The sequence below is a fragment of the Acinetobacter sp. 24-47-62 genome (assembly GCF_056779765.1).
Genome location: NZ_JBWYIN010000009.1, coordinates 1 through 57671, shown reverse-complemented (window position 1 = coordinate 57671; position 57671 = coordinate 1). Strand labels below are relative to the sequence as shown.

General features: G+C 37.9%; 49 protein-coding genes and 2 pseudogenes (1 of these 51 running past the window's edge). 31 read left to right on the top strand and 20 right to left on the bottom strand.

Annotated elements, in window-relative coordinates; all coding sequences use genetic code 11:
- A protein-coding gene (locus AC1M87_RS08425; protein WP_035265512.1) for a pyridoxal phosphate-dependent aminotransferase crosses the window boundary here: on the bottom strand, window positions 1-448 show its 5' portion. It extends 779 nt beyond the left edge of the window; the window shows 448 of its 1227 coding nt (coding positions 1-448); it begins with the start codon at window positions 446-448; the stop codon falls past the left edge of the window.
- Window positions 449-663: 215 nt separating this feature from the next.
- Here AC1M87_RS08425 and AC1M87_RS08420 point away from each other — a divergent pair, with 215 nt between their 5' ends.
- Window positions 664-846 (top strand): hypothetical protein, encoded by a 183-nt coding sequence (locus AC1M87_RS08420; RefSeq protein WP_179997905.1) that lies wholly within the window; start codon window positions 664-666, stop codon window positions 844-846.
- Between the two features lie 42 nt (window positions 847-888).
- On the opposite strand, the gene AC1M87_RS08415 is transcribed toward AC1M87_RS08420, so the two are convergent.
- The 4 genes from AC1M87_RS08415 to AC1M87_RS08400 all read right to left on the bottom strand — a co-directional run bounded on the left by AC1M87_RS08415 (window position 889) and on the right by AC1M87_RS08400 (window position 7910).
- Window positions 889-3783 carry a calcium-binding protein gene (locus AC1M87_RS08415; RefSeq protein ID WP_481593442.1) on the bottom strand — a complete coding sequence of 965 codons (2895 nt, stop codon included), beginning with the start codon at window positions 3781-3783 and terminating at the stop codon, window positions 889-891.
- Between the two features lie 261 nt (window positions 3784-4044).
- Window positions 4045-5487 carry a sensor domain-containing diguanylate cyclase gene (locus AC1M87_RS08410; protein ID WP_481593441.1) on the bottom strand — a complete coding sequence of 481 codons (1443 nt, stop codon included), beginning with the start codon at window positions 5485-5487 and terminating at the stop codon, window positions 4045-4047.
- A gap of 145 nt (window positions 5488-5632) precedes the next feature.
- Entirely contained in the window at window positions 5633-7048 is a 1416-nt protein-coding gene (locus AC1M87_RS08405; protein WP_481593440.1) for a diguanylate cyclase, read from the bottom strand.
- 76 nt (window positions 7049-7124) lie between these two features.
- Window positions 7125-7910: an A1S_2505 family phage non-structural protein gene (locus tag AC1M87_RS08400; protein WP_481590310.1), complete on the bottom strand. Its 786-nt coding sequence runs from the start codon at window positions 7908-7910 to the stop codon at window positions 7125-7127.
- Between the two features lie 190 nt (window positions 7911-8100).
- Between AC1M87_RS08400 and uvrB the strand changes: the two genes are divergently transcribed.
- From uvrB to AC1M87_RS08365, 7 genes are all read left to right on the top strand, one after another.
- Window positions 8101-10122, top strand: a complete 2022-nt coding sequence (gene uvrB / locus AC1M87_RS08395; RefSeq protein WP_481593439.1) for an excinuclease ABC subunit UvrB — start codon at window positions 8101-8103, stop codon at window positions 10120-10122.
- A gap of 122 nt (window positions 10123-10244) precedes the next feature.
- Window positions 10245-10847 (top strand): lipocalin family protein, encoded by a 603-nt coding sequence (locus AC1M87_RS08390; protein ID WP_035265500.1) that lies wholly within the window; start codon window positions 10245-10247, stop codon window positions 10845-10847.
- A 106-nt stretch (window positions 10848-10953) separates the two neighbouring features.
- Window positions 10954-11898 carry an EamA family transporter RarD gene (rarD, locus tag AC1M87_RS08385; protein ID WP_481593438.1) on the top strand — a complete coding sequence of 315 codons (945 nt, stop codon included), beginning with the start codon at window positions 10954-10956 and terminating at the stop codon, window positions 11896-11898.
- A 157-nt stretch (window positions 11899-12055) separates the two neighbouring features.
- Entirely contained in the window at window positions 12056-13768 is a 1713-nt protein-coding gene (locus AC1M87_RS08380; RefSeq protein WP_481593437.1) for a hypothetical protein, read from the top strand.
- Between the two features lie 245 nt (window positions 13769-14013).
- Complete coding sequence (locus AC1M87_RS08375) at window positions 14014-15471, top strand: glyceraldehyde-3-phosphate dehydrogenase (RefSeq protein WP_180028420.1); 1458 nt, start codon at window positions 14014-14016, stop codon at window positions 15469-15471.
- A 190-nt stretch (window positions 15472-15661) separates the two neighbouring features.
- Complete coding sequence (locus tag AC1M87_RS08370) at window positions 15662-16420, top strand: MFS transporter (RefSeq protein ID WP_481593436.1); 759 nt, start codon at window positions 15662-15664, stop codon at window positions 16418-16420.
- A gap of 11 nt (window positions 16421-16431) precedes the next feature.
- Entirely contained in the window at window positions 16432-17112 is a 681-nt protein-coding gene (locus tag AC1M87_RS08365) for a hypothetical protein (protein ID WP_481593435.1), read from the top strand.
- A 28-nt stretch (window positions 17113-17140) separates the two neighbouring features.
- Here AC1M87_RS08365 and AC1M87_RS08360 read toward each other — a convergent pair whose 3' ends face one another.
- The gene (locus AC1M87_RS08360; RefSeq protein ID WP_481593434.1) at window positions 17141-18004 is read right to left on the bottom strand and encodes an SDR family oxidoreductase; all 864 of its coding nucleotides are present in this window, start codon (window positions 18002-18004) and stop codon (window positions 17141-17143) included.
- 117 nt (window positions 18005-18121) lie between these two features.
- Between AC1M87_RS08360 and AC1M87_RS08355 the strand changes: the two genes are divergently transcribed.
- On the top strand, window positions 18122-18496 hold the full coding sequence (locus AC1M87_RS08355; RefSeq protein ID WP_481593495.1) for a winged helix-turn-helix transcriptional regulator: 375 nt from the start codon (window positions 18122-18124) through the stop codon (window positions 18494-18496).
- Between the two features lie 55 nt (window positions 18497-18551).
- On the opposite strand, the gene AC1M87_RS08350 is transcribed toward AC1M87_RS08355, so the two are convergent.
- Window positions 18552-19733: an MFS transporter gene (locus AC1M87_RS08350; RefSeq protein ID WP_481593433.1), complete on the bottom strand. Its 1182-nt coding sequence runs from the start codon at window positions 19731-19733 to the stop codon at window positions 18552-18554.
- Between the two features lie 257 nt (window positions 19734-19990).
- On the opposite strand from AC1M87_RS08350, the gene cgtA reads away from it, so the two are divergent.
- Together cgtA and proB are read left to right on the top strand one after the other, a co-directional pair.
- Window positions 19991-21202 (top strand): Obg family GTPase CgtA, encoded by a 1212-nt coding sequence (gene cgtA, locus AC1M87_RS08345; RefSeq protein ID WP_092767039.1) that lies wholly within the window; start codon window positions 19991-19993, stop codon window positions 21200-21202.
- Window positions 21203-21230: 28 nt separating this feature from the next.
- Entirely contained in the window at window positions 21231-22364 is a 1134-nt protein-coding gene (gene proB, locus AC1M87_RS08340; RefSeq protein WP_035265485.1) for a glutamate 5-kinase, read from the top strand.
- A gap of 23 nt (window positions 22365-22387) precedes the next feature.
- On the opposite strand, the gene AC1M87_RS08335 is transcribed toward proB, so the two are convergent.
- Both AC1M87_RS08335 and AC1M87_RS08330 read right to left on the bottom strand, forming a co-directional pair.
- Complete coding sequence (locus tag AC1M87_RS08335) at window positions 22388-23035, bottom strand: HAD-IB family hydrolase (RefSeq protein ID WP_481593432.1); 648 nt, start codon at window positions 23033-23035, stop codon at window positions 22388-22390.
- Window positions 23002-24207, bottom strand: a complete 1206-nt coding sequence (locus AC1M87_RS08330; RefSeq protein ID WP_481593431.1) for a DUF1615 domain-containing protein — start codon at window positions 24205-24207, stop codon at window positions 23002-23004. The genes AC1M87_RS08335 and AC1M87_RS08330 overlap by 34 nt, the downstream gene beginning before the upstream one ends.
- A gap of 283 nt (window positions 24208-24490) precedes the next feature.
- On the opposite strand from AC1M87_RS08330, the gene dusB reads away from it, so the two are divergent.
- The gene (dusB, locus tag AC1M87_RS08325; RefSeq protein WP_180028412.1) at window positions 24491-25537 is read left to right on the top strand and encodes a tRNA dihydrouridine synthase DusB; all 1047 of its coding nucleotides are present in this window, start codon (window positions 24491-24493) and stop codon (window positions 25535-25537) included.
- Between the two features lie 45 nt (window positions 25538-25582).
- On the opposite strand, the gene AC1M87_RS08320 is transcribed toward dusB, so the two are convergent.
- Both AC1M87_RS08320 and AC1M87_RS08315 read right to left on the bottom strand, forming a co-directional pair.
- Window positions 25583-25783 carry a hypothetical protein gene (locus tag AC1M87_RS08320; protein ID WP_481593430.1) on the bottom strand — a complete coding sequence of 67 codons (201 nt, stop codon included), beginning with the start codon at window positions 25781-25783 and terminating at the stop codon, window positions 25583-25585.
- 73 nt (window positions 25784-25856) lie between these two features.
- Window positions 25857-26906: an NAD(P)H-dependent flavin oxidoreductase gene (locus tag AC1M87_RS08315; RefSeq protein ID WP_481593429.1), complete on the bottom strand. Its 1050-nt coding sequence runs from the start codon at window positions 26904-26906 to the stop codon at window positions 25857-25859.
- Window positions 26907-27084: 178 nt separating this feature from the next.
- Between AC1M87_RS08315 and AC1M87_RS08310 the strand changes: the two genes are divergently transcribed.
- The 3 genes from AC1M87_RS08310 (at window position 27085) to AC1M87_RS08300 (ending at window position 30957) form a co-directional block, all read left to right on the top strand.
- The gene (locus tag AC1M87_RS08310) at window positions 27085-28344 is read left to right on the top strand and encodes a putative DNA modification/repair radical SAM protein (RefSeq protein ID WP_481593428.1); all 1260 of its coding nucleotides are present in this window, start codon (window positions 27085-27087) and stop codon (window positions 28342-28344) included.
- A complete protein-coding gene (locus tag AC1M87_RS08305) occupies window positions 28345-29124 on the top strand; it encodes a TIGR03915 family putative DNA repair protein (RefSeq protein WP_481593427.1) in 780 nt (259 codons plus the stop codon).
- Window positions 29125-29658: 534 nt separating this feature from the next.
- A complete protein-coding gene (locus AC1M87_RS08300) occupies window positions 29659-30957 on the top strand; it encodes a dicarboxylate/amino acid:cation symporter (protein WP_481593426.1) in 1299 nt (432 codons plus the stop codon).
- A 257-nt stretch (window positions 30958-31214) separates the two neighbouring features.
- Here AC1M87_RS08300 and AC1M87_RS08295 read toward each other — a convergent pair whose 3' ends face one another.
- From AC1M87_RS08295 to ahpF, 4 genes are all read right to left on the bottom strand, one after another.
- Window positions 31215-32426: a YeeE/YedE family protein gene (locus AC1M87_RS08295; protein ID WP_481593425.1), complete on the bottom strand. Its 1212-nt coding sequence runs from the start codon at window positions 32424-32426 to the stop codon at window positions 31215-31217.
- Between the two features lie 131 nt (window positions 32427-32557).
- Window positions 32558-33259: a VIT1/CCC1 transporter family protein gene (locus AC1M87_RS08290; RefSeq protein WP_035265394.1), complete on the bottom strand. Its 702-nt coding sequence runs from the start codon at window positions 33257-33259 to the stop codon at window positions 32558-32560.
- Window positions 33260-33408: 149 nt separating this feature from the next.
- Window positions 33409-33753, bottom strand: coding sequence for a hypothetical protein (locus AC1M87_RS08285; protein WP_035265393.1), 345 nt, complete (start codon window positions 33751-33753; stop codon window positions 33409-33411).
- A gap of 174 nt (window positions 33754-33927) precedes the next feature.
- Window positions 33928-35493: an alkyl hydroperoxide reductase subunit F gene (ahpF, locus tag AC1M87_RS08280; RefSeq protein WP_481590248.1), complete on the bottom strand. Its 1566-nt coding sequence runs from the start codon at window positions 35491-35493 to the stop codon at window positions 33928-33930.
- Window positions 35494-35729: 236 nt separating this feature from the next.
- Here ahpF and AC1M87_RS08275 point away from each other — a divergent pair, with 236 nt between their 5' ends.
- The gene (locus tag AC1M87_RS08275) at window positions 35730-35951 is read left to right on the top strand and encodes a DUF1653 domain-containing protein (protein ID WP_035270203.1); all 222 of its coding nucleotides are present in this window, start codon (window positions 35730-35732) and stop codon (window positions 35949-35951) included.
- A gap of 65 nt (window positions 35952-36016) precedes the next feature.
- The gene (locus AC1M87_RS08270) at window positions 36017-36601 is read left to right on the top strand and encodes an O-methyltransferase (RefSeq protein WP_481593424.1); all 585 of its coding nucleotides are present in this window, start codon (window positions 36017-36019) and stop codon (window positions 36599-36601) included.
- 76 nt (window positions 36602-36677) lie between these two features.
- On the opposite strand, the gene ahpC is transcribed toward AC1M87_RS08270, so the two are convergent.
- A complete protein-coding gene (gene ahpC / locus AC1M87_RS08265) occupies window positions 36678-37241 on the bottom strand; it encodes an alkyl hydroperoxide reductase subunit C (RefSeq protein ID WP_035270191.1) in 564 nt (187 codons plus the stop codon).
- A gap of 510 nt (window positions 37242-37751) precedes the next feature.
- Between ahpC and hrpA the strand changes: the two genes are divergently transcribed.
- From hrpA to AC1M87_RS08245, 4 genes are all read left to right on the top strand, one after another.
- Complete coding sequence (gene hrpA, locus AC1M87_RS08260) at window positions 37752-41639, top strand: ATP-dependent RNA helicase HrpA (protein WP_481593494.1); 3888 nt, start codon at window positions 37752-37754, stop codon at window positions 41637-41639.
- Window positions 41640-41685: 46 nt separating this feature from the next.
- Complete coding sequence (locus tag AC1M87_RS08255) at window positions 41686-42801, top strand: beta-ketoacyl-ACP synthase III (protein ID WP_481590326.1); 1116 nt, start codon at window positions 41686-41688, stop codon at window positions 42799-42801.
- Window positions 42802-42820: 19 nt separating this feature from the next.
- Entirely contained in the window at window positions 42821-43591 is a 771-nt protein-coding gene (locus AC1M87_RS08250) for a lysophospholipid acyltransferase family protein (RefSeq protein WP_092768833.1), read from the top strand.
- Window positions 43592-44060: 469 nt separating this feature from the next.
- Entirely contained in the window at window positions 44061-44888 is an 828-nt protein-coding gene (locus tag AC1M87_RS08245; protein WP_481589608.1) for an SDR family oxidoreductase, read from the top strand.
- A gap of 45 nt (window positions 44889-44933) precedes the next feature.
- On the opposite strand, the gene AC1M87_RS08240 is transcribed toward AC1M87_RS08245, so the two are convergent.
- Window positions 44934-45746 (bottom strand): M48 family metallopeptidase, encoded by an 813-nt coding sequence (locus AC1M87_RS08240; protein WP_180028996.1) that lies wholly within the window; start codon window positions 45744-45746, stop codon window positions 44934-44936.
- A gap of 1116 nt (window positions 45747-46862) precedes the next feature.
- On the opposite strand from AC1M87_RS08240, the gene dsbD reads away from it, so the two are divergent.
- From dsbD to dsbG, 3 genes and pseudogenes are all read left to right on the top strand, one after another.
- Entirely contained in the window at window positions 46863-48824 is a 1962-nt protein-coding gene (dsbD, locus tag AC1M87_RS08235) for a protein-disulfide reductase DsbD (protein WP_481593423.1), read from the top strand.
- Complete coding sequence (locus tag AC1M87_RS08230; RefSeq protein WP_481593422.1) at window positions 48824-49669, top strand: prolipoprotein diacylglyceryl transferase family protein; 846 nt, start codon at window positions 48824-48826, stop codon at window positions 49667-49669. The genes dsbD and AC1M87_RS08230 overlap by 1 nt, the downstream gene beginning before the upstream one ends.
- A 45-nt stretch (window positions 49670-49714) precedes the next feature.
- Window positions 49715-50416 (top strand): annotated as a pseudogene (gene dsbG / locus AC1M87_RS08225) (thiol:disulfide interchange protein DsbG).
- A 100-nt stretch (window positions 50417-50516) separates the two neighbouring features.
- Here the strand turns inward: dsbG and AC1M87_RS08220 are convergent.
- Complete coding sequence (locus AC1M87_RS08220; RefSeq protein WP_481593421.1) at window positions 50517-50834, bottom strand: metalloregulator ArsR/SmtB family transcription factor; 318 nt, start codon at window positions 50832-50834, stop codon at window positions 50517-50519.
- Window positions 50835-50936: 102 nt separating this feature from the next.
- On the opposite strand from AC1M87_RS08220, the gene AC1M87_RS08215 reads away from it, so the two are divergent.
- The 7 genes from AC1M87_RS08215 (at window position 50937) to AC1M87_RS08185 (ending at window position 56081) form a co-directional block, all read left to right on the top strand.
- Window positions 50937-51353 (top strand): YeeE/YedE family protein, encoded by a 417-nt coding sequence (locus tag AC1M87_RS08215; RefSeq protein ID WP_481593420.1) that lies wholly within the window; start codon window positions 50937-50939, stop codon window positions 51351-51353.
- Window positions 51354-51770: a DUF6691 family protein gene (locus AC1M87_RS08210; protein ID WP_179997938.1), complete on the top strand. Its 417-nt coding sequence runs from the start codon at window positions 51354-51356 to the stop codon at window positions 51768-51770. It begins immediately after the preceding gene.
- A 14-nt stretch (window positions 51771-51784) separates the two neighbouring features.
- Window positions 51785-52672, top strand: a complete 888-nt coding sequence (locus AC1M87_RS08205; RefSeq protein ID WP_481593493.1) for an MBL fold metallo-hydrolase — start codon at window positions 51785-51787, stop codon at window positions 52670-52672.
- 193 nt (window positions 52673-52865) lie between these two features.
- Window positions 52866-53279 carry a DUF2946 domain-containing protein gene (locus tag AC1M87_RS08200; protein ID WP_481592452.1) on the top strand — a complete coding sequence of 138 codons (414 nt, stop codon included), beginning with the start codon at window positions 52866-52868 and terminating at the stop codon, window positions 53277-53279.
- 236 nt (window positions 53280-53515) lie between these two features.
- Entirely contained in the window at window positions 53516-54961 is a 1446-nt protein-coding gene (locus AC1M87_RS08195) for a cytochrome ubiquinol oxidase subunit I (protein WP_481593419.1), read from the top strand.
- The gene (cydB, locus tag AC1M87_RS08190) at window positions 54958-55962 is read left to right on the top strand and encodes a cytochrome d ubiquinol oxidase subunit II (RefSeq protein ID WP_481593418.1); all 1005 of its coding nucleotides are present in this window, start codon (window positions 54958-54960) and stop codon (window positions 55960-55962) included. Before AC1M87_RS08195 ends, cydB begins: the two co-directional genes overlap by 4 nt.
- An 11-nt stretch (window positions 55963-55973) precedes the next feature.
- Window positions 55974-56081, top strand: coding sequence for a DUF2474 family protein (locus AC1M87_RS08185; RefSeq protein WP_155757002.1), 108 nt, complete (start codon window positions 55974-55976; stop codon window positions 56079-56081).
- A 417-nt stretch (window positions 56082-56498) separates the two neighbouring features.
- On the opposite strand, the gene pcaD is transcribed toward AC1M87_RS08185, so the two are convergent.
- Together pcaD and AC1M87_RS08175 are read right to left on the bottom strand one after the other, a co-directional pair.
- Window positions 56499-57278, bottom strand: a complete 780-nt coding sequence (pcaD, locus tag AC1M87_RS08180) for a 3-oxoadipate enol-lactonase (protein ID WP_481593417.1) — start codon at window positions 57276-57278, stop codon at window positions 56499-56501.
- A gap of 48 nt (window positions 57279-57326) precedes the next feature.
- A pseudogene (locus AC1M87_RS08175) lies at window positions 57327-57671 on the bottom strand (acetyl-CoA C-acyltransferase); the annotation flags it as partial.

Genomic DNA, 57671 nt, shown 5'->3' with positions numbered 1-57671 from the left:
GTTGTTCTTCACCACATTTAACAATAACTGGCACACCTTCTGCGATGATCACCATATCTGGATAGCTTACCCAGAATGGAGCAGGGATGATTACTTCATCGCCTTTATTTAACAATGCAAGCGCAAGGTTAAAGAATGATTGCTTACCGCCACAAGAAACGAGAATCTGGTTAGCAGCATAATCAAGGTTATTATCACGTTTTAATTTAGCGATAATTGCTTTTTTAAGACCTGGCGTACCGTCAACTGCGGTGTATTTAGTGAAACCGTTGTTAATCGCTGCAATTGCTGCATCTTTGATGTGTTGTGGTGTATCGAAATCCGGTTCACCTGCACCTAAACCAATAACGTTTTTACCAGCAGCTTTAAGTTCTGCAGCTTTATTGGTCACAGCAAGCGTTGGGGACGGTTTGATGGCATTGACACGATCAGAGAGACGTACGTCCACGGCAGTATTCCTTCTTATAGGGATTAAAAAATAAAAAGCACACTATCTTAGCTTAAATTGAATGTTTTAGTCGTCCAATATCTAGGCAAATTAGCAAAAAATCACGAAATTCACCGAATTTTAATGAAATGATACATATCCACATTAAACAACGTGGGTCGCATAAAAAAACAAATTTCCGTACAATAGCGTTAGATTGAAATGAGTAGTCTCAAATGAGTTCGGAAAATTCTCCCAAAAAGAAGCCTGTAGTGAATCTTCCATTTCCTATCAAGCAAGTGAATGACGCAAAGCAAGCTGATGAAGAAATCGAAGATTTACGTCCAAAGCCTCAGCGCTATGCTGATCGCACATGGATGCCGCCACGTGGTACACGTCGCTCAATGGGTAAAAGATAAAAAAATAGGTGCTTTAAGCACCTATTTTTTTGCGGTTAAGAATTACACGTAACTTAAGTTTTGATCTAGAGTCAGTAAGTTGAATGTAGAACCGTCTTTAAATACGATTGATTCAACTTGATGTGCTTCACCTTTTGCCCAATCTTTAATAGTGATTTGATCAGCAGAATCTTTAAGTTTGATGATACGATCATTCCCAGAGTCTTGAACGAGTAAATCATCAATTGAGATACCAGCACCAAATTGAATGGTATCTTGACCACCTTTTTCATAGATTGTATCTACTCCAAAGCCTTGATCAAAATAGTATGTCTCGTTACCAAGATCGCCATACAATTTGTCGTTACCAATACCACCATTTAAGATGTTAATTAGACCCCCGTTTGCGATTAAGGTGTCATCTCCAGCGAGGCCTTTTAATTCGTTATTTACGAATTTGCTACCTGTGATAATGTTGTCAGATTGGTTACCCGTACCACTTTGTTGAATTTCTGATCCAGCAATCAAAAGTTCTTTGATTGGATTGATCAGCGTAAGGTTTTCAACATTTTCGGTTAATTGATACTGATCTGCAGAACTAATGACAGTGTCTGTACCTTCATAGTTGTGTTCAAGTACGAAGTCATATTTTGATTGAACATAATAGGTATCGTCACCACGACCACCTACGAGGACATTGATGCCTTCACCACCTTTTAGAATGTCATTGCCCCAACCACCAAAGAGCAGATCATCACCTTTACCACCTACAAGCGTATCGTTGCCGACACCGCCTTTAATGATGTCATTACCATCTTTACCGTTTAAGGTACGTCCGAAAACAGAGTAAGTGCTGATAATGTTGGTATTAGGGTTAAATAAGTTTGTCGCTACTGCTACAGAGCCAGCCAAATCACCTGCATATGCATAAGCAAGTTGAGTCAATGTATTCACAAGTTGATCACGTGAAGAGAAGCCATCGTCAAGTACTTCACCTTTGATGAATTGTCCAACGAAGTTTAAGCCCTCAGTCACGATTTGATTCACAACATCAAAGATACTCGCACCAGCTTTTAAGTTCGCTTTAACCACATCACCTAATAGCTCTAAATACCAAGTAAACGGACGGCTATCACCACCATTCAATTGTGAAGTATCAACACCTAAATAGTGATCAAGAATACTTAATGGTGTGATGCCTGTCCAATCACCTAGCTCGCCACCCAAGTTTTCAAGAGCTTGCGATGCATCCATAAGTACCAATCCAAACTTACCATCAGAGCTTGGTAAATATCCTGCTGGAACAATAGTCTCGCCATCAGCATTTTTAACGCCATTCAAGAAATTGTCAGCTAAAGTTTTGATCAATACATTTGATGCTTGCCAGAATTGTTCATCCGTAATATAGATGCCTTTATCTGCAAGTGATTTACCTGTTCCTAAACGAACATATTGATAAAGGAAGTTCTGAGGATCAGCTGTTGCAACAGCTTCAGCAACTTTTAACCAGTTTTTAGTACCTTGATCCACTGCATCGTTTGATGCTAAATCTTCTTTGATCACGGTATAAATAGGGCGCCAGAAGTTTTTACCTTGTAAAGAACCAGTTGACATAAACTTGTTATATAGTTCTTGAACTTGTTTAAATGCAGATTCACTTACGCGGTAACTAAATTGATTGTCAATTTTGTAGAATTTAGGACGACCGTCATCTGATGGATTAGATTGATCTGGTTGTTTTGGTTGACCCCATTCTCGATCAAAATGTGAGTCTGAAGGTGGAAGAGTGGCACCAATATCCTTACCAATATTTACGATAATGTCTGAAATTTGATCGATAATCGCATCGCCGGCTTTATGAATTTCTTCAAAACCAGGAATGAATTTATCACCAACTTTAACCAATGGCGCAACGCTATCTAATAAATCATTCACGATGCCATCTTTGCCGATAATCAAATTTCCAACCAGCTCACTTGGAATTTTTAAAATTGAATCAAGGCTAAGTTCGCCATCTTTCCATTCATTTTTGTGGTGTGTATCTTTTGCTTCCACATTTGAGCCGAGGGCTTCACCAGCACCACTGAGTAAATTCGATGCTGCATCGATAATGCGGTCACCTAACTCATGAACAACTTCAAATGGTTTACCAAGTAGAGCATTACCTGCTAGGCCAATAGGTGAAGCCACATCTAAAACTGTATTGACTAAATTTGCTGTTGTGACTAAACCATTACCTAGTAACTGAGCTGGAATAGAAAGTACTGAGCTAAATTTGAAATCAGGAACATAATCGAAAATAGGTTCAAGTGTATTTTCAACTTGATTTGCAACTGTATTCACAATTGATTTTAGATTTTCAGTAGCTGATGGAAGCTCTTGAGACCATTCATTGTCATAATGCGTATCTTTAGGTTCAATAGTCCCGCCAATCGCTGAGCCAATGTCATGAGCCACATCAGAGACAGCATCAATAATCGTATCACCTGCTTTATGAACAACATCAAAACCAGGGATTAGCGCATTTCCTGCAATAGCAATTGGTGCAGCAGCATCAAGAATATCATTGGCAATATTGGTTGCACCGATAATGGTGTTTCCAATTAAATCCCCAGGAAGGCTTAAAATATTATCTAAGCTGAGTTCTTTGTCTTCCCACTCATTTTTATGATGAGTGTCATTCGGTTCGATGGTTGCACCAAGTGCTTTACCCACTGAATTCACTGCATCTGAAGCTGCATCAATAATTTTATCACCAAGTTCGTGCACTGCTTCGAAAGGTTTGCCAAGTAAAGCATTACCTGCTAAACCAATAGGAGAAACTACATCAAGAACAGTATTCACAGCATTGGTGGCAGCGATTAGACCATTACCAACGAGTTGAGCTGGAATTGAGAGAACTGAACTTAATTTAAAGTTAGGTAAGTAATCGAATGATTTATAATTGAACAAAACCATTGTTATAGTCTCTTATAAAAATAAAGTGTTTTTAATCATTGTTCGTGATTAAAGTGTGATGAGAATCACATTTTATTAGTTTAAAATCAATTGCTTTTGTTAGACAAGATCATGAATTTTTTGTCATAATTTAATGAAAAATATAGTAAAGCTTATATGAGAAGAGAATAAGATTGATTTTTTTCAAAAAAACACCAGTGCAAGTACTGGTGTTTCAAGAGCAAATAAAATGTATGATCTAAAAAATATAAATATTATAAGCTATTGTTTTTTATTGGATAAATATTTGTAGTATTGTCTCTTATGATCATACATGGATTGATCTGCACGCTTTAACATATCTTCAATTGTTTCATTCTCAAGGCTTGTAGCAAATCCCATTGATGCACTGATGATATGGTTAGAATAATATTGATTATCGATATTCAATAATTCTTGAATGGTCAAAATCGTCGACTGAACGGTAGTTTCATTTGCACCTTGCATCAAGATAACAAATTCATAACCTCCAATTCGAGAGGCTGTATAACTGGTATTGTGAATCGTTCTACTTAAGATATTACCCATTCTGCGTAAAATCTCATCACCTGCATCATGACCAAAGTGATCATTAATCGGTTTAAGACCATTCATATCTAGAAAAATTGCAGATACTGGACGAATAAGTGCGCGTTCCAATCGATGGATTTCTTCAGTGTAGAACGAACGATTTTTGAGTTTTGTTAAAACGTCGTGTTTACCTAAATATTCTAAATAGCTCTCAGCTTTTTTTCGCGCTGTAATGTCCGTTAGGGCAAGTTGTACAAGCCCCCAATCTTCTTCATAACCTGGAAACACAGTGAATTGAAGTAAAACATAGCGAATTGAACCATCCAAAGCATAATTGATCGCTTCACGACTATGATGAATTTTCCCATTCCATAGTTCGATCAATTGTTCCTTAAAAGTTTGATGCATTTCTTTCGAGAAAACTTTTTTTAGATTTTGAAATAAATCTGATTTCGTCGATGCCTTGAACAAATCCAATGTTGCTTTGTTGACGTCTAGTAATACAATGTCTTCAATGCATTGTTGTACGAAATCTTGATGCACATCTAAAAAAGTTCTGAAATCATCAATACCAATTGATTTAAGATGATCGAGTCTTAATTTAATGCGACTAAAGTCTTCAACCCATAATGATGTGGGTGAATAACTAAATCTTGCTTCAGCTAATCGACGATTTTTTTCTTCTAAACGCCGAGCTTGCATATAACCACTAATATCTTCTGTAGTAAGCAAAATACGGTCTAAACTTTGTTCTGAACCAGGTAAAACGACAGCTCGCAGTTTTATGTCTAAGGGTTGACCACTCAAGGTGAAATTAGTGGTTGTACTTGTAAACTCTAATTCACCCTTCCAAAGTGCAACTAATTCCGCTACATGTGCATCAAACATTTGATGTTGGAAAATGGTGCTTAAATTTTGGGTGAGATGTTTAAGGCTTTGTGCTTCAAAAAGATCGAGTGTTTTTTGATTTACTTTAACAATCTTAATTTGATGTGCGCATAAAGTCACAAGATCTGGATTTTGCTGAAGATGTAAAGCTAAATCAGTAACCCCATCACTACGCCATTGGTTAAAGATGGTTTGAATGGCACTAAAATCTTCCAACCACATTGGGATAGGAGATAAATCAAAAATTGATGAATCAAGTATCTCCATAACTATCCTTGAACTTTTCTTTTAAAACAATAAATTGTGGATAATATAGCACTAAATTATTTTGATATAAAATTCAAATTTTTTATTATTTACGTGATTTAAGACACTTTTTTGAGCTAAGCTAACGTTGAGCTAAATCCTAAGCTCAATTCGTTAGATTTTTATTTTGATAAAAATGATGCTTGTTAATATACATGCATTTATCTGCACGGCGTAACATATCTTCTAAGGTTTCGCCTTTAAGTCTTGTGGCATGTCCGAGTGAAACGCTGATAGAAAGATGAGGGTGATCTAGATTATGTTGATGTATTTGAGTTTCAAGATCATGAACAAGGATTTTAACTTGCTCAACATCGGCATGAGGCATCAATAATACAAATTCATCGCCACCTATTCTAGAAATTGAAAAATCTTTTTTGTGAGTGACAAATTGAAGAATTTCGGCAAAGTTTTTTAGATACTGATCACCGACATCATGTCCGAACTGATCATTGATGATTTTTAAACCGTTCATGTCAATGTAAATACAAGACACTGGATAGAGATCAAGTTGCTCAATCCGTTCAATTTCTTCATTGAAATAAGTTCGGTTATGTAAATCAGTTAAAATGTCATGTTGACCCAAATAATGTAAGTGATTTTCTAATTTTTTTCGCTCAGTGATATCTGTAAGGGCGACTTGTATCACCGCCCAATCATCTAAATTATGTGGAAAAATATTTAATTGTTCTAAAACGAAGATTTGTTCTCCATTCGCGTTATAGAAACTACTTTCTCGCTGTTGATATTCTTCATGATTCCACAATTGTAGTAACTGGCTTTTAAAATTTTCCAAACGTTTAATATCAAATAAATCATGAGAATGATGTAAAAATTGAGATTTATCTTTCACAGCAAAAAGTTTGAGCGCCGCTTCATTGACATCAATGAAATTTATTTGCTCAAAGCATTCCACAACAAATTCTGGATGTTGATGAATGTGTTGGTCTAAATTCTCAATGTTTTGCAAACGGAGCAGCTCAAATCTTTTTTTAATTTGGCTAAAATCCATGATCCATAGTGCTGTTGGATTATAAGTAAATAAAGATTCGGCAAAATGACGTGCTTTTTGATATTGGGAAATATCTTCGGTGGTCATGAGTAGGCATTTCCAATTATCCTCATAACCTTTTAATTTCATACCGCGTAATTGAACATCTAAACGCTTTCCATTGGTCGTATAATTGATCACTGGAATATGATGTTCAGTATTCTTCCAAAGTGATACAAAAAATTGGATTTGGAAAGTGCTGACTTCAGGATGAAGGAACTTCTGAAAACTTTCTAAAATTTCTTCTAAGTTTTTTGCTTCATACAGTTTAAGCGTACTTTGGTTAACACGTAAGGTATGAATCGTACTCAAGCAAAGGTGGAGACGACTGTGATCCTCCATTAAATATGCTTCAATATCGTCAATACCTTCAGCAGTCCATTGTTCGAAAATTTGTTTAACACCGCTGAAGTCTTGTAGCCACATCGCAATTGGAGATAAATCAAAGATGGTCAGATCTAAATGATCCATAGATGCGAGCCTTGGTGTTTAAAATTCATTCATTTATACAATATAAGTGAATGAATCTTATAAAATCAACATCTTATTAAACTGATTTTTTTGCTCGATGCTCAGGTTTTGGCGCAGAAATTGACTTAAGCCCTTGCCAAACATCAACAAAATCTTGTTCATTCATTTGGTAGAGTTCAAGTAAAGCCAATACCACACCACCCATCATGAATGCACGATCGGACTTCGGTTCATATTGGAAGGTTTGATCTTTTAGATGATAGAGGATATCTTCGATTTCAAATATGCGTTCACGTCCATTACTATCCACGGGGAACATCGGCGTTTCAATCAAAATATTGGCTAGTTTCTTTTCAGATTCATTTAAATTAAGTTGCTCAAATGCCGTTTCTAAAGAATCCGCGAACAGTAGTTCGGAAGAAAAAATGGCATGTAATAAAGGTTGGTTTAATTTAGGAAAGGTTCGTTCAACGAAAGGTTTAAACGAAATCGGGAAAATCACATTTTTTGATATACCTTTGAACATTGGGGCTATTTCAGCAACTTTGTAACCTGCTACACCACAACCAACGGCTGTAATAAAATACTTAATCTTGGGGTGGTTTTTTGTATAGATCTTAAAATCATTGATGTAGTGTTCAATCTGGGATAGAGGCATTTGTTGCAAATGCTCATTCATGGTGGGTATTGCATAGCTCTGTCCAGCCCATCCGCGGCCAGCACCTTTAATCGCACCGAAATGTTGAAGTGCAATTTTTGCAGCACCACCTGCATGAGTGCCTGCTAAATTACTACCAAATACAAATACTGTATCTTCATTTAAACTGTTGATAATCGTTTCATCGTGATATTGGTAAGTCATAGTTTTTTACATCAACATGCAATTTAAGTTTATGGTGCAATTGATTGCTGTAAGGGTCAAGTAAAATTGATTGAATTTATGGTTTTCACCCTCATCATCAGATGAGTAAATCATAAAGATTTGAGCAAGCAAGCCATGCATTACCAGTGTTATTGCATATTTTCATCATCTGTATAGCGAGAATTATCGAGTGAGTGACAGTCGTCCATTTGAATTAGTAACTAATTACGAGCCTGCAGGTGATCAACCTCAAGCGATTGAGAAACTTGTTAAAGGAGTAGAACAAGGTTTTAAGGATCAATTGTTATTAGGGGTAACAGGCTCTGGTAAGACCTATACGATGGCGAATGTGATTATGCAATTACAACGTCCTACTATTGTAATGGCACACAACAAAACCCTTGCGGCTCAACTCTATGGAGAATTTAAAGCTTTTTTTCCACATAATGCTGTTGAGTATTTTGTAAGTTATTACGATTACTATCAGCCAGAAGCATACGTACCGTCATCTGATACTTTTATTGAAAAGGATTCTGCTATTAATGATCACATCGATCAGATGCGGTTGTCTGCAACGCGTGCTTTGCTTGAGCGTAAGGATGCTATTATCGTTGCTTCGGTATCCGCCATTTATGGTTTAGGTGATCCTAATGCATATATGAATATGCTCCTACATATTGTGACAGGTGATCGAGTCAGCCGTGATGAGTTGATTCGTCGATTGGTAGAAATGCAATATACGCGTAATGAACTCGAATTTTTACGAGGTACTTATCGAATTCGTGGAGAAATTCTTGATATTTTCCCCGCAGAGTCAGAACAAAATGCAGTGCGGATTGAGCTATTTGATGATGAAGTGGATTCGATCCGCTGGTTTGATCCCTTGACTGGAAAAATGATTCGTAAAGTCCCACGAATTACGATTTATCCAAAAAGTCACTATGTGACGCCTAAAGATAACTTGCAGCGTGCCATCGAAACGATTCGTGAAGAACTCAAAGAGCGCTTGGCATATTTCAGAGCTGAAGATAAATTGCTTGAAGCTCAACGTATTGAACAGCGTACTCGATATGACCTTGAGATGATGCAACAGCTTGGTTATACCAATGGTATTGAGAATTACTCGAGACATTTATCAGGTCGACCAGCTGGAGAGGCCCCGCCAACGCTTTTCGACTACCTGCCTGAGGATGCATTACTTATTATTGATGAATCGCATGTTACGGTTCCTCAAATTGGTGCGATGTATAAAGGCGATCGTTCACGTAAAGAAAATCTAGTGAATTATGGTTTCCGCTTGCCAAGTGCATTGGATAATCGACCAATGAAGTTTGAAGAGTGGGAACGTATTATTCCTACTACAATTTATGTCAGTGCGACGCCTGCCAATTATGAATTAGAAAAATCAGAACAAATTGCTGAGCAGGTGGTGCGTCCAACAGGGTTGATTGACCCCGTCATTGAAATTCGTCCAGTATTGACTCAGGTGGACGATGTCCTTTCGGAGATTAATCAACGTAAAGACAAAAATGAACGTGTCTTGGTCACAACGTTAACCAAACGCATGGCTGAAGATTTGACGTCATATTTAAAAGAGTACGGGATCAAAGTGGCTTATCTGCACTCTGATATCGATACTGTTGAACGTGTGAAGATCATTCATGAATTACGAACAGGTGTCTATGATGCATTGATTGGAATTAACTTACTCCGTGAAGGTTTAGACATGCCTGAGGTATCTTTAGTTGCAATATTAGATGCCGATAAAGAAGGCTTTTTACGCTCAGAACGTTCACTTATCCAAACCATTGGTCGTGCTGCTCGAAATGTTGAAGGAAAGGCTATTTTATATGCGGATCGGATTACGGATTCAATGCAAAAAGCGATTGATGAAACGGAGCGTCGCCGTACCAAACAAATTAATTTTAACTTAGAACATGGCATCACTCCGCGTTCAGCAGTCCGCCAAGTCATCAAAGAGATTGATACTGGTGAAGTGTATGATGATGAGTCAATTGATGAGAGTGTATCGGGACAAGCACGTGCATTAAGTGCGGATGAGCGCCATATAGTTTCCGATCCAAAACTATTGGCAAAACATTTGGCTAAATTAGAGAAAGAAATGCTCAAAGCTTCGAAAGAGCTTCAGTTTGAGCAAGCAGCGCGTTTCCGTGATGAGATCGTGCGTTTAAAAGCACAGTTAATTCAGTGATTTAATTTACAGAAAACACTGTAAAATCATCACATAACGTAACATTAAGCCGAAAAATAACCATTATTGTAGAAGAGTAAATGAATACTCACAAACAAATTCAATAAATAGGGGTTATTTAGATGATCAAGAGTCTCCCATCTGCTGGTTTCAATGTTAGCAAGATTGTATTGGGTGGTGCCTTATTGGTTGGTTTAGGGGCAGCAACGATGGTTTATGCTCAGGACAAGCCACTCAATACTGTTGAAAAAGTTGAACTCGATAAATACTTAGGTGTTTGGTATGAAGTAGCACGTAAGCCACTTTATTTCCAAAACAAGTGTGATCGTGATGTAACTGCGACATATACATTAAATGAAAATGGTAATGTGACTGTTGATAACCGTTGTTTTACCGCTGACGGTAAAGTTACCCAGTCAGTGGGTGAGGCATTTGTACAAAATCAGCCATTTAATACAAAATTGAAAGTCAGTTTTTTGCCGAGTGCTATTCGATGGTTACCAGTTGGTCGTGGCGACTACTGGGTGCTGAAACTGGATGAGGATTATCAAACTGTACTCGTGGGTGAGCCTAAACGTAAGTATATGTGGGTACTTTCTCGCACGCATAATCCTGATCAAGCAGTCGTGAATGAGTATCTTGATTATGCTAAATCTGTTGGTTATGACTTAAGTGATGTGATACGTACAAAGCAAACGGGTCAACAACCTGGTTCAACAAAATAATGTTGAAAATGATGAGAACCACGCTAAAGCGTGGTTTTTTTATGCATCGACATCTATTGATATGAATTATAGCTATAATATCGTTTGGTAAAAATTAGGTTCAGATATGTTAAAAGGTATAGCATTGTCAGTTATGGCATCAGTGACATTTGGGGTGCTATATTTTTATACGTATTTTCTTAGACCACTAGACAGTGAGCAGACCTTTGCTTGGCGAATGTTAGCAACATTACCTTTTTTAACGCTGTTTATGTGGTGGTCGGGTGATCTAAAATATGTTAGAGAAATTTATAATAAAATTTACAAACAACCATCTATTTTAATTTGGCTCTTGATCAGTTCGTTTTTGTGTACAACTCAACTCTGGTTATTTTTGTGGGGACCAATCAATGGTCGGGGGCTTGAGGTTTCTTTAGGATATTTTTTGTTGCCTCTGGTGATGGTTCTCTTTGGTTGCGTTCTTTACAAAGAAAAGCTCTCAAAGTGGCAAATTGCAGCAGTGTTTTTTGCAATTCTTGGTGTCAGCCATGAAATCTGGCGCATCGGTAGTGTGGCATGGGAAACCATGTATGTTGCTGTGGCTTATCCGATCTACTTTTTTTTAAGAAGAAAATTTGGAACAGATCATTTAGGTGGATTCTGGTGGGATTTATTGCTGGTGATTCCAGTTGCTGTTTTTCTAGCATTTTTTTATTCAAACACATTGCCCCTGATCATTGAGTTTAAATATCTCATTTTAGCCGTACTAGGTCTAGGTTGCTTAAGTGCCTTAGGGCTTGGAAGTTACATCTTGGCGAGCAGATATCTTCCATTTGTGATTTTTGGGTTATTGAGTTATTTAGAGCCGATTTTGTTGGCAGGAGCATCAATGGCAATGGGTGAACGCGTGGAAGCAGGAGAATGGTTGACTTATATTCCAATTTGGTTTGCTGTATTGCTCCTTATTTTGGAAGGTGCAATTTATCTCTATCGTCAAAGAAGAACTGAAAAGTTACTTCAATATCAACATAAGAAACTACAATCGCGTCTAGCCCAAAAAGATGAGCACTAAGTTTCATGTAATTACATAAGAATGAGTTGTACATAAGAGTTTTTGACTGAATGATAAGAATAATTACTTATTCTTTAAAAATATTTGTGACACAATTAACTAAAACATAAAAATGTGATAAATTTGTTAAATCAATAATAATTCTAATTTAACAATCATGATTCAGTACCAAACAAGAGCAGCATTATTACAGATGGAGCCTAGTCTGGATTTAAACTGGCAAAGACTCTTAGAGCGTATATTTCAACATTCTGATAGTGACGTTCGCGAAGAAATTGATCGTCAAATTCTCAAACCTAAAGATATATTTTGGAATCGTGTGAATAACACATTCGAATATAAAGTCACGACGTCGCTGGGAATTTTAAAGCATAGTTTTTCTAGTGAAAGAATGCGCTCCATTGCAGCAAAGTTATGTCAATCTATCCAATGGTTGAAGGAGATGACGGATTGCGTACAAGTGGCTGACTATTTAGAAAATGCGCTGTATCAAATTGACCAGATTGCTGTTGAGGATAATTTAAAATTACAACGCGAAAAAATGTTAATGCGTCGGGTTTTTTTGCAAGATGTTGCTAAGTTAATTCGTGAATTAAATCTTGAAACACCAGTTGGAACTCGCCAGTTAACTTCAGCTCAGATTAAGAGCTTTATGATAGAAGTATTTATTAAGCAACAATTACTGGGGTATTGGTTTAAACCGCTTCTACCTAGAAGCTCATCGATCATGGAGCATCCTTTTTTTGCACAATGGTTGCTGAAAGAACAGTCCATTCGACACTTTGATATTGTTAAAACCTCTGAATTTCTATTCGTCATCGCACCAACTAGTCAGTTTGAACAAAATCCATTTTCGATCCGTCGTTTTTTATTTGAAGATCGAATGGAATACAACCAGCAAATTTATCTCAATGGGTTGGTTTTGGATATGCGCCGTTACAATGAAGAGGGGTATATCAAACAGTTTATGGAACACGTGCAGATGATGGTTACTATTCAGCATCAAGTGCATAAAGATGTCATTCAAATTGTGCAAGAATTTGAAGATGTTGCTGAACAGAAGATATTACCGCTTTTAACACAAAATTTAGGGATGGCTGGAAGTAATAGTGATTTTGTAGCCAAACAGCATTTACGGAAGATTGAGCAAGTATTGACTGTCGAATTGCTACAACCTCTCGTGGAGGCTTTAGAACAGCATTTATCACATATTGAAGAATATGAGCATCTGTTTAAAAGTGTGCATCGCATATTTTCAGATATTCTGGCGAATTATAAAGATTTTAAACAACAGCCTTCATTATTTTTTAATTCATCAGTCCAATTGTTTGAATACAAGTTGTTAGCCTATTTAAAACTACTTGAAAAGCGTAAAGATGAAATATTTGTACCATTGAATATGTATGAGCGTGGAGTCATGCATGAGCGCTCCAAGAAACCGTTAAATGCATTACAAGAAGATTTAAGCCAACATATTCAAGATTACCGAGAAATGCTGTCTCATACGATGCGTTTGAAACGAGATTATGCTGAAGTTCAAGGCTCATTTTTAAAAAGAATGGTGGCTGGAGAAAAGTTAGAAAAAGAACTTCAACAAACTTCATTGGCCATGGTGAAAATCAAGAAGCAGGCTTATCTAGATATTTTAAGTGTGCCTAAAAACTATCGAAAATATAGTGTATTTATTGAATTTGAAAGTTTTTCAGCTACAAGTGATTTTGAACGACATTATGCATTCCCTTCGGGGCAAAATGGTTTAACTAAGCTTCCAGTATTGGTCAAACTCCCAGAAAACTTAGAAGATTTTAATTTAGAAGATTTAAATATGATGTTGAGTCAGGATATTTCAGCTTCCCCAGTATTGAGTTGAACTGACTGCAACTCAGTGACGAAATTGGATTTGTAGGCTTAATGATCAGTATTTGATATCTAAATGAAATCATTTACCCAGAAAATTATATTGTAATTCAATGGCTAAAATATATTTTTTATAAAGAGAATATTGCTTTAGTAAAAAATAAACCGAGTTTTCATTTCAACTCTGAGCTAATTCCTTTACAATTATGGGGTTTTGAAATTTATGCTTAGATTTACAATTAATTAGAGGACGTATCTGTGAGCAAAGACACTATCGTTGCCCTACATGCAGAGCACCAAGGTCGCTGGAAAAACCGTGAAGAACTCGCGGAACGTATGATTGCCCTTGTTGGTCAGTTATACCGTGAAAAAAACATCGTAGCTACAGTATACGGTCGCTCTTTAATTAACCGCTCGGTTATCCAAATTCTTAAAGCTCACCGTCGTACACGTGTTTTAGACGTTGAACTTTCTGCTGTAGATACTTTCCCAATCCTTGAAGCATTGGTTAAAGTACAAAATATCGGCACAGCTGAAATCGATTTAGGCAAACTTGCTGTAGAATTTAAAGCAAAAGGTGGCGATGTAGATGCATTCGTTGCTGACGCTGTTAAATCACTACAAGGAAATGCTGCATCTGTTGAGCATAAAGATGTTGTGCTTTATGGTTTTGGGCGTATTGGTCGTATCCTTGCACGTCTTATGATTGGTCAGTCTGGTCTTGGTCGTGGTCTAAACCTTAAAGCGATTGTTGTTCGTAAATCATCTGATGGTGATTTAGAGAAACGCGCTTCTTTACTTCGTCGTGACTCTATTCATGGTCCATTTGCCGGTACGATTTCTGTAGATGAAGAGAACGAAGCAATTATTGCGAATGGTCAATTCATCAAAGTGATTTATGCATCGAACCCATCAGAAGTGGATTACACTGCATATGGTATCGAAAATGCATTGGTGATTGATAACACTGGTAAATGGCGTGATGCTGAAGGTCTTGCTCAGCACCTTAAATGCCCAGGCGCTGCACGTGTAATCTTAACTGCACCTGGTAAAGGTGACATGAAGAACGTTGTGTTTGGTGTAAACCAAGCTGACATTCTTGATGAAGACACAATCATCTCTGCTGCAAGCTGTACTACTAACGCGATCACACCGACGTTGAAAGTACTTCATGACAAATATACAGTGATTAATGGTCACGTCGAAACAGTTCACTCGTTCACGAACGACCAAAACTTGATCGACAACTATCATAAAGCTGACCGTCGTGGCCGTGCTGCAACGTTGAACATGGTGATCACTGAAACGGGTGCTGCTAAAGCAGTTGCTAAAGCACTTCCAGCGCTTAAAGGCAAATTAACTGGTAACTCTGTACGTGTTCCAACACCTAACGTGTCTTTAGCAATCCTTAACCTGACTCTAGATAAAGAAGTTGATCGTGATGAAGTGAACGAATATATTCGTCAAATTTCTATCAACTCTAATCTTCAAGGTCAAATTGGTTATACAAATTCTACTGAAGTTGTATCATCTGACTTTATCGGTTCACGCACTGCAGGTGTTTTTGATGCGCAAGCAACAATTACGTCTGGTAACCGTTTAACAGCATATGTATGGTACGACAACGAAGTAGGTTATAGCTGCCAAGTTCTGCGTATCGCTGAACAAATGGGTGGCGTAAGCTATCCAAAAGTACCTGCTGAAACAAATGCATAATTTGTAAAGCATAAAAAGAGCCTCTTTCGAGGCTCTTTTTTATTTGCCTAAATTTACGTAATTAAGACTTTAGAGCAATATGGTTTCTTCAAAATAAGTGGTTTAATATTGAAAAAATTGCGTATTTGTTCACATAAAATATGGATTGTGAGCAGGTGATTAAAAAAATAAATGTTAAAGGATTATATTTTTGCGCATCAAATATCTTGTCATTGGCTTCGTGCTGATTGCTTTGGCTGCCGCGAGTGGTATAGCAATTGCCTTATGGGTTTTTCAACATTTTAAAATTTACATTCCACTAGAAGATCAAGCCGTGAATATTGATCTTCAGGAGCCATTGCAAGCGAAAGTTCAAATCCATGATGCTTTGGATGTAAATGTGACAGGTCGTGTGAAAACGACCATTCCTATACATGAAAATCTTTCTATTCCTGTACAACAAACATTGAATCCTATGGTTCATTTCGACAATCAAGTACCAATTAAAACGGTCATTCCAGTCCGTGAAAATTTGATTGTGGATCAAAATTTAGCAGTGGATACTAAAGTTAAGGTTCGCATTTTAGGCAAAGATATTACATTGCCATTGAAAGGGATGATTCCAATTAAACTTGATGTACCTGTTGAAATGGATGTTCCCTTAGATCAAATGGTTCACTTGAAATTTCAAGCACCTGTTCAAGCGGATTTAAAAGAGAATCTACGCATCCCATTAAAAACGGATTTAGATGTGGATATACCAGTAGAAGGTCATTTGAATGCACCAATTAAAACTGCGTTAGAGGCTTCAGTCAACGTACAAAATACTTTGCCAATTAAAATACAAAAAGGTGAGTTGGTTATCCCACTCAATACCTTAACATTACAAAAAAATCAAAAAGTGGAAGCAGCATCACCCATTAAAGTTCAGAAGGATGATCAATCTGCTGAATCGGTGAAAGCCCAGTGAGCTCGAGAAGCATGAGTGCTAAAAAAATCGTGGGATATGGTTCGCTCTTATTTATTGTCGTGGCAAGCATTGTCGCCGTAGGTTTTTGGCTATATCTCAATATTCAAGCATCTGTTCATGTCAGTGCGAAGAATGCAAGTGTACAGTTGTCAGAATCATTGCCGACCAAAATTGATGTTGGGAATTATCTTGAGGTACAAGCGATTGGCGCATTAAATACAGAAATTAAAGTGCAGGAAAATATTGATTTAGATTTGCAGGGTAAATACAAAACCAATCTCAAGTTTAAAGTCGAAGTCCCTGTTTCTGTGAGTGCGGATTATCAAACCAAAGTAATAATTGATCAAACGATTCCAATTAGTGCAACAACAGATTTGGTGTATAAAGCACGATTTTTACCTAAATTTCCGTTAAATTTAGATTTGCCTATTCAGCTTGAAGTTCCATTTCATTTAAAGCGTACTTATCAGGTTCCGATTACGATTGATTTTGATGGTCCTGTGTATTTAGATTTGCATGAGCAGCTTGATGTGGATATTGATCATGTTTTCAAACCTGTATTACATTTAAATGATCCAATTTTGATGAAGGATGTATCTAGTTTTAGAGCAACAATGTACAACTTGGAGCGTGAAACAAAAGCAAATTTAGATATGAACTTGGATTTACCTCTGCGCAATATTAAAAAGTAAAAACTCCCCTTTAAGGGGAGTCTATTCTCTAAGCATTCAGGGCTTGCTGAATGCTTTCACGAATCGATGTGGTTTTTCGACCAATTAAATGTTCAAGATCTTTGCGTACACTGTACATCGCACCATGGGCGGTGTGAAGATCTGCATCTACAATGACGTCAATGAGACCTAGTGGTAAACCAGCTTGAATTAATCCTTGACGATAATCTTCTAGAGATAAGTTTTGATATTTCACAGGCTGTTGTGAAAACTCAGAAAGAAGGGTCGCAAAATCATTTAAGCTAAAGCTTTCGCTACCAGCAAGCTCGTAAATTTTGTTCAAATGTTGAGCTGATTCATCATTTAATATTTGAGCTGCAGCAGTGGCATAATCCAAACGAGAAGCTGAACTAATTAAACCATCTTGAGCAGCTCCGTATACTATGCCTGTTTCGATTTGATGGGTGAGGGCAGATAAATAGTTTTCGCTATACCAATTATTTCTTAAAAAGGTGTAGGTAATGGAACTTTCTCGTATTAGTTTTTCTGTTTCTCGATGTTCATTGGCTAAGCCAAGCGGAGAGTGATCTGCATTCAGTAAGCTGGTATATGTTAGGTGAGGAACTCTAGCTTGAATCGCAGCATCAATAACAGCCTTGTGTTGTGGAGTGCGACGACCAATCTCATTGGCAGAAATGAGCAGGAGTTTATTAACGTCCTGAAGGGAATTTGCGAGATTATCTGGCTGATCATAATCAAATTTGCGTACTTGAATATCTTCAGAAAATAAAATTTTAGCTTTTTCTGGGTTGCGAACCAAAGCAATAATTTCATGCTCGCTATGAAGTTTTTTAAGTTCTTGAACAACTAAACGACCTAATTCACCAGTTGCACCTGTAATCGCAATTTTCATTTTAATTTCCTCTTAATGTGGCTAAAAAATAAACTTGATGCAGGCATATTAATCTGTTAACTTACTTAATGAAAGTACATACCTAAAAGTAAGTTGTTAACTGTTAAGAGAAAAATGATGAATACATATGCGCATAGTGATTTATTAGGTCAAGTTTTATCCAGTGAATGTCCTTCTCGTGAAATTTTGGAGCATCTCACCAGTAAATGGTCAGTTCTCGTCCTACGTTGCTTGAGTGATGGTGTGCATCGTTTTAGTGAGCTAAAACAAAGAATTGAGGGGGTGAGCGAAAAAATGTTGGCTCAGACACTAAAAACCTTAGAAAAAGATGGTTTTATTTTGCGCACTGTTTATCCAGTAGTTCCTCCAAAGGTGGAGTATCAACTCACTGTATTGGGTTCAAATGCAGCGATGAAATTAAATGAGTTGATCCATTGGATTGAGCGAAATTTACCCGAAATTTTGGAAAGTAAGGCACTTATTACGCGATAGTTATACTTTATCATTTTGTTATCGCTCAGTTTAAAGTGTGTACTGAGCGAGATGTTTATATAGATTTCATGATCTTAAAATCATAACGATCAATACATAAAATTAAAATTGAGAAAAACAGTCCCAAAGCAACGCAACCAATCCATGCATAATGTTCCCAAGCATAGACAGCACCTAAAGAACCTAGTGCAGCGCCTGAAAAGTAAATGGTCATATACACAGCATTAATTCGTGAGCGTGCTTGACCATCAATACGATAGACTAGATTTTGATTCAAAACATGAAATGCGGTGAGACCAAAATAGCTCATCAATACGCCAAGTGCATAAATGAAGATGTTCTGTTGCGCGAAATATAATGGAATACAAGAGAACAGCATCAAGGTGATACATAATTGAGCGACAAATTCTTCTTTCCCTTTGCCAACTGTTTTACCAGACCAACTCGAGGAATAAATTCCGATAATACCTAACAGACCAAATAGACCAATTTGAAAATCAGTAAATTGATATGGGGCACTCCCTAAAACAAAAGTCATCGATGTAAACACCATTGAGAGAATGCCAAATCCTAGGGCACCCGCGCAGGCACGGCGTATGAGATGCGGATTATGCTTTGCGATGCTCCAAAGTGATTTGTAAATATCGGTGACTTGTAAATGCGAAGCAGGTTGAGTGTTGGGGAGTTTTTTCCACATTAAACATGCTAAACATAAAGTCAAAATACCACTACTGAAATAAACGCCTTCCCAAGACCAATAAGTTGAAACAAAGCCGGCAAATGTCCTAGATAAAATAATCCCCATGACCAATCCGCTCATGAGTTTACCTACAACTGCCGAGCTTAATTCCGGTGGGCTAATGGAAGAAGCAAATGGAATTAATACTTGTGCTGATATGGCTCCAAATGTTGCACAAAGGGTAAAGATATATAAAGTGCTAATATCTGAGCTGAAAGACAAAAGGATCTGCGAAATTGCCGCAAATATCATTAAACTCACAATGAGTTTTCGTTTATTAAAAAAATCTCCAAGGGGTACCAAAAGCATGAGTCCGAGCATATAACCCACTTGAGCGATAACCACGGTAAATCCAGCTTGGCTGGTCGAAATTTCTAAACTTCTTTCGATTGAATAAATCAGTGGTTGATTGAAATAGGCTGAACCTGCACAGACACCACAGGCCAAAGCCATAATAAGCACGAATTGTGAGGATAAAGGGGTAGCAGAGCGATTCATGTCAAAATCTTAGAGTGCAATTTAATGCACTATAGGCATTATTTTGTGGTTTCAGAAATAAATAAAACCAATGATGTCATTTGATAAAACAATGAGTAATGAATAAATCAAATTTAATGCAGTGATACACCAAAATATTAAAGACTCAATTTATGAAAAAAGTCGCTAACTTATTCTCAACCTGCATAAATATAGTCGAGAAATACTTTAAAATATGGCAGAATAGGCGGTTTTAAAGTTTTTAGAGGATTGGCATTATGCGCTTTGTTGATGAAGCAGTCATTACCGTAGAGGCTGGCGACGGTGGCAATGGCGTAGCCAGTTTTCGCCGTGAAAAATTCGTACCATTTGGTGGTCCAGATGGTGGTGATGGTGGTCGTGGTGGCAGCGTATATATTCAAGCTGATGACAACACCAGTACGCTTGTAGATTATCGTTATACCCGTAGATTTCGTGCTGAACGTGGTAAAAATGGTGCTGGCGCAAACTGTGCAGGTCGCGGTGGTGAATCCGTAACACTATATGTTCCAGTAGGAACAACAATTGTAGATACTGAGTCTGGCGACATCATTGGTGATTTAATTGAAAATGGTCAACGTGTTCTTGTTGCTCAAGGTGGTGACGGTGGTTTAGGTAACACTCACTTTAAGTCATCAACGAACCGTGCTCCACGTAAATGTACACATGGTAACAAAGGTGAGTTCCGCGAAATTCGCCTAGAGCTGAAAGTTTTGGCAGATGTTGGCTTATTAGGTATGCCAAATGCGGGCAAATCAACATTTATTCGTGCTGTCTCTGCAGCAAAACCAAAAGTAGCAGATTACCCATTTACAACTATGGTACCTAATCTTGGTGTTGTAGATGCAGATCGTCACCGTTCATTTGTAATGGCTGATATTCCAGGTTTGATCGAAGGTGCTGCAGAAGGTGCAGGTCTTGGTATTCGCTTCTTAAAACATTTGGCGCGTACTCGTATTCTTCTACATATCGTGGATGTACAGCCAATTGATGGATCAGATCCAGCTTATAATGCTAAGGCAATTTTAAATGAACTTTTAAAGTTCTCTCCAACATTGTCAAAACTCCCAGTGGTGTTGGTTTTAAATAAAGTAGATCAGTTGCCTGAAGACTCAAGAGATGAGTGGTGCAATCACATCCTTGAAGAGTTGAAATGGGAGGGTCCAGTATTTAAGACTTCAGGCTTGATGTCTGAGGGAACCAAAGAAGTCGTTTATTATTTAATGGATCAAATTGAACAACAGCGCGAACGCGAAGTTGAAGATCCAGAGTATGCAGCAGAAATGCAAGCATTCCGTGATCAGCTTGAAGCTGAAACACGTGAACAAACCATTGCCGCTAAAGAGGCTTATCGTGAAATGCGTCGTAAACAACGTCTTGCCAGTCAAGAGGATGACGATTTTGACGATGATGAAGATGATGGCGAAATGGAAGTGTACTACGTACGTTAATCTCTTTATATAAGAGACAGAGGACAAGATGATAGAAGTGGTAGATGGGCAACGTCAGCTCAAGGGTTGCAAAAGAATCGTTGTTAAAATCGGATCATCTTTACTCACAGCAAACGGAAAAGGTTTAGATATAGATGCAATCTCGCATTGGGCGGGGCAAATTGCAGATCTACACAATGCAGGGCATGAGATTATTCTCGTGTCTTCCGGTGCTGTGGCTGAAGGTATGGTTCGAATGAAACTTGAGAATCGACCCACGGATCTACCCAGTCTTCAAGCTTGTGCTGCCATTGGTCAAATGGGGCTGATACAAACTTGGTCAAGTGTATTGTTGAATCACAATATTCAATCTGCTCAAGTTTTATTGACTCATGATGACTTGGCTGACCGTCGCCGTTATTTGAATTCTTGTGATGCTTTACAACATTTAATTGATTGGAAAGTGATTCCAGTGATTAATGAAAATGACACTGTATCTACTGATGAGATTCGATTCGGAGACAATGATACTTTAGCTGCAATGGTTGCAGGCCAAGTTCATGCTGATTTATTGATTATTTTGACAGACCAAGAGGGGATGTTTGATTCAGATCCTCGCTCAAATCCTAATGCGAAGTTGTTTCATACAGTTCGCGCATTAGATGAAAGTTTGTTTGATATGGCAGGTGGTGGTGGTAAGTTTGGTCGAGGTGGAATGCTGACCAAAGTACGTGCTGCTCGTTTAGCTGCGAAATCAGGATGTCCTACACTGATTGCCAGTGGAGACAGTAATCATGTGTTAACTCGATTAATGTCGGGTGAGATGCTAGGTACGTTGTTTATCACTGATAATGATCGAATCACTGCTCACCAACAATGGTTAGCTGCGCATTTGCAAACTGCAGGGCGATTGGTGATTGATGATGGTGCTGTGAAAGCGATCAAAGAAAATCATCGGAGTTTATTGCCTGTAGGTGTTAAAGCAGTTGAAGGGCATTTCGAGCGTGGTGATGTGGTAGAGTGTGTGGATCAGCAACGGCATCGCGTTGCAGTTGGTCGTGTCAACTTTAGTTCACGTAGCGCTGAAATTGTCAAAGGCTTACCCTCAGATAAGGTACACCAAGTTCTAGGTGAAGCACGGTCATTAGAAATGATCCATCGCAATCATATGGCGATCTATTAATTTCTTATTTAATAAAAGCTCGCTTAGGCGAGCTTTTTTTGTGGGTCAAGATCGGGTAATTGATGAGATGATCCGACCATATAAGGATAATCAGCCATATCCAACATCGCTTGATCCTCATAAGAATTTCCATAAGCATAAATTGATTGAAATTGGTTTACATCATATTGCTTGAGTATGCGCTGTCTTTTTTCTTCACCACTACAATCAGGAGAAGAATAATGACCCGTATAAAATTGATTGAGCACTTCAGTTTCAGTACAAATCAAATCTACATTTAAAATCTGCGAAATAGGTTTTAAATAAATATCAATGGATGCAGAGACAATCGCAATGCGGTCACCACGGAGTTGATGCTTTATCAGTTGTTCATAAATGGGTGAGTTTAAATGTTGTTGTAATGAATGGGCGTATTCAAGTGCAATCGAGTCAGCATCAGATTTAGAGAATCCAGTAAACATTGCCTTGAATAGCTTAGGGCGCATTGCGTGCGCGGGGTAAATATTTAAAAAATAGGCTTGAATCCAAGGCAGGGTTTTTAGTCCTTGCTTAACAATATGTCGTTTTGATAAGGCGTAAAAGATAAAGCTAGTAAAACTATCTTTTTCACACAGTGTTCCATCAAAATCAAATAACGCTAGGTTTTGATTCTTTTTGCTTTCTGCATACATGTTTGATATCTACCGTTAACTCGCGTAGCAAACCAGTTGGTGTTGTAGTCGCGACTAAGCTTAGGACCTGAAATAACCACTTCAGGCATAATGGCATAAAATTTTTCTTTTCCGATTTTCTTTTCGTAAAGCTCAGTCACAGCTTTATAGGTTTGCGTATCTTCAAACTTTTTCTCTTTTTCTTTCTTTAAATCAGTTCGAATTTGACGAGGTGTAATAAATACATTATTTGCAGCAAATACATTGATAAGTTCTTGTTCAGATTGACTCTTTTCCGCTTTTGGATTGCCATTTTTATTGTACAGTAATAAGTCGCCATCAAGCGTTAACTCCGCTGCTGTTAATTCATTGAGCATACTTTGGAAAGCGGCGTTACGACTTGAATACATGCCTGAATTGTAGTCTGCAAAGCGATATATGGGTTGATCATAATCTGCTGGATACATCATCAGGCGGTGAATACCATAATAGAGTCCGCCATATTGACTATAAAGGTCTGATCTTAGATCAGCGATACTTCCACCTTGGCGCTTATGATCTTTTGCATAGCTAATATGAACTTGCATAGAGCCTAGAGTAGTAATGGGATTTAGTTTTTCACCAATATCTTGACCAACGAGTTTAGCTGCGCCAGTGAGTGCACTGACATGGTAGTGTTTTGTCATGTGAGCAAAAATCTCACGATACAATTCATCTAATTCTCGTTCGGTAGAGACTTTCCGCATTTGTTTTAGATAATTGTCTTCAGGTGTTGGTTGATTTTTTAAGACCTCTTGGAAATAGCCCGCAACTGTGCCTCCGATACTATCTCCTAATTTATCTTTAAATTTTTCATCTAAACGATCTTCAATTTCTTTAACTGCTTTGGCACCTAGTCCGGGTACATGGGGATCTGCAACAAAATTAGATTCTTGATCGACTACAGCAATAATGGTACACACATTTTCTTTCGTTTGAGGTATACCGAGTTGCTCGGTTATTTTATAAATATCATCGGCCCATGAACCACGATTATTAACGCGGCCAGGAATGAGTTTTGAGATTTGTTCTGCATCAATCGTTTTATCTTGTGTATTCCACCATGATGAGTCACCACAAGCACTCATGAATAAACTTAATGTAGCAACACTACAGGCTTTAAAAATTACATTAGAGCGAAAGCTATTTTTCATAAATGCAAAGTATCAGGGATAAAGATTCTAGCGAAGTATACTATTTCATTCACGATTTGTGAGAACTTATATGTATACAAGATAATGGCAGCATGCTTCAAATAAAAATCTAAGTGTTGAACTTAAGTTCATCCATTAGCATTCAAGCAAAATGATATAAAACATATTTTTAGTTTCAAACGTTATATAATTTAATGCTTTTATCCAATTTCAATCTCTCAATGAGTGCAGATTTAAAAAAGTTAAGCATTCTGAAACTGTTTCATCATCATTGGTATTATTCATGTCTCAACATCCTGTGATCCGTGATTTATTTGATCGCGAAAAAACAACTCCTGTTTTTGTAGCACCCATGGCAGGTGTAACGGATCGACCATTTAGAACCTTGTGTAAATATTTTGGTGCAGGACATGCAGTTAGTGAAATGATGACTTCTGACAAAACGCTGCGTATGAGCAAGAAAAGTCTCTATCGAGCCAACTTTGATGGAGAAATTGCTCCAATTTCAGCACAAATAGCAGGATCAGACCCACGGGATTTAGCTGAAGCTGCACGATATCAAGTGTCAAATGGTGCTCAAATCGTTGACATCAATATGGGCTGTCCAGCAAAAAAGGTGTGCAATAAATTAGCAGGTTCTGCACTACTACAGGATGAAGACTTGGTAGCTAGAATTTTAGATGCGGTGGTCGAGGCAGTAGATGTCCCTGTAACACTTAAAACGCGCTTAGGATTTTTAAACGGTCATGAAAATATTATGCGTGTGTCGAAGCGCGCAGAACAAGCGGGTATCGCAGCTTTAGCATTGCATGGTCGTACACGGGAAGATATGTATTTAAATACTGCACGTTATGATCTAATTAAAGAAGTGAAGCAAAATATCTCTATTCCAGTCATTGCAAATGGAGATATTGATAGTCCAGAGAAAGCCAAGTATGTATTAGATCATACTGGTGCTGATGCCGTGATGATTGGCCGAGCAGCACAAGGTCGTCCATGGATTTTTAGAGAAATTGCTCATTATTTAAAAACGGGACAGCCACTTGCAGCGCCATCGATTGCTGAAGTAAAAGAAGTTCTATTGGGTCATCTGAATGAGCTATATGAATTTTACGGTGAGTATTCAGGCTGTCGCATTGCACGTAAACATATCGCGTGGTACACCAAAGGTCTCCACTCAAGTAATGAATTTCGTCAGAATATGTACAAAGTAGAAAGTACAGCGGAACAAGCCAAGGTCGTAGCCAATTATTTCGATTTACTTTTGTCAGAAGGGCAAATTATGAGTGATGTTCAAGTGGAATCTGTGGATTTATTAAAATCAGGTTGAGTTTCTATATGTCAGCACTCAACTCAGATAAGTTATTCATACATTCTACTGTTGAGATTCAAGAGGTTGTAAATTTATTTCAGAATTCGATTTTTTCTCTTCAGAAGAATGTAATTGATTTTGATTTAAATTCTGAGTATCTAGCTGCTCAATATTATGTTGAGTGGACTGAACATTATCTTGAGCATGTGAATAGGTGTCTATTCCGAATCCAATCGCCATAAGTGCTAACAATACAAAACCCATACTTTTCGCTACATAATTTAACAATTCATTGTAAATTAAAAAACTACAGCTCGATATGGGTTTTATCGATTATTTAAGCATCATATTGATCAATTTCTAATATGATTTGATTGATTAAATCAGGCGCTTCTAAAGCTCTGATTTGATTTACATTACTTCCTGCCCAGAATGCACCGAAGCTTTCATCATTATTGGTTAATGCTGTTGCATTAAGTTGTTTACCTAAATCATATGCATAAGGGTAGGGAGCAACTAACTCACGCTGAGGTAAATCTACGAGAGTTGACCAACTGTTGATTATCCCTCTCGCTGGTCGCCCAGAGATGCTTGAAGTGATTTGAGTTAAAGGCTTGCTTAATAATGCATTACGATAAGCTGCATTAGCAGCTGAACTCTTGCATTGTACAAATGCAGTACCGAGTTGTACGGCCGAAGCTCCGAGATTCATCATATATTTAGCTTGAAATCCATTCATGATTCCACCAGCTGCTACGACAGGTATCTTGCAGGCAGGAACAAGTAATTTTATTAAATCTGCTGTTTTGATTGCACTGTCAAAATGCTCATTAAAAATACCACGGTGTCCTCCCGCTTCAATACCTTGTGCAATGATGATATCAATGCCAGCGTCTTCAATTGCTCTAGCTTCCGCTAAGTTCGTTGCTGATACCATCGTAATAATACCAGCCTCTTTGAGGGCAGATATTTGATGTGCATGAGGTATCCCAAAGTGAAAACTCACCGCCTTAGGTCGAGTTTCTAAGACTAAATCTAAAAAATCATCATTATCTAAAAAACTAGGGTAAATACATTTTAATTCTTTGGGGGGTTCAGTATTAAAGTTATCAAAGTGGGGTTTTAGATAATTTATCCAATTTAGATTCCGTTCAGAATCAAGTTCAGTTGGTTTGTGGCAAAAGAAATTCACCTGAAAGGGTAAATCTGTTAATTTTTGAGTTGCAACTATTTGTTGTCGAGCATTTTGGATACTGGCAGCACCTAAACCAAGAGACCCCAATCCACCTTGATTGGATACTTCAGCTGCCAGTTCTGGTGTGGATACCCCAGCCATTGGCGCTAAAAAAATGGGGTGCTGAATGGATAATTGTTCGAGTAAAGACATAATCAAGCTCCATGATTCAATTTCACTTTGCACAATCATGGTCAGAGAATCAAATTATATTCATTATTTAGTGTGAAAATGCAAAGCGTCAAACTGTGTCGCATGAGTGATCACTGACATTTGGTAGAATAAATAAACAATTATAATATTCGAAATCTCATTGCTTCCCCATACATATATGTCTGATCGTATCCGTGAAAAATTACAGATTTTAGCTGATGCTGCCAAATATGATGTGTCTTGTTCCTCAAGTGGTAGTAACCGCAAGAACAAAGATAAAGGTCTTGGTAATACAGGTTCCGGAATTTGCCATAGTTATACCGAAGATGGTCGCTGTGTTTCATTATTAAAAATTTTATTCTCAAATGTCTGTATTTATGATTGTGCGTATTGTGTCTCTCGCCGTTCAAATGACGTAAAGCGAGCAGCATTTACCGTCCAAGAAGTGGTAGATCTGACCATTAATTTTTATCGTCGAAACTATATAGAAGGGTTATTTTTAAGTTCAGGAATTTTTAAATCCGCGGATTACACCATGGAGAGAATGCTTCAAGTCGTAAAAAAATTAAGACTGGAAGAAAATTTTAATGGGTACATTCATCTCAAAACTATTCCGGGTGCTTCGCAAGAAATTATTCATGAGGCTGGACTGTATGTCGATCGGATGAGCATTAACTTAGAAATGCCGACAGAAGAAGGCTTGGTGAAATTTGCACCTGAAAAGTCGCATGCAGAAGTGCAGAAAGATTTAGGTATTGTGAGAGACCGTTTGATTGAATTGAAAGATGAGAGAAAACTAATCAAGTCGGTTCCTAAATTTGTGCCTGCTGGTCAGACAACACAAATGGTGGTCGGTGCGCATCACGAAACAGATCGTGATGTAATCTTGATGGCTGACAAGCACTATAAAGATTTTAAATTAAAACGGGTGTATTACTCAGGATATATACCTATCAATCCAGAAGAGTCTGCTTTACCTGCTGTAGGTTCTGCACCGCCGTTATTGCGAGAAAATCGCTTATATCAATCAGATTGGTTAATGCGTTTTTATGGATTTGAAGCCAACGAAATTGTGGATGAAGCACATCCCAATTTAGATTTAGAGGTTGATCCTAAATTAGGTTGGGCTTTAAGACATCCAGAGCAGTTTCCGGTGGATATTAATACTGCTGAATATAAAATGATTTTGCGTGTTCCTGGCATTGGTGTGAGGTCTGCTAAGAAAATTGTACAGGCTCGTCGATTTGGAAACATTCATATCGATCAGTTAAAGCGCTTAGGCGTTGCTTATAATCGTGCTCAACATTTTATTCGATGTGCTGACACACCCAAATTTAAAAGAGAACAACACGCTCATCAGATCCGCCAGCAAATTTTACAAAGCGGACAATCAAAATATGTGAAACAACTGTCACCTCAACTAGGATTTGGGTTTTAAATGGCTGTGTATGTTTTTGATGGTACCATGACTGGGTTGCTGTGCTGTGTTTTTAGAGCTTTTCAATTCAAAGAGTTCGACGTAAAAGTTCAAACTGAAGGAAACGCTCACCAGAATTTATTTGATGAGTCAGTCCGAGTTTACAGTGAAGAAAAGCAAGCTGAACGAGTCTGGCAAGGTTTAAAATCTAAAATTTCTGCTTCAAGTTTGCGTAATTGGTATTTTACTTTTTTGTCTGAGCAGGAAGTGGCATACCAACATCTATTTGATTATTCCATTTATATCTTTAAGCACCGATATGCCGTTGAAAAAAATTTCGGTCATCGTGATGTTTTAGCGCTTGCACAATGGGCTAAACAAGTTGGTCGTGAAAAGCACCGAATGGAGGCATTTGTTCGCTTTAAAAAGTGTAAGGATGGTTTATTTTTATCATTAGTAAGACCAGATTTTAATGTTCTGCCTTTAATCTCTAAGCATTTCAAAGCACGTTATCAAGACCAGCGTTGGTTAATTTATGATGAAAAGCGACGCTACGGAATTTACTATGATTTGAAGCAAGTCCATCAAGTTAATTTGAATGCAGTCGAAATCGATCAAAATATCTATATAGGTTCTAGTCAATCATTCATGATTGAACTCGATGATCAAGAAGAGCTATATGATCAACTTTGGAAGGATTATTTTAAGAGTGTAAATATAGTGGCACGTGATAATCCTAAGTTGCATGTTCAATACGTACCTAAAAGGTATTGGAGATATATGAATGAAAAACAGGTTTAGTATGATTTTTTAAAAATAAGTTGTTGAATTTATTTAATAAAATATAATAAAAACGATTATATATGAGTGTTTTAAATTTATACAGCTAAAATTTTTAATATTTTTTTGTTATATTTGTTTAAGGGTTAATTGTATAAGTTATTGAATTATATATTTATATATATAATTATTAGATTGCATAAAAATTTAATTATACTTTATAGATATATATTGGGTCATAAAATAAAATTTTTTGTATGTTTAATATTCAAAATTAACTTATAAATTTTTAATTTCAATTTTTTTTCTAAAAATATCAAAACTTAATTTTATACGAGTTAATTTTGATAACGATTCATATTTAGCCATCTCAGTTCAATTGGACTTTGTAAATTTTTTTTTCTTAGACTAATAGTTAAGCCCAATTTATTCATTCAAAAAGTGAATATCACTAGAATTTCGACCTTTGAAACTATTTAACGCGCAATTCGTTTTTGAGTGTGAAATTTATTGCATTTAACAATGGATTCACTTTTTGAATTAGAAGGGTCTTCCATGGATATTCACGTTGATGAGCAATCTCAACCACCTAAGAAGCAAAAGTTTTATCAAATTTTATATGTTCAAGTCATCTTTGCAATTATTGCGGGTGTCACACTTGGACATTTTATGCCTGAGTTGGGGGCAAGTTTAAAACCTCTTGGCGATGCTTTTATTAAAATCGTCAAAATGATCATTGCACCCGTTATTTTCTTGACTGTGGTCACGGGTATTGCTGGTATGACGAATATGGGCGCAGTGGGGCGAGTGACGGGTAAAGCAATGGCTTACTTTTTAACTTTCTCTACGCTTGCGCTGATTGTGGGCATGATTGTTGCCAATCTTATTCAGCCGGGTAAAGGTCTTAATATCGATCCTGCTGCTTTAGAAGGTGACAAAGTTTCAACTTATGTTGAAAAAGCTCAGGATGCCTCTATTGTTGACTTCTTCATGAATATCATACCAAAGACTTTAATCAGTCCTTTGGCGGGTGGGGATATTCTTCAGGTTTTATTTGTTGCTGTGCTATTTGGTTTAGCGCTTGCAGCGGTGGGTGAAAAAGGGAAACCAATTACAGATTTCTTAACGACACTGACCGCTCCGGTATTTTACCTTGTTGGTATGTTAATGAAACTAGCTCCAATTGGTGCATTTGGTGCAATGGCGTATACGATTGGTGCTTTCGGTATTTCAAGTATTGGAAATTTACTATTATTAATCGTAACATTCTATATTACTTCACTTTTATTTGTTCTGCTTATTCTGGGAGCAGTTGCACGTTACAATGGATTTTCAATCATTGATCTCATCCGCTATATCAAAGATGAATTATGGTTAGTATTAGGCACGAGTTCTTCTGAAGCTGCACTGCCAACGCTAATGAATAAAATGGAAAAAGCGGGTTGTGAAAAGTCGGTCGTTGGTTTGGTCATTCCAACTGGATATTCATTTAATTTAGATGGTACAAATATCTATATGACGATGGCTGCTCTTTTTATTGCTCAAGCCTGTAATATCGATTTGACCATTTGGGAACAGATCACAATTTTGTTGGTAGCGATGATTAGTTCAAAAGGGGCTGCAGGTGTAACGGGTGCGGGCTTTATTACTCTGGCAGCTACATTATCCGTTGTTCCTGCATTACCTGTTGCAGGGATGGCGCTTATTTTAGGTATCGACCGTTTTATGTCTGAATGCCGCGCATTAACTAACCTTGTTGGGAATGCTTGTGCAGCAATTGTTGTAGCACGTTGGGATAATGCATTAGATAAAGAACAATTAGATGCAACTTTGAAAAAGAAAGCAGAGGCTTGACTTCACTTTTAACATCTTAAGCCCATCTTCGGATGGGTTTTTTATATAGATGATGCAGCATTTAACAAACTCAGAGTAAGCGCATTCAGATTTATTATAAGAACAAACTTTGGTGGCGTAGCTGATTTCAATCGGCTAAAAATTTAATACTCCTTTCTTTTTCTTTCTTATCCTCTTGAATGGTTGTAATTGCACTATAGAAAGATAAAAAAACGCCCAATTGAAATTAGGCGTTCTTAAATATCGATATTTGCTGATTAGCAACCTGTAAGTTTTTCAGGCTGAGGCTTTTCATTCGGGAAAAATAGTGGACGAAGTTTCACACCTATACCATTACCAATAAAAGCGAAAATCAGCCATAACCACCCATGTAGACTGCCTGATGCAATGCCGCTGAAATAAGCACCGATGTTACAACCGTATGCTAATCGAGCGCCATAACCCAACATGATCCCCCCAATGACTGCTGCTAGAATTGAGCGTTTAGGGATATTGAGACTCGGTGCAAATTTTCCAGCGAGACCTGCTGCAAGTAAAGCGCCGAGCATGATGCCAAAATTCATCATAGAGGTGATATCAAACCACAACGAATTTGCTACAGCTTTAGCATTTCCAGGTTGTTGCCAATAGTCCCAAGCTGTTACATCAATTCCGACTAATGTTGCACCTTTCGCTGCCCATACTGCGAGTGCAGATGTGACACCCCATGGGCGACCAGCCAATGCAAGCGTGGCGAAATTAAGCAGGGTGAGAATAATACCACCCCAAATCAAAGGCCATGGTCCCTTTAGGAAACGTTTCCAGCCTTGATGAGCTGCAACAGGTTCTTGTTCAAGCTGACCGTGGCGTTTTTTCTCGAAGTAGACTGTTGCCAATGCGATCAAACCAAATAGCACGAAATTGAGTATTAGCGCTGGAATAACACCAAAGCTTTGTACTACTGAAATAGGGGCTAAATGTGGCAGTGCAAACCACCATTCAATATGTGAAGTAGCGATCAGTGAGCCTAAACAGAAAAAGAATAGAGTGATCAGCATACGTGAGCTACCACCACCGACTGTATAGAGTGTCCCAGATGCGCAACCACCACCCAGTTGCATGCCAATTCCGAAAATAAATGCACCAATCATCACGGACATCGATACGGGATTGACGTTGCCTTTAACGGGTTGACCAAATAACTCACCTGCACCTAAAGCTGGGAAGAAGAGCAGTACTGCCAGTGCGAGCATAATCATTTGTGCACGTAAACCACGACCTTTGCGTTCTTTAATAAAAACGCGCCAGCTCGATGTAAAACCAAATGATGCATGGTAGAGCGTCATACCAAGCGCACCACCAATAAGGAATAACAGGGCTTGATTAATTCCCACAATTTGATAAGCACCAAAGGTGCCTACAATCAATAAAACAATAGCGATCCAGACCGATGACTGTGATCGGTCAGATTGAGCTGCAATAATGGACATGAAGATAAGAAAAGCTGATAAAACACATCAGTATTTTAATTGATTGATTGTGGGTTGATAGTCCTACACTGCATTTATGCATTAAATGCTGCTGAGTAATATTGATTTTATATATTTGTAATTCTTATATGTTAGCCGACATGTACATTAAACAGTGAGCCAATCCAACTTGAAAATGCCATCGCTGCGATTCCCCAAAGCGTAATTCGCAATGCAGATTTTACTTTAGACGTTCCAGCAAAATATCCAGATAAAGCCCCTAGAATAAATAACGCTAAAATGCAAAAAAAGGCAACACTGTATTCTAAATATGCAGGAGGACTGATCAGTATAGCGATCATAGGGCAAGCTGCACCTATTGAAAAGGCGGTGGCAGAAGACCAAGCGGCTTGAAAAGGTTGAGCTGTTGTATTTTCATGGATACCAATTTCATCACGTGCATGTGCAGCTAACGCATCATGCTCGCTCAGTTGTATAGCAACTTGATGAGCAAGTTCGGGTGATAGTCCTCTTTGTATATAAATATGCGTTAATTCTTTCAGTTCTATTTGTGGATTGCGTGCTAACTCACTTGCTTCAAACTTTAGATCAGCTTCTTCAATATCAGACTGAGATTTTACTGAAATATATTCACCAGCTGCCATGGACGTTGCGCCTGCAATCAAACCAGCAATACAAGTGATTAAAAGGGTATGTTGATTCGCGCCACTTGCTGCCATCCCCATGATTAAACTAGTGACTGAAATTATACCGTCGTTGGCACCAAGAACAGCAGCTCTTAACCAACCTGTGCGATGTATATAATGTGGTTCTGTATGGTGCGAATAGCTCATAGGATTTTGTCTTATTATCTGAAAATGTTATTCAAAAATGAGTTGTTATTCATACAGTATAGGCTTGATTCGTATCTTGGGGCTGTAAAATTGAACTATTTGAGAAAAAATTAAAGCCTCTAAAGAGGCTTTAATTGGTAAAACTCAAATTATTGTTGAGCTTTTTCTTTTACATTCGCTGCACCTTCTTCTACAGCTGCCGCAGCATTAGCAGTTGCTTCTTTAGCCGCTTCTGAAGCGTTGTGCGCAGCGTTTTCAGCATGTGCAGCAGCATTATCTGCAGCTTGTGCTGTCGCATCAGCAGCATTGTCGACTGCAGTTGCAGTTGATTGAGCTGCATCTTCAGTCGCATTTTGAATATCTGCACCTGCTTGTTCAGCAGCATTTTCTAAATGTTCACCAGTTGTCGCGCCAGTTTCAGGAGCTTTATCCTTATTACACCCAACCAAAGCAACTGTAGCAGCAAGACCTAAAGCAACAAGAATCTTATTCATTTTATCTTCCTTTTTTAATTCAATGAGTATCCAAGTAGCATGGATGAGAACAATATAAGCAGATTTTAAATAAAGTTTTATTCAAAAATTGTAAAGATAATATTGGCTTATAAAAGAGCCCCGAGAAAGAGTTTTCTCAGGGCTACACTTTAGTGTGGTATGTTAAGGCTTAAATTACTGTCCAGAACGAATGATGTAATCAAACGCTGACAGTGATGCTTTCGCGCCTTCACCAGTGGCAATGATGATTTGTTTATAAGGTACTGTTGTACAGTCACCCGCAGCAAATACACCTTTTACATTGGTTTCGTTGCGATCGTTAATCACAATCTCACCACGGTTGGTTAATTCAACTTGAGTTTCTTTTAAGAAATCCGTGTTGGGTAACAAACCGATTTGTACGAAGATCCCCGCCAATTCGACAGTGTGTTCTTCATCCGTCGCACGGTCTTTGTATTTCAGTGCAGTGACTTGTTTGCCATCACCAACGACTTCTGTAGACAACGCATTTTTGATGACAGTCGTGTTAGGTAAGCTGTTCAATTTATCTTGAAGGACTTGGTCAGCACGTAGCTTAGTATCGAACTCAACCAAAGTGACATGCTCAACAATACCTGCAAGGTCAATCGCAGCTTCAACACCAGAGTTACCACCACCGATCACAGCCACACGTTTGCCTTTGAACAATGGACCATCACAGTGTGGGCAGTACGCAACACCACGGGTTTTGTATTCTTGCTCACCTGGTACATTCATTTCTCTCCAACGTGCACCTGTAGACAGGATGACCGTTTTCGATTCAAGTTTTGCACCATTCTCTAAAGTCACTTCAACTAAACCGTTGGCAGTTTCATCTGCACCTTTGATGTCAGACACACGTTGTAAGTTCATGATGTCGACACCGTATTCACGAACATGTGCTTCCATTTCAGCTGCAAACTTAGGACCTTGCGTCTTTTGCACTGATGTAAAGTTTTCAATGTCCATCGTGTCCATGACCTGACCACCCATGCGCTCAGCAACGATCCCGGTACGGATACCTTTACGAGCGGCATAGATTGCAGATGTGTTACCTGCAGGACCACCACCGATCACAAGCACGTCAAATGCATCTTTGGCATTGAGCTTTTCAGCATCTTTCGCAGCAGAATTAGTATCGAGCTTCGCAACAATCTCTTCCAATGTCATACGACCTTGACCGATATGTTCGTTGTCTTGGAACACCATTGGTACAGCCATGATTTTGCGTTCTTCTACTTCGTCTTGGAAGAATGCACCATCAATCATGGTTGCTGTTGTGCCAGGGTTGTAGATTGCGATCAAGTTAAGTGCTTGAACCACATCTGGACAGTTATGACAGCTTAAAGATACGAATACGTCAAAGTCAGATTTGATTTCTAAAGCTTTGATGGATGCCAATACTTCATCAGATACTTTTGGTGCATAACCAGAAGTTTGTAGCAATGCCAAAATCAAAGAAGTGAACTCATGACCCATTGGTAAACCTGCGAAGAAGACACGCGGTTCTTCACCTGCTTTTGCAATACCAAAGCTCGGCGCACGTTTATTTTGACCATCAAAACGAGCTGTGACGAATGGAGAAAGTGCAGCCACTTCTTCCACAAGTTCTTTGATTTTTGCAGATTTGTCTGAATCATTTAAAGTCGCAACCAATTCGATTGGACCCTCAAGGCGTTCTAAAAGCGTTTTTAATTGAGCTGAAGTATTTTGATCTAACATTGCTAACGTCTCCAAAGGAGTAATAATTCATTCGATACAGGTATACTAAGACAATTGATTGAATAGATAAAACAGTTTGTTTTTATAAATTCAATCGGAAAAATAAATTTAATCAAAGTCTTTGGTGTAGATGTATGAAAGTATTGAGTTAAAACTTGAATTTTCAAGTATAAAAGCAATTTGAATTCAGATATTTACATTAAAATTATTTTAATAGATATGAGCGAGGACCAATTATGACCTTAGAGAGAGGCATTTATAAACACTATAAAGGACAACTTTATCAAGTCCTTCATGTAGCGACGCATAGTGAAACTCAAGAAAAGCTTGTGGTCTATCAATGCCTTTATGGAGATTATTCAATATGGGTAAGGCCATTAGCGATGTTTACAGAAAGCATTTATCTAGAGGATGATGATCGTGAAATTGAACGTTTTAAATTGATTCAAAAATTATGATGATTGTCATAGTAAAGACTTTATCTTTGATTAGTTTATAGAAATCGATTCAATGAGAATATGTCATGAATGCTGAATTTCTAAGTCAAATGCAAAGTTTATATCAGCAGTTAATTCAACATGATGCATATCAAACTGATCGCGATCTGAGATATCGAAATATAAAACCAGAATCTGCCCATTATATTTCGATGCTTATTAAGATCCAGACCTCTAAACGAATTCTTGAAATAGGAACTTCGACAGGATATTTAACATTATGGATGGCGGAGGCGGTTTCGGAGCATCAGGGTCGAGTGACTACGGTTGATATAAACTCAGAAAGAACAGCACTTGCGACTCAGTACGCCAAACAGTTTAGTTTAGATCACCTTATTGATTTTATCAGCAGTGATGCAATTGATTTATTAATTAATGAAGGCGATGTGTATGACTTAATTATCTTAGATGCGAATCGACATGCATATCCTGATTATTGGCAATATTTAAAAAAGGTACTACATCCTGAACATGGCCTAATACTTGTAGATAAAGTGATTTCCCACGCCGCTGAAATACAAAGTTTTTTAAAGGATGTTAAAGCTGATCCAGATTTTTGCACGATGACGCTGAATATTGGGTGTGGATTATTGATGATTACGCGGAATTGATGGTGATTGAGAATTTGATGGATTGAACACAAAAAAACCACGCAAAGCGTGGTTTTTTTTAGTGCTATCTAATAAATTAGATTTTACCAACTAGATCGATTGAAGGAGCAAGAGTTGCATCGCCTTCTTTCCATTTAGCAGGGCAAACTTCGCCTGGGTGAGCGTGAACGTATTGAGCTGCTTTAACTTTACGAAGAAGTTCTTGAGCATCACGACCGATACCGCCAGCGTTGATTTCAACGATTTGGATTTTACCTTCTGGGTCGATTACGAAAGTACCGCGGTCAGCAAGACCAGCAGATTCGATTAGAACTTCGAAGTTTTTAGAAAGAGTCCAAGTTGGATCGCCGATTAATGGGTATTGGATTTTACCAATTACGTCAGAAGTGTCGTGCCAAGCTTTGTGAGTGAAGTGAGTGTCAGTAGAAACACCGTAGATTTCCACGCCTAATTTTTGGAATTCAGCGTAGTTGTCAGCAAGGTCACCAAGTTCAGTTGGGCAAACGAAAGTGAAGTCAGCAGGGTAGAAAAATACTACAGACCATTTGCCTTTAAGATCAGCTTCAGTCACGTCTACAAATTGACCGTTGTGGTAAGCTGTAGCTGCGAATGGTTTAACTTCAGTATTAATTAAGCTCATCATTGTCTCCATGATTGAGGTTAGTCTTTAATTTTCAATTAGAGTATCGAACTTTCGTTCTGTGCTGAAATGGTATTTTTACATTACAAAAATCGGAAAAACCGAATTATGTAAATTGATTGCCATTTAAGTTTGTCATCTGTCTTCCTTGTAACACATCAAAATGATGTATTCGTGACAGGATGAGAAAATTTCACATGCCTACCAACATGAAGACACTGAAGTGAAAATTCAAGGGTAAATATTAAAAAAATCATCATTATTTTGGATTTAGTTTTTCAAAAATATAAAAAGCTACATGAAAATTTCAAAAATTGTATGAATTGTCACATAACGCGGCTGACTTGTTTCTATTTCAACATAAGATCATTTTAAGCTTTATATTCTCATTTAATCTAAAAAAATAGTCCGATTCAGATTTGGGATAATCTTTGAAAATGAGTAGAATAAAGCGTTTCGTAATTGGTATAGGGCTAAAACTTGGCAACGATAGGGTTAAATGTAGAACAAATGGTGATGGCACGAGATCTTCATCGTTTAAATCGACTACGCAAAGGAAAAGATGCCAATGAAAAGCAATATCAAGAACTTTTTGAAAAATCAAATTTAAAAGTACAACAGCGTATTCAACGCATCCCTAATATCAAACTTAATCAAGATTTACCTGTTACCCAATATGCAGACAAATTGATTGAGGCCATTCAAAAACATCAGGTCATTATCGTTGCGGGTGAAACAGGTTCAGGTAAAACAACTCAGCTTCCTCAGATAGCCATGCTTGCGGGGCGTGGTTTAACAGGGTTAATTGGTCATACCCAGCCACGACGATTAGCTGCGCGCAGTGTATCGCAACGTATTGCAGAAGAGTTGGGTGAAAAACTCGGTGAGTCTATTTCATTTAAAGTAAGGTTTAACGAACAGGGTTCACAGGACTCTATCGTTCGTTTAATGACAGATGGTATTTTGCTGGCTGAATTGGCTCATGATCGTTTCTTAACCAAATATGACACCATTATTATTGATGAAGCACATGAGCGCTCGCTCAATATTGACTTCATCATGGGCTATTTAAAACAGCTCTTGCCACGTCGTAAAGATCTTAAAGTCATCATCACATCTGCAACTTTAGACGTTAATCGTTTTTCAAGTTACTTCAATAACGCACCGATCTTTGAGGTTGAAGGTCGTAGTTTTCCTGTAGAAGTGCGTTATCGTCCGATCTCTGAAATGAGTATTGTAGGGAGTGATGATGATGAGTTTGATGACTTTGAAGAAAACCTACCGCGCGCAGTAGTATCAGCTGTTGAAGAATGTTTCAAAGATGCACAGGAAAAAGGTCATCCTGAACACGCAGATATTTTGATTTTTGCCAGTACGGAACAAGAGATTCGTGAGCTGCAGGAAACTTTAATCAAACATGGACCTCGTCATACAGAAGTTCTACCTTTGTATGCGAGACTAGCGTTATCTGAACAACAAAAGATTTTTAATCCTGCTGGTGGTGGACGGCGTATCATTATTGCCACCAACGTTGCGGAAACTGCATTGACCGTTCCAAACATACGTTACGTCATTGATAGTGGTTTTGCACGTATCTCTCGTTATAACTACCGTTCGCGTGTTCAGCGTTTACCGATTGAAGCGATTTCTCAAGCAGCAGCCAATCAGCGTAAAGGTCGTTGTGGTCGTATTGCACCGGGTGTGTGTATTCGACTGTATTCAGAAGAAGACTTTTTAAGTCGTCCCGAATTTACTGAACCTGAAATCAAACGTACTAATTTGGCATCTGTTATTTTGCAGATGCAGAGTTTAGGTCTTGGAACACTCGAAGATTTTGACTTTATTGAACCGCCTGATCATCGTCTCGTCAATGATGGTCGTAAACTGCTGATTGAACTCGGGGCGATGACGGAAAAGAGTAATCCTTCTCTTGCGGCTAAAACAGCCTCATATTTAGATAAAGGTGGACTTCAAGGCAAAGGCGATTCTCTCACCAAAATTGGTCAACAAATGGCAAAAATGCCAATTGATCCAAGACTCGCACGTATGATTTTGGGGGGTGCTCATTTTGGGGCACTCAATGAAGTATTGATTATCGTGGCTGCGTTAGCTGTTCAGGATCCAAGAGAGCGTCCTGCTGATAAACAAATGCAAGCGGATCAGAAGCACGCCTTATTTCGTGAAGCCGACTCTGACTTTCTGTTCTATCTCAAATTATGGGATGCGTTGGTTGCAAAGCGGGAGATGAGTGAAAATAAGCGTCGCACATTTGCACGTAATCATTTCTTGAGTTGGTTACGCTTGAGAGAATGGAAAAAAACACATGAGCAACTGGTTGATCTTGCTCAAGGCTTAAAGCTTTCTTTTAATGAAAAGAAAACCAGTTACGAAAATCTTCACAGAGCTTTACTCACGGGACTATTGTCATTCATTGCAAATAAAACAGATGAACGCAATGTATTCATGGCAGTGCGTCAACAAAAGGCACGTATATTTCCTGCATCGACCTTACACAAAACCAATACACCATGGGTCATGGCATTTGAGATGGTAGAAACCTCTCAGGTGTATTTACGAACACTGGCGAAAATTGAGCCTGAGTGGATTTTGCTAGCTGCACGTGATTTAGTGAAACATCATTACTTTGAACCGCATTGGTCGAAAAAAGCAGGTGTAGTTAACGCATATGATCAAATTTCACTGTTTGGTTTGATTATTGAGCCTAAGCGTCAAATCAATTATGAAAAGGTCGATAAAACTGCGGCGCATGAAATTTTCCTTCGCGATGCTTTAACGACGGGTCATCTAGGGATTACACCACCATTTTTAAAACATAACTTGCTTAAACTAGAAGAGGTTGAGCGAGTAGAAGATAAATTGCGACGTCGTGATTTGGTGGTAGACGAAGAGACGATTTATCAGTTTTATGCTGCAAAAGTGCCTGAAGATGTAGCGAGTCGGCGTAGTTTTGAAGATTGGCGTGCAACAGTTGAGCCTCAAAATCCACGTTATTTGTTCATCGATGACGATGCTTTATGGCTTAACGATCGTCCAACTACCCAACAGTTTCCTGATTACTTACGTAATGGGGACCTTCGTTTAGCGGCAAGTTATCGATTTGACCCAAGTCATGATGAAGATGGTGCGACGGTCAAGATTCCACTACAGGCCCTGCCACAAGTAGATGAAAACTTATGGTCATGGGGCATTCCAGGTTGGCGTCTTGATTTGATTGAAGCACTATTAAAAGCTCTTCCAAAAGATAAGCGTCGTGGCTTGGTACCTATACCAGATACTGCGCGTAAACTGATGTCCAAAATAGATGCGCAAGATTTACAAAAGCATATTTTTAGTTTTTTAGCTTTTCAATTGAGAGGCGAACAGATCACTGAAAAAGATTTTAATGTAGATCGAATTGAACAATATCTTTTACCGCTCATAAAAGTCATCGATGAAAAAGGGCGAGTGATTGAGCAAGGTCGCGATTTATCAGAATTAAAAGCACGCTGTCGTACTGAAACGCATAGTCCAGTCAAGCAGTTAAAAGGTGAGTATCAAACTTTCCCTGAGCATTTTGTGTTTGAAGCATCGCAAAAAGTCACAGGTGTCGTCGTCAAACAATATCAAGCACTTGTACCAAGCAAGGAATTTTCTAAGCTTGAGCAAAAGGATGAGTCAGGTGTTGTCATTCAAACGTTTAATGATCAGCACGAAGCAATACGCCATCATCGTGCTGGTATTATTCGCCTGATTCATATGCAGCTAGGTGATTTGATTCGACAGCTTAAAAAACAAATTTCTAAACCACTCGCATTAGCCTATTCCCCTTTGGGTGATAAAGCTCAGTTAGAACAAATGTTAGTTTACGCAACATTGCAAATGGCTTTAGAGAAAGAGCCTGTAGATGCGCAAGATTTCCAAACAATTCTGCAGGCTGTCAAGCAGTCTTTCCTGACGCATGGTCAAAAGGTCTTGGCTGCCTTTAATGACATTTATGTACAATGGCAACAAATTCGACGCGATTTGATGATGATTGATGCCAATGTATTTGGTAAGAATATCGATGATATTGAAGATCAACTTGATCTAATGAGTTTAGCGGATTTTGCTTATAGTAAATCTGTAGACGTGTGGATTGAATTTCCACGCTATCTTAAAGCTTTGTTGATCAGGATTGATCGTTTGCCTCATAATTTAAAACGAGATGATGATGCGATTGCTCAAGTCGATCCTTGGATGGATAAATTATTTAAATATAAAAATGATCAAAAATTGAAAGAGTTATATTTTATGGTTGAAGAGCTGAGAATCTCATTATTCTCTCAACCGATGAAAACCAAGATGCCTATTTCGCCAAACCGTATTCAAAAAGTATGGGAACGTCTCGGAATCAGTTAATATAGCTTTAATTTGAAATATTGAGTTACTCAAAAAGGAGTTTTGCATGGGCATTCGTATTACAGGCACTGGCTTATTCCATCCTGAACATGTCATCACCAATGAAGAATTGGTTGAAAGTTTAAATGCTTATGTAGAAAAGTTTAATCAAGAGAATGCTGAAAAAATTGCTGCGGGTGAAATCGAAGCACGCCGTGGTTCAAGTGCAGAATTTATTGAGAAGGCTTCAGGTGTTAAAGCACGCTATGTTGTAGAGAAGGAAGGCGTATTAGATCCTAATCGTTTACGTCCAAACTTAGCAGAACGATCAGATGATGAAATTTCACTTCAAGCTGAGTGGGGTGTGATCGCTTCAAAACAAGCAATGGAAAATGCCGGTGTAACTGCTGAAGACATTGATGTTGTAATATTGGCTTGTTCAAATATGCAACGTGCATATCCTGCGGTTGCTATTGAAATTCAAACTGCATTAGGCATTCAAGGTTATGCTTATGACATGAATGTTGCTTGTTCTGCTGCAACATTTGGCTTAAAACAAGCTTATGATGCGATTAAGTCTGGTGCTCGTCGTGTGCTCTTGGTCAATGTGGAGATCACATCAGGTCATACAGATTATCGTTCACGTGATTGTCATTTCATTTTTGGTGATGTGGCGACAGCTTCAATTATCGAAGATACAGATTCTAAAACTGGATTCGAAATTTTAGATACGCAATTGTTTACGCAATTCTCTAATAACATTCGTAATAATTTTGGCTTCTTGAATCCAAGTGAAACAACCAACGCGGATGATAAACGCTTCCGTCAAGATGGTCGTAAAGTGTTTAAAGAAGTATGCCCATTGGTTGCGAAAATGATTACAAAGCAACTTGAGAAAAACCAAATCGAACCGACGAATGTTAAACGTTTCTGGTTACATCAAGCCAATGCCAGCATGAACGAGTTAATCTTAAAGCTCGTGGTGGGTAAAGCTGTTGCTGAAGCAGATCCAGACTTAGTTCCAATCATTTTAGACGAGTTTGCAAACACTTCTTCAGCTGGGGTCATCATTGCGTTACACCGAACTGCAGATCAAGTGAATGATGGTGAATACGGTGTATTATGTTCATTTGGTGCGGGTTATTCTGTTGGTTCGATACTGGTTCAGAAGCGAGTAGCTTAATTAGATAAAGAGATGTTCAATGGAAAATAAAGCGTTGCAAATCCAACACCATTCTAAAATGATCCGATATGGTAGTTTGTTGCAACGTTTTTATTTTAAACCGACCTTTCTTGGTGTTGAACATCTCAATGCTGATCGACCTGCCATGTATGTGGGTAATCATACAATTTATGGCGTATTTGATACGCCAATTTTGATTGATTATCTATATACAGAGCACAAAATTAAAATTGTGAGTTTAGGTGATCACATTCATTTCAAAATACCGTATTGGAAAGATATGGTTCATAAAATGGGTGCAATTGAGGGTCTAAGAGAATACGCCAGAGATGCAATGCAACAAGGATACTCTATCCTAGTGTTTCCAGGTGGTGGGCGTGAGGTAGTAAAGCGCAAAGGGGAAGAATATCAACTCATATGGAAAGAGCGCTACGGATTCTTAAAGTTAGCTCAAGAATTTGACTACGACATTGCACCTTTTGTAGCTGTAGGTGGTGATGAAGTATTCGATTTGGCACTTGATGCCAATTATTTGCTTGAAAAAAAGTGGTTTAAAAAGCTTTTAGCTGTTCCTAAAATTGGAAAATTACTCCGTCAAGGTGATGTCTTGCCTTCAATACCCAAAAATATTATTCCTAAAAGAGTCCCATTCTATTTCAAATTTTTACCACGACAATCAATCTCAAATATCAAAACAGAACAGGATTTGATTGAATTCAGAGATCAATTGCAGCAAACGATTTACGAAAATATTGCATCAACGCAGTTGATACGAGATAGACAAGATTAAATCCTAGAAAATTATACTTGTTAATCTAATTATATTGTTGATTATAAAAATATTTTTAAAATAATATAAAAAAAATAAATTAGTGCTTTCTATTTTATATCAATTAGGTATATTATTTTAATGTAAATATTCAGTTTACTAAGCCCAAAGATTGTACTCCTCCTTGGGCTTTTTTTTATCTCAGAATAATAATAGTCGTATGAGCGCGATTTTCACTTTTTAAATTTCACACAAATTAAGTTTGAAAATCAAAGGTGAATTTTTGGCACAAAATGCAACTATAGTTGGTTTTTTAAAAATTAATAAAAACAGAATGTTATTTAAATTTTTTAGCCTGCTATCAAAACAATTCTAATTTTGTAATTGCAAAATGTATGCTTCTACGACTTAGAGGTTCATAAAGAAATTTTGCATAAGTGGTTTTTTTTTGTACATTGAAAACTCAAAAACAAAATAATACAGAGGGATTATGTCACTACAAGGAAAAACACTGTTCATTACAGGTGCAAGCAGAGGTATCGGTCGTGAGATTGCACTTAAAGCTGCAAAAGATGGTGCAAATATTGTGGTTGCTGCAAAAACGAGCACTGAACATTCGAAACTCAGTGGTACGATTCATTCTGTTGCAAAAGAAATAGAAGCAGCTGGTGGGAGAGCATTAGCGATCCAACTTGATGTACGAGATCAAGATGCTGTCGCAGCCGCAATGAAACAGGCTGCTGAACATTTTGGTGGGATAGATGTCCTCATTAATAATGCTGGTGCGATTAATTTGAGTGGGGTTGAAACGCTTGATCCAAATCGTTTTGATCTCATGTATCAAGTTAATACTCGCGCCGTTATGGTCTGTAGTCAAGCTGCCTTGCCTTATTTAAAACAAAGTCAAAATCCACATATTCTTAGTCTCTCTCCACCTTTAAATTTAAAAGAATCGTGGTTTGCGGTTCATTCTCCTTACACCATCAGTAAATATGGCATGAGTATGTTGACCATGGGAATGAATCAAGAATTCGAACGTTATGGGATAAGTGTTAATGCCTTGTGGCCTAGAACCATTATTGCAACTGCAGCGATAGAATTTTCTCTCGGTGGACGTGAGTTATTTAGCAAGGCTCGGACACCGGCAATCATGGCTGATGCAGCGTATGCAATCTTGACGAGTGAGAAACGTTCGATCACGGGTCGTATGATGATCGATGAAGAGATATTAAGAGAGAAAGGTGAAACTGATTTCGAAAAATATCGAGTTGAGCCATCAGATGAGGAATTGATGGTCGATTTATTTGTTGATCCATAAATGAGAAAGCCCAACATAGCGTTGGGCTTTATTATTTATACTAAATTATCGTAATGCAGTAAGGTTGACATCCTTTTGATACATCTCGATCTGCATGACTTGTTCAGTTAAGAATGCTTTACGTTGGTCATTGCTCGGATGACTTGCAAACAAAGTTGATTGATCTTTATTCATTTTACGTTTGTTGAGATTTGCTTCGAATTTATCCCAAAATGAGAGTGCTGCATTGTGATTGTAGCCCGCTCTCACCATCAAATCTAAACCAATCAAATCAGCTTCTTCTTCTAGATGACGGCGATGAGACATATTGGTTTGATTGCCTGATAAACCACTTGCAAGCCCGATGGCAGCCCCAGTTCCCATGGTTGCACCCATTAGACCCAAATTCATTGCTGCGAAACGAGAAGCCTTTTCACGACTATGATTACGGATAATGTGTGCCATTTCATGCGCAATTAGGGTGGCTAACTCGTCATCAGATAAGTTTTCAAACATATATACAGCCGAATTAACTACAATTTGCCCACTTTGAAAGGATTGGGCATTCGGTTTGCTGCTGAGCACACCGTTAATTCGCCATTGAATTGGTTGACGACCTTCACGTAAATATTGATTAGCATGTGGGATTAAACGTGCCAAAATTTGATTTAATCGTGGATCTTCGAGATATAAAGACTTAGTTTTCGCTTTCTTTTCAAATTTATTATAGCTACGGTTTGAAATTTTATTCCAAGCTGATTCCGGAATAATCATGAGTTGTTTGCGTTCGGAAGCTACAGTGCCTAATGATGTGGTTGAAACACAGCCAGTCGAGATTAATGCAATTGAACTTATAATACCAAACGCGAAGGATTTCATAATTACACCTTAATGATGGGATATTATTTGAGATCTAGCTTGATTTTTAATAGCTAGATTTTGTGTTCAATTATTGTTCAATATTTAGATTAATTAAACAAACATTATTTTAATTATTAATTTGAACGAATTAATAACATGGTGTTTATAATGAGATTTGAGTCACAATAATATTTTTTTTATTTGTTATTTTGTTATTTAGATAAATTATTTTATTTATATATATTTTGTATTTTATTATATTTTTTTTTATATTATTTGTGATTGGATTAATATTTATTAAAATTAATAGTATATATAAATCAGTATTTTATGTTTTATTATTGTTTTCTTTAAATATTTAAGTGTGATTCTGTTTTTGAATTTAATTTAATATGAGAATAAATTCTCACTATTTTAGTTGAATATTGATAAATAACTCATAACGAAATATTTTGGAATTTCATTCAAAGTTATTAAAAATTAATTCTTATATTGTGAAGTTTTTCTTATATGTTGATTTGGTGTATTTTGTGATTTAATTCACACATATTATCGTTGGGTATTTTAATTAAATTTGGGTGGGCTAATTATATGATTTTTAAACCACGAATTTTTTTGATCACAGTGTTATAAGGCCTGTTTGATTTTTGATAAGGTCTGAGCATCATTAATATGCGCATGCTGCTTATCCTAGCCAATTGATGCAACAGAACACTTTAAAATAAATTCATCTAAACTTATTTTGTCTTCAGTCAATATGATTGTATCAATTCGCTCAATTTCAAAGGTGTTTAGCCTGATCTTGAGTTTTCAGTACTCGTCATTCAATCGCATCGTATTTTGAAAGAATGATTAATCTTGATGTGGAGCACTCGGTGAATCAAATGAGGGTTTCTTTGGTGGTTCGAGTAAAGTCTCAATCACAAACGCTGTGCCAAGGTGATCAACAGAAATATTTAAAGAATTCCAACGGAATAATGAGATTTTTTGCGATATAAAGTTCATGTTAGGGCGAGTACAAATGTATGAGTGATCTCGAGTGACGATTGGCGTTGAAGCGGCATTTGTTTTATCACGCTTTCTTAATTCATTCGTTGAACTTTGAAAGACTAGACAGGAACTGAAACAGTCATTATGAACAAGTGGTTTAAGGGTAGTTTAATGCTTGGTTCTTTGGTGAGTAATTTTGCATTTGCAGATTTTCTACCACCAGATCAAGCATTTCAATTTGAGGCAGTATCAGTCAGTCATCATCAAGCTGAACTAAAATGGAAGATCGCAGATGGTTACTATCTCTATCATGATCAAATCAAAGTTTCAGACATTCAAGGTCCTGTAAAGTTATCTCTACCACGCCCAAAAGAGAAAGATGATCCAAACTTTGGTATGACCCAAGTACATTATCAGGATGTAATCAGCAATATTCCAGTCAAACCAAATCAAGAATTTAAGATTCAATGGCAAGGATGTGCTGAAAGTGGTTTATGTTATCCGATTCAAAGAACAACGATAACAACTGACAGCACAGGTTTATTCCCAGCGCAGCAAACTACACAAGCTAAGAAAGTTTTAAATCTCAAAGAAATTTCAGTGGCATCTAATGGAGTTGTAAATACTCGAGATGCACAAGAAAATGCTTCACCAAAAACAGAAACACAACTCATTTCAAAGGATAACAATACAGTCGCAGATCGTAAAAATTTTAACGCTACTGCGCTTGAGCTAGATAAAATCGAATTTGGGGAAAATAATTTAATCAGTGAGGATCAATCCACGCTAGATGCAAATTTATCTACAGAAAATCTGAATAGGCCAGCCAGTTTTTCGGGTGTATGGAACAACGATCAATTTTTTTTAAATTTGTTCTCTCAACAAAGTGTATGGCTTAATTTATTGGTGTTTTTAGGACTTGGAATATTGTTGGCATTCTTGCCTTGTTCATTGCCCTTAATTCCGATTTTATCAGGCATTCTTGTGCAAAATCACAGAGGTTATCGTGCCGCGGTAATAGCTTTTATTTTTGTCACAGGGATGGCTATCGTTTATGCGTTAATGGGATTCGTTGTTTCTCAACTGGGCTATAGTTTTCAGCGTTGGTTTCAAAGTCCGATCTTCATTAGTATTTTTAGTCTCCTTTTTATTATTTTTGCCCTTAATCTTTTTGGTGTATTTCAAATCTCTTTACCTCAAGGAATGTTACAACGCTTAGATCTTTGGCAACAAAAACAAAAAGGTGGAACATTGATCGGTGCAGGACTCATGGGGATGATTTCTGCACTGATTGTTGGACCCTGCATGAGTGCTCCGTTGGCTGGAGCATTAATATTTGTCTCACAGATGAACCAACCTTTATTAGGGGCGACTTATCTTTTTGTTTTGGGCATTGGGATTGGTTTGCCGCTTTTTATTGCGGCAGTTTTCGGGACGCATTTTTTACCTAAACCTGGGGTATGGATGGATCGACTCAAGGTCTGTTTTGGTTTCGTGATGTTGCTTGTGGCCACTTATTTCGCACGGCCACTTATTCCAACCAGTATTTATCAAATTTTGATGGGTCTTTTACTTCTTGGATTTGCTGTATATTTACTCGGGAAAATGCGACCTTATGTCGAAAAAATAGTGGTTAAAAGCATCATCATATTACTCAGTCTTGGCATGATGTTTTTAGGAATGAATTATGTGCAGCAAGGGTATACGCACTCACTTGTAACGCAGGCCAAAACATTACATACATGGCATAAAGTCAACTCTGCCGCGCAGCTTTCAAATGTTTTGAACGCAAATCAAGGTAAAGCCGTAGTAATTGATGTTTACGCAGATTGGTGTGTTGCATGTCAACCGATAGAAAAAGAGGTACTTCCGCGTGAAGATGTTCAAGCCCAACTCAATGAGTTGGTTTTAATTAAATTAGATCTCACTCATTTTGAACCAAGCCAAGATGAACTGTTAAAAAAATGGCAAATTTTAGGTCCGCCAACATTTATTTTTTTAAATACGCAACATGATGAAATACGTGATCTGCGCTTGACTGGCACTTTTACTGCAACACAGTTATTAAATCGATTGCAGGAACAATCTGTCGGGATGGTTCAGTAATGATTTCATTTGATGGGATTCAACTTGGATCACTCATGTTTCCATGGGTTTTATTGATTCTATTCAGTGGGATACTGTTCATCATTATCCTGATCAATGTTTTAGGTCATCACTATAAATGGACAGATACCCAAGTCAAAATCAGTAAAGATTCAGTGTGGACAAGCATCATTATTGGAGCAGTTGCCGCTAGAGTCATCTTTGTTATGTTCTATTGGGAGATTTATATTGAAAATCCTTTAGATATACTCAAAATCCAAGATAAAGGATTTAGCTTATGGAGTGGATTATTCTTCGGTGGGCTAAGCTATATCATTCTCAATCGAAGCTTACGAACAAAAATTAAAATCATTTTAGTTGGGGTGTTTTTATTTTGGGTAGCGATTGGCGTAATGATAAAAACTCAATACAAGGTTGAAAGTTATTATCCTGACCTAAGTTTTCAGATACTCCCAACTGATCATAGTGAAAATAAGAATGAAGGGTATTTCACAGATTTTTTGGGTCAGCCTACAGTCGTTAATTTGTGGGCGAGTTGGTGCCCGCCATGTCATAGAGAGATGCCAATACTTTTTCAAGCACAAAAGGCTCATCCCAATATTCATTTTGTGATGCTCAATCAAGGTGAAGATATCACAACGGTTCAAAACTATTTACAAAAACACAGCTTCAACTTTAAAAACGTCAGACTTGATGTAAATGGGGAAATGCCCAAACAGAGCAATAGTTTTGGCTTGCCAACTACATTGTTTTACGATGAAAAAGGTAAATTGGTGGATAGACATATGGGTGAGTTAAGCGCTGCAAAATTGCAAGAATATTTAATTAAAATGACAGCTGAGTAGAGCTAAAGGTTATGAAAGATATAAATTAATATTGTTGTCTAGCGTATTTTACTAAGTAGCGTCAGTTATGCGGATTTAAAAAAGCAGATTTCAGCAGAGGGCTTTGAGTTTGTAAAAGAAATTCCAGCACCAGCAGGTATGACAGGATGGGCAGGGCATATGAACCAACATCCAGGCACGGTTTTTATTTCTAATGATCAGAAATATTACATTATGGGTGATTTATATAATGTTGAAGGTGAAAATATTTCTATTGAAGCATTAAATACACATGTCAAAGTTGCCGTATTAGATGATGTATGGAAGAGCATTGAAAAGTCGACTTGGATTCAAGATGGTGAAAATACAGCAGCACGCGTTGTTTATGTATTTTAAGATCCTAACTGCCCATATTGCCATCAATTTTGGGAAGCTGCACGACCATGGGTAAACTCGGGAAAAGTTCAACTTCGACATATACAAGTTGGTGTGATTCGAGAAGAAAGTCGAGGGCAGATTGCCACCATACTTAACTCAAGTGATCCTGCTAAAGTATTTAATGACTACAATAAAAAGAAAGATAAAGAGCGATTAGTTGTTACGCAAAATATATCAAAATCTTTACATGAAAAAATCGACTATATCGAGTCACTCATGGATAAATATGGATTTTTTTCCACGCCCGCTATGGTATGGAAAAATCAACAAGGAGAGTTCAAGTCTATGCAAGGAATGGCAAAAGACTTGCAAGAAGTTTTTGGTCTTTAGTACTCTTGAATACAAAACTTTAAAATTTAATACATGGTCATTTGCATGGAGAATATGATCGTATTTGAGTCTCATATCCACAACTGAAAGAATTGCAAGATTATGAAGTAGGATCGCAATATAAGCTATAAAGCGTTTGCATAATGGTGAGGACTTTAGGATCACTCACTTGATAAAAAATTTGTTTACCTTCACGACGAGTCACCACCATTTCAGCTTTACGTAATACGGTTAACTGTTGTGAAAGCGTGGGTTGAAAAATTTGAGTTCGATTCTCAATTTCCTGAACGTTCAATTCACCATCTACTAAAATACAAAGTATCTTTAAGCGATCAGGATTCGACAGGACTTTAAGTCGATCGCTGACTTGATCAACTTGTGAAAAATCCATTTGATTGAATTCAACATCAGACGGCATTGGATGTTCCTTTGAAACAGAAGGATGCGTATGTTAAAGCATCTTGATTATTTTTAAAAATTATATAATATAAAAAAATATATTGTAAATAAGTAAATTGTTATGCATGATTTTGTGATTGCTTTTTTAGGTGGAGCACTACTCGGTTTATCTGTGATTGCATACTTATGTGTGAATGGTCGAATAGCAGGGATTAGTGGTTTAATCGGTCAAGTACTAAATCCGCATACAGTTTTCAAAACACCAGCATTGTGGTTTTTACTGGGTCTCATCATCACACCCTTTATCTATGGTATTTGGGTTCAGCCTGAAATTGAACTCGAAGCAAGTCCATTCATGATGATCGTGGCAGGTATTTTAGTTGGATTTGGAACACGTTTAGGTTCTGGCTGTACAAGTGGGCATGGCATTTGTGGTTTAAGTAGATTGTCCAAAAGATCTATTGTGGCAACACTGAGCTTTATGCTGACAGGCTTTATAACGGTTTATATAATTCGGCATGTCACAGGAGCATTCTAAATGAAAAACCTTTTTGCTTTTTTGTTTGGCTCACTTTTTTCCGTGGGGCTCATGTTATCTGGAATGTCGAACCCTGAAAAAGTTCTTAATTTTCTTGATTTATTTGGCGAGTGGGATGCAAGTTTGGCATTTGTCATGATGGGTGCCATTGTCGTGGCATTCATACCCTTTCAGATCGTAACCAGAAGTGAAAAGCCTTTAACTCTATTCAATGAGACTATTGATCTACCAAAGAGCAATCAGCTTGATAACAAGCTCATTATAGGTGCTAGCTTGTTTGGTATAGGCTGGGGCATTGCAGGCATCTGTCCAGCACCAGGATTAACATTGATTGGTTTAGGGCATTATCAATCACTCTATTTTGTGATTGCGATGTTGATAGGAGTTTTAATTCACCGTAAATGGATGGGGGCATAGTTATGAAACTAGTGATGAAAGACGCCACTCAAGATCAAATCAAGCCGCTAATTAAAGATTTTTTTGATCAAAATACCAATACATTTAGTTATGTCGTGGCTGATCCTGTGACATTAAGTTGTGCCATTATCGATAGTGTTTTAGATTTTGATGCTGCTTCTGCGACAACAACGACGGAACATGCTGACCAGATTATTCAATACATACATGAACAGCATTACAAGGTTGAGTGGATTTTAGAAACACATGTGCATGCTGATCATTTGACCGCTGCGCAATATTTAAAATCAAAGCTAGGTGGCAAAATTGCCATGAGTCATCATATCGGAATTGTACAAGAAACATTTGGCTCGATTTATCAATTGGATATTAAAGCAATAAACGCACAGCAACCATTCGATTATTTATTTAAAGATCATGAGTGTTTCAAAATTGGAGAAATTGAAGCCTACAACATTCCAACGCCTGGTCATACACCTGCTTGTCTTAGTTATGTGATAGGTGATGCAGTTTTCGTGGGTGATACTATATTTATGCCAGACTATGGTACAGCACGATGTGATTTTCCACGGGGCAGTGCAGCAGAATTATTTGATTCAGTTCAGAAGCTTTATCAACTGCCTGATCATATGCGTGTATATCTATGTCACGATTATTTACCAGAAAATCGACATCAATATATGTGTCAAACAGATATAAAAACGCAAAAAGAATCGAATATACACATTCGAATTGATTCAAAAAAGAATGATTTTGTGGAAATGCGCAATAGCCGTGACGCAACATTGGGGATGCCAAAGCTCATTTTACCAGCCATTCAAATTAATATAAATGGTGGCAAATTTCCGCCCATTGAACACAATGGAGTGTCTTATTTGAAAATCCCTTTAAATTTTTTTTAAATCTTAAAGTTTAGCTACTTTTATTTTTATAAATATTATAAATACATGTTATGTATAAAATTGAAAAAGGCTTTAAAAACAAGTTCAATAGGCGTATAGTTAAGTATGAAAGTTGATCAGCCTAGTCGGTTATTAACTTGATTTTTTTCTATGTTTCTAAACACTCTTTATCGATAAGAGTTGAGAGGAAATTTTGCTAAGATCTAGTGGACTCATCATTGCATTTGCAACGGTGTTATTACAACTAGCGGTTTATTTACAACCGATCTTACCGGAGAAATTTCATATCGCTCCGGTATGCATGTCTATTATGCATAATTTACTTTCTCCAGAACGCCATCAGCATGTTCATGAGACTTATCACGATCTCGTCCACCATTTGAGTGAAAACGAACATCATCACGACCATAATCAAATTACTCACCAATGCCAATATTGCACTGTTTATGGAGACCTCGTCTTACCATTTGATTTTGGTGTAAAAGAAATTTTTGATCGCTTACAAGTTAAGCTGAGTTTCTACCGCAATTCTTTTTGGCACGTTTATTTTTCTCTACAGAAGCTCTATCTTCTGCCTCAAGGCCGAGCGCCACCTTTTGGACTCTAATTGATTTAAACCTTGGATCATTTTGATCTTAATCAATTTATGTAGAGTTCAATATTATGAAAAAAATCTTTAAACAGTCTGTAGCCAACAGACGGTATTCACTCATCCTCAAAAAAGTGAATTTAAAATCGCGTGTTATCGGAGTGATACATGACATCTACAATGTAACTCTAACTGTAGTTTTAAACTCAGTGAAGAACAACATTCACCACAAAACTCAACGATAAGGTGACGTCATGGATCTAGGACTAACAGCGCTCGAATTGGCGCGTATTCAATTCGCATTCACTGTTTCATTTCACATTATCTTTCCAGCAATTTCGATTGGATTGGCAAGTTTTTTGGCTGTGCTCGAATGGCGTTGGCTTAAAACGAATGATCCTGTTTATCGAGATCTGTTTAAATTTTGGATAAAAATATTCGCACTTTCATTTGGTATGGGTGTCGTTTCAGGCGTGGTAATGAGCTATCAGTTTGGAACCAATTGGAGTGAATTTTCACGTATAGCTGGTAGTGTCACTGGACCATTGCTAACTTATGAAGTGCTCAGTGCGTTTTTCTTAGAAGCTGGTTTCCTCGGTATCATGTTGTTTGGCTGGGGGCGAGTTGGACCAAAGACGCATTTTTTTGCAACCTTAATGGTGGCAATAGGAACATGTATATCCATGTTTTGGATTCTGTCATCTAATAGCTGGATGCAAACACCTCAAGGCTTTGCATTTGAAAATGGAATAATCGTTCCTCAAGATTGGTTCGCGATTGTCTTTAACCCATCCTTTCCTTATCGATTAGCGCATATGGCACTGGCCGCTTTCTTGGTTTCAGGTTTATTGGTTGCCGCAACTGCTGCATGGCATCTACTCAAAGGACGTCGTGATGCGTTGGTGAAAAAGTCATTCTCGATGGCAATGTGGATGATCCTTGCTTTAGCTCCACTACAGATGTTCGTGGGTGATTTACATGGATTGAATACCTTAGAACATCAGCCTGCTAAATTAGCTGCAATCGAAGGTCATTGGGAAACCAATAAAGATCATGGTATGCCGTTGTATCTATTTGGTATTCCAGATATGGAAGCTGAAGAAACTAAATATGCGATTGGTATTCCAAATCTGGGTAGCCTGATCATGACACATACCCTTGATGGTGAGGTTAAAGGCTTAAAAGAATTCGCACCTGAGGATCGACCTAATTCACCCATTGTTTTTTGGAGTTTCCGAATCATGGTGGGTATGGGCATGCTCATGATCTTACTGGCTGTATTTGGTCTATGGCTACGTAAGACAGGCAAATTCTATGAGTCTAAATGGTTGCACAAGTTTGCTTTGTGGATGGGGCCTTCAGGTTTTATTGCATTATTGGCAGGCTGGTTTACCACTGAGGTGGGACGTCAACCTTGGATTATCTATGGCGTAATGCGTACGAAAGATGCGTTATCTCCTGTCTCTGCGGAACAGGTTGGGCTGACGCTGATTATTTTTGTTGTGGTGTACTGCATCGTATTTGGTATCGGTATCTTTTATATGTTGAAAATGATGGTGAAAGGACCAGAATTTATTTATTCAACACCACATTCAGATGGCGAAGTGATCCGAGCGTCTAAACGCCCGATGAGTACCATTGATAATGAACAACAACTTGAAGCATCAAACAAGGTGAATGATCAGGAGAATTTGAAATGATTGATTTATCATTGATTTGGATTGTGATCATCGCACTAGGTGTGTTGATTTATGTCGTTCTTGATGGTTTTGATTTGGGAATTGGTATTTTATTTCCATTTGTGAAAGATCGCCAAGAGCGTGATGTCATGATGAATACTGTAGCACCCGTATGGGATGGCAATGAGACTTGGATGGTACTTGGTGGAGCTGGTTTATTTGCCGCTTTTCCACTGGTCTATTCGACTGTGTTGTCTGCATTATATATGCCCATCACCTTAATGGTGATCGCGCTTATATTTCGTGGAGTTGCTTTTGAGTTTCGTTTTAAGGCTAATCGGACCAAAGCACTTTGGGACCAAGCATTTATTTGGGGTTCAATTTTAGCTTCATTTTTACAAGGTGTGATTTTAGGCGCTTATATTCAAGGAATACAGACCACCAATGGTGTGTTCACGGGTGGTGGTCTGGATTGGCTCACTCCATTTTCACTCTTTACAGGTTTAGGCGTTGTTGTTTTATACGCGACACTCGGTTGCGGATGGTTAATTTTTAAAACGGATGAGCGTGTACAAGATCATATGTACCGTCTGATGCCTAAGCTTATGATCGCGTTATTTCTAATATTTGGCGCTGTCAGTATTTATACTCCCCTTGTACATGACGATATTGCACAGCGTTGGTTTAGTCAGCCACAAATGTGGTATTTCAGTCCCGTACCAATACTGGTATTGATTTTCACTTTCCTAGCGCTCAGAGCTTGTAAACGTCGTCAGGAGTATGCGCCTTTCATCTATACATTGGCTTTGGTATTTCTTGCGTATACGGGTTTCTTAATTAGTTTATGGCCTAATATCATTCCGCCAAGTGTAACGATTTGGCAAGCTGCTGCACCTCAAAGTAGTCAATTATTTGCTCTCATTGGTGCACTCATTCTAATCCCAATTATATTGTTTTATACCGCTTTATCTTATTGGGTATTTAGAGACAAGGTCCGTGTTGGTGACGAAGGTTATCACTGAGGGGAATGATAATGAAACTGAATCAAGCAGGGTGGTTTATTGTTTTATGGCTCGGTGGTTTTTTAAGTCTATTATTGATTGCTGGTCTATTTCGATTGCTCATCCAGTGGGCGTATTAATCTAAATCTTTAGACATCAACAATTAACCCATCATCTAGGTGATGGGTTTTTAATTTAAATACTAACGACTAATCGTTGTTGATCATAATTGGGTAATAGAAACTATGATATAGGCACAATTAAGCGGATTTTAGCTTCTAAAACAACACTTTAAAAATTTACTTAAACAATTGATTTAAGATAAAATTAGAAGAATCATCTGAATCTTTGAGAATGATGAGTGAAATCGTTTCAATCACTGATGACATAACTATCGCCGTTTTAAGGAATCACGAGACTGATATTTAATTGTCGTTGTTCATGGTCTAATTACTGTGAAAAAAAAGCCAGACTGGTGGAGCAATCTGGCAAAGCGTCAAGATGAGTCACCCGTGAAAAGTGATGTTTCCTGAGTTCAGGTTTGAGTTGTTCCGAACTTAAGCCTGAATAAATTCAGCCACAGCTCGGTTAAACGCCTGTGGTTGTTCAACATTCGAAATGTGCGAAGCATTAATCTCAACAAGTTGACTACCCGCAATCGCTGCTTGCATAAACTGACCATCTGCCACAGTGGTCACAGGGTCTTCTTGACCTGCAATAATCAATACAGGAATCGAAATCTGTTTGAGTTGTTCACGCACATCCGCCTTAGCCAAAGCTTCACAGCAGCTTGCATAACCTTCAGGGCTGCCAGCTCCTAAGTCGTTTGAAAGTTTTTCAATCACTGCTGGGTTGCTTTGGATAAAGGGATCTGTAAACCAACGACCTGCAGCCGTTGATGCAATCGGTGCTAAACCTTGTTCACGAACCAATACGGCACGATCATTCCAAGCATTTTCATTGCCAATTTTAGCGGCGGTATTACACACAATCACATGACTAAAGCGTTGAGGATGATTGATCGCTAACCATTGACCTGTCAAACCACCCATCGAAATACCACAGAATGCAGCTTTTTCAACATTTAAATGGTCGAGTAAATTCACCACATCTTGACCAAGTTGATCAATGCTATATGGACCTTGAGGCGCGTCCGATGCACCATGACCACGCGTGTCATAACAAATCACATAATGAGAGCTTTTAAAAAACTCAATTTGTGATTGCCACATGCTGAAATTTGTCCCTAAAGAGTTAGAGAAAATAAGAGCAGGCTTGCTTGAATCACCAAAAGTTTGATAATTGATTTGCGCATCATTTGAAGAAAAAGTAGGCATAGAATCCCTCCCGACCTCCCTTGAGAAAAGGGAGGGGGTTTTTAATAGTTAAACACGTTCGATAATTAAAGCGATGCCTTGACCCACACCGATACACATAGAGCACAATGCATATTTGCCACCAGTTGCTTCAAGTTGATTCAGTGCAGTCGTCACCAAACGCGCACCTGATGCACCCAATGGATGACCTAGTGCAATTGCACCACCATTTGGGTTTACACGTGCATCATCGTCGGCTAAACCTAGGTCACGTGTACACGCCAATGCTTGTGCTGCAAACGCTTCGTTCAGCTCAATCACATCCATTTGCTCTAGTGTTAAACCGGTTTGTGCTAACAGTTTTTTAATCGCAGGTGCAGGACCAAAGCCCATAATGCGAGGTTCAACCCCAAC

Bases quoted from the DNA above. Each gene is read 5' to 3' on its own strand.
- AC1M87_RS08305 (WP_481593427.1), top strand. From the start codon at position 28,345: ATGGCTGTGTATGTTTTTGATGGTACCATGACTGGGTTGCTGTGCTGT.
- AC1M87_RS08330 (WP_481593431.1), bottom strand. From the start codon at position 24,207: ATGAAAAATAGCTTTCGCTCTAATGTAATTTTTAAAGCCTGTAGTGTT.
- AC1M87_RS08390 (WP_035265500.1), top strand. From the start codon at position 10,245: ATGATCAAGAGTCTCCCATCTGCTGGTTTCAATGTTAGCAAGATTGTA.
- AC1M87_RS08310 (WP_481593428.1), top strand. From the start codon at position 27,085: ATGTCTGATCGTATCCGTGAAAAATTACAGATTTTAGCTGATGCTGCC.
- AC1M87_RS08420 (WP_179997905.1), top strand. From the start codon at position 664: ATGAGTTCGGAAAATTCTCCCAAAAAGAAGCCTGTAGTGAATCTTCCA.
- AC1M87_RS08245 (WP_481589608.1), top strand. From the start codon at position 44,061: ATGTCACTACAAGGAAAAACACTGTTCATTACAGGTGCAAGCAGAGGT.
- dsbD (WP_481593423.1), top strand. From the start codon at position 46,863: ATGAACAAGTGGTTTAAGGGTAGTTTAATGCTTGGTTCTTTGGTGAGT.
- hrpA (WP_481593494.1), top strand. From the start codon at position 37,752: ATGGTGATGGCACGAGATCTTCATCGTTTAAATCGACTACGCAAAGGA.
- AC1M87_RS08285 (WP_035265393.1), bottom strand. From the start codon at position 33,753: ATGAATAAGATTCTTGTTGCTTTAGGTCTTGCTGCTACAGTTGCTTTG.
- AC1M87_RS08290 (WP_035265394.1), bottom strand. From the start codon at position 33,259: ATGAGCTATTCGCACCATACAGAACCACATTATATACATCGCACAGGT.
- ahpC (WP_035270191.1), bottom strand. From the start codon at position 37,241: ATGAGCTTAATTAATACTGAAGTTAAACCATTCGCAGCTACAGCTTAC.
- AC1M87_RS08355 (WP_481593495.1), top strand. From the start codon at position 18,122: ATGAATACATATGCGCATAGTGATTTATTAGGTCAAGTTTTATCCAGT.
- AC1M87_RS08410 (WP_481593441.1), bottom strand. From the start codon at position 5,487: ATGGAGATACTTGATTCATCAATTTTTGATTTATCTCCTATCCCAATG.
- AC1M87_RS08295 (WP_481593425.1), bottom strand. From the start codon at position 32,426: ATGTCCATTATTGCAGCTCAATCTGACCGATCACAGTCATCGGTCTGG.
- AC1M87_RS08255 (WP_481590326.1), top strand. From the start codon at position 41,686: ATGGGCATTCGTATTACAGGCACTGGCTTATTCCATCCTGAACATGTC.
- AC1M87_RS08275 (WP_035270203.1), top strand. From the start codon at position 35,730: ATGACCTTAGAGAGAGGCATTTATAAACACTATAAAGGACAACTTTAT.
- AC1M87_RS08195 (WP_481593419.1), top strand. From the start codon at position 53,516: ATGGATCTAGGACTAACAGCGCTCGAATTGGCGCGTATTCAATTCGCA.
- cydB (WP_481593418.1), top strand. From the start codon at position 54,958: ATGATTGATTTATCATTGATTTGGATTGTGATCATCGCACTAGGTGTG.
- AC1M87_RS08250 (WP_092768833.1), top strand. From the start codon at position 42,821: ATGGAAAATAAAGCGTTGCAAATCCAACACCATTCTAAAATGATCCGA.
- AC1M87_RS08240 (WP_180028996.1), bottom strand. From the start codon at position 45,746: ATGAAATCCTTCGCGTTTGGTATTATAAGTTCAATTGCATTAATCTCG.
- AC1M87_RS08320 (WP_481593430.1), bottom strand. From the start codon at position 25,783: ATGGGTTTTGTATTGTTAGCACTTATGGCGATTGGATTCGGAATAGAC.
- AC1M87_RS08400 (WP_481590310.1), bottom strand. From the start codon at position 7,910: ATGACTTACCAATATCACGATGAAACGATTATCAACAGTTTAAATGAA.
- AC1M87_RS08220 (WP_481593421.1), bottom strand. From the start codon at position 50,834: ATGCCGTCTGATGTTGAATTCAATCAAATGGATTTTTCACAAGTTGAT.
- AC1M87_RS08380 (WP_481593437.1), top strand. From the start codon at position 12,056: ATGATTCAGTACCAAACAAGAGCAGCATTATTACAGATGGAGCCTAGT.
- AC1M87_RS08365 (WP_481593435.1), top strand. From the start codon at position 16,432: ATGAGTGCTAAAAAAATCGTGGGATATGGTTCGCTCTTATTTATTGTC.
- rarD (WP_481593438.1), top strand. From the start codon at position 10,954: ATGTTAAAAGGTATAGCATTGTCAGTTATGGCATCAGTGACATTTGGG.
- AC1M87_RS08415 (WP_481593442.1), bottom strand. From the start codon at position 3,783: ATGGTTTTGTTCAATTATAAATCATTCGATTACTTACCTAACTTTAAA.
- AC1M87_RS08300 (WP_481593426.1), top strand. From the start codon at position 29,659: ATGGATATTCACGTTGATGAGCAATCTCAACCACCTAAGAAGCAAAAG.
- AC1M87_RS08350 (WP_481593433.1), bottom strand. From the start codon at position 19,733: ATGAATCGCTCTGCTACCCCTTTATCCTCACAATTCGTGCTTATTATG.
- AC1M87_RS08270 (WP_481593424.1), top strand. From the start codon at position 36,017: ATGAATGCTGAATTTCTAAGTCAAATGCAAAGTTTATATCAGCAGTTA.
- AC1M87_RS08230 (WP_481593422.1), top strand. From the start codon at position 48,824: ATGATTTCATTTGATGGGATTCAACTTGGATCACTCATGTTTCCATGG.
- proB (WP_035265485.1), top strand. From the start codon at position 21,231: ATGATAGAAGTGGTAGATGGGCAACGTCAGCTCAAGGGTTGCAAAAGA.
- AC1M87_RS08360 (WP_481593434.1), bottom strand. From the start codon at position 18,004: ATGAAAATTGCGATTACAGGTGCAACTGGTGAATTAGGTCGTTTAGTT.
- pcaD (WP_481593417.1), bottom strand. From the start codon at position 57,278: ATGCCTACTTTTTCTTCAAATGATGCGCAAATCAATTATCAAACTTTT.
- cgtA (WP_092767039.1), top strand. From the start codon at position 19,991: ATGCGCTTTGTTGATGAAGCAGTCATTACCGTAGAGGCTGGCGACGGT.
- AC1M87_RS08215 (WP_481593420.1), top strand. From the start codon at position 50,937: ATGCATGATTTTGTGATTGCTTTTTTAGGTGGAGCACTACTCGGTTTA.
- AC1M87_RS08205 (WP_481593493.1), top strand. From the start codon at position 51,785: ATGAAAGACGCCACTCAAGATCAAATCAAGCCGCTAATTAAAGATTTT.
- AC1M87_RS08210 (WP_179997938.1), top strand. From the start codon at position 51,354: ATGAAAAACCTTTTTGCTTTTTTGTTTGGCTCACTTTTTTCCGTGGGG.
- dusB (WP_180028412.1), top strand. From the start codon at position 24,491: ATGTCTCAACATCCTGTGATCCGTGATTTATTTGATCGCGAAAAAACA.
- ahpF (WP_481590248.1), bottom strand. From the start codon at position 35,493: ATGTTAGATCAAAATACTTCAGCTCAATTAAAAACGCTTTTAGAACGC.
- AC1M87_RS08315 (WP_481593429.1), bottom strand. From the start codon at position 26,906: ATGTCTTTACTCGAACAATTATCCATTCAGCACCCCATTTTTTTAGCG.
- AC1M87_RS08185 (WP_155757002.1), top strand. From the start codon at position 55,974: ATGAAACTGAATCAAGCAGGGTGGTTTATTGTTTTATGGCTCGGTGGT.
- AC1M87_RS08405 (WP_481593440.1), bottom strand. From the start codon at position 7,048: ATGGATCATTTAGATCTGACCATCTTTGATTTATCTCCAATTGCGATG.
- AC1M87_RS08335 (WP_481593432.1), bottom strand. From the start codon at position 23,035: ATGTATGCAGAAAGCAAAAAGAATCAAAACCTAGCGTTATTTGATTTT.